Below are 57,671 nucleotides of genomic sequence, written 5' to 3' on the forward strand. Positions count from 1 at the left end.
CAGTTCACCGCGGTCAGTGTGGACAGCTCGGTACGTTCTCCTGAGTCGTCGTCGTAGAACGTGAACAGCGGGCTCGCCGGATCGGTGGCCAGAGCCGGACCCAGCACCGCGTCGGTGACGGTCGCGGGACGGTTGCTCATGGTGGTGATCCTGTTCGCTGGGCCGGGTGGGGGAGAACCGAGATCAGTTGACGCAGGCCGGGCCCGACCCCGACGCCGTGATCGGCGGGGTGGTGGTCGATGTGGAGGTCACGCCCGCCGGTGTCGCGGCGGTGTCGGCGCTGCCCGGCTGTGCGCCGGTGTCGGTGATCGACCCCGGACCGGTGTAGGCGTCGGTGAGCATCAGCTTGAGGTGGCCGGCGGGGATCGAAGGATCGACCTGCACCGGCAGGCCACCCATCTGGCGGGCGAGATCGGTCGCGGCGGCGTTGCGTTCCGACGTCATCACCGCGCTCGTGGCGTCGGGGCTCGAGGCGTTGCCGGTGGTGCCGCGCAGGAACCCGCGGCTGGTCGCGATGTTCGAGACGTTGGTGGCCAGCCCGTCGACCGAACCGGCGTTGACGACGTCGACGGTGTAGTCGGCGCGGTCGAGACGACCGGCGGCCGGTTTCGTCAACAGCGCCTTCGTGAACCGCTGAACCGCAACGGGGTTCACGGTGACCACCGACTGCTGACCGTCTTCGCTCCACCCCTGTTCGTCGGTCACCGGGATGGTGGCGAACTTCACCTTGCCGCCGGTGAGGTCCTTGAGTTGCTCCACGAACTTGAGGATGTCCCAGTTGTCGTCGATCACGATCGACCGTGACACGGCCTGCTCGAGGTCGGACAGCTTGCCGGGGTTGGTGAGTGTGCCCGCCGAGAGCACCTTCTGGGCCAGCGACGCCATGAAGACCTGCTGCCGCACGATGCGGTCGAGGTCGCCGCGCGGGAGGTCGTGGCGCTGGCGGACGAAGCTCAGGGCCTGCGCGCCGTCGAGCACCTGCTTGCCCGCGCGGAACCGCGCGCCCGACAGAGGCTCGTCCACGGGGTTCTTCAAGCAGACGTCGACCCCGCCGACGGCGTCGGTGAGCAGCACGAACCCGACCAGACCGACCTCGGCGTAGTGGTCGACCTGCACCCCGGTGAGCTTCGCGACGGTGTCGATGAGCGCCTTGCGTCCCGCGACGGTCGACTCGGTCTGGGCCTGCTCCGGCGATGTGCCCGACTCGACGAGGGCCTCGCGGCGGGCCTCCTTCGTCGCGCCGTAGGCGGCGTTGATCTTGCTCATCCCGATCCCCGGTACGTCGACATAGGAGTCGCGCGGGATCGAGATGGCCGTGGCCGACGAGCCGTCGTTGGGGATGCGGATCAACAGGATGGTGTCGGTGTTGGTGGCGACCTCGTCGCCCGCGTGCAGCTTCGCCTGTTCGGCCGGCGACAGCGGGTTGCCCTGGGCGTCGGTTCGCGAGTCGGTCCCCACCATGAGGATGTCGACGGCGCCGTCCTTGCCCGACCCCAGCGACAGCCCACCGAGACGGGTGACGTTGTCCTCGAGACCGGTGATGCCGTTCCAGGCGTACCCGGTGAGCACGAGCACCGCGACCGAGGCGAGCGCGATGACCAATCGTCCGGCCATCGGTCCGCGGCGCACCGCGGCGCCGTCCGGCGTGGGTGCGACGGGCCGACGGGTGCCGGCGGAGGAGGTCTTCGCCGCGGGTCGCGCGGAGGCGCGTGGTGCGGGAGCACCGGCACCGGCACCGGGAGTCGTGGTGCGCGGAGCACCGGGAGCCGTGCTGCGCGGAGCGCCGGCCCGCGGCCCTGCCGCTCGCGCGCGGCGATCGGCGGGCGGACCACCGCGCCGGGGGGCGGCACGACGACCACGGGGGTCGTCGGGTGGCTGATGCACGTGGTCCTCTCGGTGGTGCGACGGGTGGGGCGGGTGGGACCAACGGATCCGATCTCACGGTAGTCGCGAAGGACCGGCGAACCGGGGAGCGCAACGCCGCGCCTTCGGCTCCGATCTGCCCGCGTCCGCGTCGGCCGGTGATGTCGGTGGTGTGCCGATACGCTCGGTCGCGGGACACGGGGGTCGTGCCCCGGCGATGTGACAGTCGAACGAGGGGACGAGGTCGACCGGTGACCATCGAGACACAGAACGGCGCGGACGGTCGAGGCCGTCTCATCGTGATCGGCGCGGGCGGGCAGGTCGGGAGACTGTTGGCCGCCGGACCGGCCGCCGTGGCCATGGGGCGCGACGACATCGACATCGCCGACGCCGAGCGGGTGGACCTCGCCCTGGCCGACCTCACCTCCGGCGACGTCGTCGTCAACTGCGCGGCCCACACGGCGGTCGACGCGGCCGAGACCGACATCGAGGCGGCCCGTCTGGGCAACGAGGTCGGCCCGGCGAACCTCGCACGGGCGACCGCCCGGCACGGTGCACGCCTGATCCACCTGTCCACCGACTACGTGTTCTCGGGCGGGGTGTCCTCGAGTGGGGCGCGTACGGAGGACAGGACGCCGCTCGAACCCGACGATCTCGACCCCGACGCGTCGCCGGCGTCGGTCTACGGCCGCACCAAGCTCGCCGGGGAACGTGCGGTCGCCCGGATCGACCCCCGCGCGACCATCGTGCGCACCGCCTGGGTCTACACCGGAGCCCTCGGCGGCAGTGATTTCGTCGCGACGATGCGCCGCCTGGAGGCACAGCGCGACACGGTGTCGGTGGTCGACGATCAGGTCGGATCACCCACCTACGCGGTCGATCTCGCGGCCGGACTGCTCGCCCTCGCCGACCGCCCCGACATCACCGGTGCGACGCTGCACGCGACCAACGCCGGGAGCTGCTCGTGGTTCGACCTGGCTCGCGCGGTGTTCGCCGGGGTGGGCGCCGATCCGGAGCGTGTGACCCCCACCACGACCGCGGCATTCCCGCGCCCCGCACCCCGGCCCCCCTATTCGGTGCTCTCGGGTCGCTCGTGGGCGGCGGCCGGTCTGCCACCCCTGCGTGACTGGCGTGCCGGGCTCATCGCGGCCCTCGCCGCCGACGGCGTGGCAGCGCCGAGCATCTGAGAACCCGCCCGGACGGTGGTTCGGCGACGGTTGGTTACCCTTGCCCCGTGACTGACCTGGCCGTGGTGACCGTGACCTATTCGTCGGGGGACCATCTCGCCGCATTCCTTCGCAGCCTGCGCACCGCGACAACCGTCCATCATCGGGTGATCATCGCCGACAACGGCTCGACCGACGGCGCCCCCGAGACCGCCGAGCGCGACTTCGACAACGTCACCCTCGTCGACACCGGCGCCAACATCGGTTATGGAGGTGCCGCGAATCGTGCGGTGGCCGAGGTCGACCCGGCGGTCGAGTACGTGATCGTGGCCAACCCCGATGTCGAATGGACGCCAGGGGCGATCGACGAACTGCTCGCCGTCGCCCGGCGGCACCCGCGCGCCGGATCGATCGGTCCGCTGATCCGCGAACCCGACGGCACCGTCTACCCGTCGGCACGACGCGTCCCCGACCTGGTGTCGGGCACCGGCCACGCCGTCCTGGGCAAGGTGTGGAAATCCAACCCCTGGACCACCGCCTACCGCCAGCAGGACGCCGACATCGTCGAACGGACCGTCGGGTGGCTGTCGGGTTCGTGCCTGTTGTTGCGTCGAGCGGCCTTCGATTCCATCGACGGGTTCGACTCCCGCTACTTCATGTACATGGAGGACGTCGACCTCGGCGACCGCCTGGCGCGCGCCGGCTGGCTCAACGTCTACGCACCCAGCGCCGAGGTGATCCACCGCAAAGGCCACGTCGCCGGTGAACACCCCGAACTCATGCTGCCCGCGCACCATCAGAGCGCCTACCGCTTCCAGGCCGATCGCCACCCCGGCTCCCGGTGGGCGCCGTTGCGCGCAGGGCTCGGGGCGGGCCTGTGGGTCCGGTCGAAGGTGGCGGTGGCGTCGGCCCGCCGAGCCGCGAGAAACCGGACGGACTCGCCTACTGTGAACGCAGTTGAACCACCCACGATGGAGGCATGAGTGGCACCGACCGATGGCGACATCACGCACACCGGCACGTCGGGCGGCGGCGTCCAGGCCGTGATCCTGGTGGGCGGCAAGGGAACCAGGCTCCGGCCGCTCACCCTCTCGGCACCCAAGCCGATGCTGCCCACCGCCGGCATGCCGTTCCTGACCCACCTGCTGTCGCGCATCGGTGCGGCCGGGATCACCGACGTGGTGCTCGGCACGTCCTTCAAGGCCGAGGTGTTCGAACAGCACTTCGGTGACGGTTCGAAGCTCGGCATGCATCTGTCGTACGTGACCGAGACCGAGCCCCTGGGCACGGGCGGCGCGATCCGCAACGTGCTCTCCGAGCTCACCGCGGACACGATCCTGGTGTTCAACGGGGATGTGTTGGGCGGCACCGACGTCGGCGCGGTCCTCGACACCCACCACTCGTCGGGTGCCGACGTGACGATCCACCTGGTGCGCGTCGGTGACCCGCGTGCGTTCGGCTGCGTCCCGACCGACGACGACGGTCGCGTCACGGCCTTCCTCGAGAAGACCCAGGACCCGCCGACCGATCAGATCAACGCGGGCTGCTACGTCTTCAAGCGGTCGGTGATCGAGGAGATCGACACCGGCCGCCCGGTCTCGGTGGAACGCGAGGTGTTCCCGGGGCTGCTGGCGCACGGCAGACACGTCCACGCCCACGTCGACACCGGCTACTGGCGCGACATGGGGACCCCGGAGGACTTCGTGCAGGGTTCGGCCGACCTCGTGCGGGGGATCGCACCGTCGCCCGCCCTGTCCGGGACCCGTGGTGAGTCGTTGGTGCACGAGGGCGCCGGTGTCGCGCCCGGAGCGGTTCTCGTCGGCGGCACGGTCGTCGGTCGGGGAGCAGAGATCGGCGCCCGGGCGCGACTCGACGGCGCCGTGGTCTTCGACGGCGCGGTGATCGAGGCCGGAGCGGTGGTGGAGCGCAGCATCATCGGGTTCGGCGCCCGCATCGGTCCGCGGGCCCTGGTGCGCGACGGGGTGATCGGTGACGGCGCCGACATCGGCGCGCGTTGTGAGCTGCTCCGCGGCGCGCGGGTGTGGCCGGGGGTCACGATCCCCGACGGCGGGGTGCGGTTCTCCACCGACGTGTGATGACGCGACCGACGATCGATCCGGGACGACCCGTCGCGCGGTTCGTCGCCGTGGGGGATTCGTTCCCCGAGGGCGTCGGCGACGACGAACCGCTGTGCCCCAACGGTGTCCGTGGATGGGCGGATCGCACCGCGGAGGTTCTCGCGCGTCGCGCGGCACGGCGCGGCGATGAACCGCTGCGCTACGCGAACCTCGCGATCCGCGGGAAGCTGCTGGGCCCGGTGGTGACCGATCAGCTCGACCCGGCGCTGCGCATGACGCCGGATCTGGTGGCGATCTGTGCGGGTGTCAACGATCTGCTGCGGCCGTCGGTCGACATCGACGACCTCATGGCGCGCTACGACTCCGCGATCGGCGCGCTCGTCGACAGCGGTGCACTCGTGTTCACGTTCACCGCCTTCGACACCGCGGCGCGGCCGTTGTTCGCTGCTCTGCGTGGACGTTTCGCGATCTACAACGAACTCCTGCGCGAGATCGCCGATCGCCGCGGGGTGCATCTGGTCGACTTCTGGAGGATGCGGGAGTTCGCCGACCGACGGATGTGGGAGTTCGACCGGATGCATCTCTCACCGGCCGGTCATCACCAGATGGCGATCCGCGTCCTGGAATCCCTCGGCGTCGCACACGACCTCGTCCCGGTCACCTTCGGCCCCGCAGAGCAGATCTCGGCCGGGCAACGGCGGAAGGGCAACCGCCAGTGGGCAACCCAGGCGGCCGCGCCGTGGATCGGGCGCCGCCTGCGAGGTAGGTCGCGCGGCGACGACATGTCGCCGAAATACCCGGAACTCACCGAGTTGGTGCCCTCGCCCTAGGTGTGCCCACCCCCGACGGCGTGGGTCATGCGTCGTCGGTCGGCGCGGTGCGCGCGGCGGCCAGCAGGCCGCGGCCGAGCGGGATGACCACCGGCAGCAGGCCGTCGTCCTCGGAGATCATCAGCGCCGCGGTGCGCGCGGCCGAGGTCTCGGGATCGGTCTGTGCCGGGTCGGCGATCCTCCCGTCGGCGGTGGCGTCGTGCACCAGCAGCACACCGCCGGGGCGCAGGAGCCGGAGTCCCTCGGTGACGTAGCGCGGTTGGTCGATGACGGCGCCGTCGACGAACACGACGTCGTAGGACGCGTCGGCGAGGCGCGGCAGCACGTCGGCGGCGCGGCCGTTGATCAATCGGGTCCGGGACGCGGCGACGCCCGCGGCGGCGAAGGCGACCCTGGCCGCCCGCTGGTGTTCGGAGTCGGGGTCGATGGTCGTGAGAACCCCGTCGCCGCGCATCCCGGCGAGCAGCCACAGACCGCTGACGCCGGCACCGGTCCCGATCTCGACCACGTTGCGGGCATCGGTCAGCCGGGTCAGCAGGCACAGCGTCGCACCGACGGCGGGGGAGACGGTGGCGGCTCCCAGTTCGTGGGCGCGCTCGCGGGCGGCGAGGAGGGTGTCGTCCTCGGCGATCGCCGATTCTGCGTAATCGCGGAGCGATTCATGGGCCGGGTCGCGGAGCGATTCATGGGCCGGGTCGCGGGTCGGTGGGTCGGTCGGCTGGTCACCGGGGGTGTCGGACACGGGGACAGGTTAACCGCCGACGTCGTCCGGTCGGTGAGGTCTGGGTTCGTCGCGCGTGGCGACCGCGGGTCGTCGGCGCCGCGACGAGCGCCTCATCGTGACTCTCAGGCAACGCTCAGGCCACTCATACGGCCTGCACACCCCGATGTACCAGAGTCATGGGCAACGACACAGCGATCGTCACCGCGGGTCACCGCGGACCGCGTCGGTCCGGGAACATCCCGGGTCACCACGAGGTTCTCCCGAGAGATGACACCCCGCGCGTCGACCCCGAGAGGAAGTGGAGCCGCGCACATGACCGAAACTCCCCGATCCGCCGACACCGCGGATCAGACACAGGCCACGGTCGAGGCCGTCGCGCCCACCGATGTCGCCGTGCGGGAGCGTTCGGGCACCGCCCGGTTCGACGAGACCGGTGACGGCTCGCTCATGCCGTCCTGGGACGAGCTGGTCCGCGAGCACGCCGACCGCGTCTACCGCCTGGCCTACCGGTTGTCGGGCAATCAGCACGATGCCGAGGACCTGACGCAGGAGACCTTCATCCGGGTCTTCCGGTCATTGTCGAACTACCGTCCCGGCACGTTCGAGGGCTGGTTGCACCGCATCACCACCAACCTGTTCCTCGACATGGTGCGACGTCGCGCGAAGATCCGGATGGAGGCGCTGCCCGAGGACTACGAGCGTGTCCCCGGCTCGGCGCCCGACCCGGGCCGGGCCTACGACGACGCCAACCTCGACCCCGACCTCCAGCAGGCCCTCGACGCGTTGGCACCGGAATTCCGTGCGGCGGTCGTCCTGTGTGACATCGAGGGATTGTCGTACGAGGAGATCGCGACGACGCTCGGTGTGAAGCTGGGGACGGTCCGCAGCCGCATCCACCGTGGTCGGCAGGCGATCCGCGACCATCTCGCGGCGAACGGCCACACGAGCAGCCGTTCGGTCACCACCTCGATCTGACGTGCGCGCCGGACGGGTCCCGTCCGGCGGGAACCCGCGGGGGGTGGTGATCGTTGTCCCGTCGGTGCCGGACACACACGACACCGCCGAGAGCTTTCGCTATCGTGGGGCACGCCCGCAGCTCGTCGCTCTCGGGTTCGACCGTGAGAGACCGCCGACTCGAAGGGGTGATGACCGTGGACCGGATACGAGGTCCGTTCGGCCCGAATCCTGGCGATCCGGCCCCACGCGGCGCGGATCCACGCGATCGTGACCGCCGGACGCCGCGCCGCCCGGCGTCGTCGTCGCTGTCGCCGAACACCGACTACCGTGCGCCCGGTTCGACCGGTGGGCGTTCGTTCGCCCCCACCGATCATCTGGCCACCGAGGCTGTCGCGGCCTACGTCGACGGCGAGTTGCGTATGAACGCACATCTTCGCGCCGCGCGCCACATCGCCGCCTGCGCCGAGTGCGCCGCCGAGGTCGACGCGCAGGCCGCCGCGCGTACGGCGCTGCGCGGTTGCGCCGACATCACGATGCCCCTGGGGCTGTTGGGCGCGCTGACCGACATCCCGAGTCGGGAGATCGACCTGCGCAGCGCCTTGGAGCGTGCGCACGACGCCGATCGCGGCGCCCCGGGCCGCGGGGGGCCGCTGTCGGCCCCGGGTTTCCCGGTGCATCGACCGAGCCGCTGGCGACATCGGTGATCCCGGCGGTCGCGGGCACGACGCGATGACCCCACCTACCCCCGACGACTCCGCGGAGACGTCCTCGGATGTGCCGTCGGTGAACGTCTCGAAGCCCGATCCGGGCGCGATCCCGCGGCAGGGTCGGCATTCTCCGGTGTCGCCGCAGACCGCAGCGGTGTTCGGGCGCCCGGCCGGGGTCGACGGTTCGTTCGCCGCGCCGGAGAATCAACGGGCCCGGGCCGTGCAACCTGTGGTCGGTGCGCCCGATCCCGTTCTGCGTGAGGCGTTCTCCCGCCCGCCCGGCGCCGACGGGGCCGTGCAGCGCGATCCCGATTCGCGGTACGGCGAGACCGTCGCGCCGGAGAAAGCTGCTGATCCGTGGCGCGACCCGGCCAGCGTGGCCGGTCTGGACGCACCGGCGTTGGCCACCACGGCCGCACCGAAGCCGGTGCTGCCCGCCGCCAAGCTCGGCGTCCGTGAACTTCTCTTCGACCGCATCGTCAGTTGGCGTGCGCTGACGATCCTCGCCGTGGTCGCGCTCGCCGTCGGACTCGTGGGCGGTCTGTTCGGCCGCCTGACCGCCGAGGTCGTGCCACCCCTGCACTCGAGCACCGTCTCGCTCGGCGACGGCGGCAACGCCCCCCGCGCCGGCGGTGGACGCGTCGCACAGGTCGCCCAGGCGGTGGAGAAGGCGGTGGTCGCGATCAACGTGCGGACCGCCAACTCGATCGGCACCGGCTCCGGGGTCGTCCTCGACAAGTCCGGCTACATCGTCACCAACAACCACGTCATCTCCCAGGCGGCCACCGAGCGTGCGTCGCTCGAGGTGACGTTCTTCGACCGCCAGCGCGTCCCCGCCCGCATCGTGGGCCGCGACATCCGGACCGATCTCGCGGTGATCAAGGTCGACGGCGTCGACAACCTCACCGTCGCCTCGCTGGGGAACTCCGCCGATCTCGAGATCGGCCAGGAGGTCATCGCGTTCGGTTCCCCGCTGGGTCTCGACCGGACCGTGACGAGCGGGATCGTGAGTGCGACGAATCGGGCGGTACCGCTGCGCCCGGACGACACGTCGGACACCGACGCGGTGATCGACGGCATCCAGACCGACGCCGCGATCAACCCGGGCAACTCCGGCGGGCCGCTGGTCGATGACAACGCCCGCGTGGTCGGGATCAACACCGCCGGCCTCGTGCCCGGCGGGGGGTCCATCGGGCTGGGCTTCGCGATCCCGATCGACGAGGCGCGATCAGTGGCGCAGTCCCTCATCGACACCGGCAAGGTGACCCACGCCCAGATCGGCGTCAGCGCGAGTTCGGTGCGCAACGACAAGGTGCTCGGCGCCCGGATCGGCAACATCGTCGGCGGTTCACCGGCGGCGGGCGCAGGTCTGCGCGAAGGTGACGTCATCACCGAGTTCGACAACCGGCCGATCGACGGCGCCGACGAGCTCACGGTCGCGGTACGCACCTCGACCATCGGCAGGTCGGTGCCGTTCGCCTACTGGCGCGACGGCCGGACCTTCACCGCGTCCATCACACCCGCGGCCGACTGAGTAGCCTGCAACTGTGTTCAGCAGCGTCGGATGGGGCGAGCTCCTGGTACTCCTGGTGGCCGGTCTGGTCATCCTCGGACCGGAGCGCCTGCCGGGTGCCGTCAGCTGGACGATGAAGTCGCTGCGTCAGGTCCGCGAGTACGCGGCGGGGGCGACCAATCAGCTCAAGGACGATCTGGGACCGGAGTTCGAGGACTTCCGCAAACCGCTGGCCGATCTCAACGAGCTGCGCGGGATGACGCCGCGGTCGCTGATCACCAAACATCTGCTCGACGGCGACGACTCGTTCTTCTCCGGCGACTTCGACGACACCCGGATCAAACCCGTCTCGGCGCCGATGCCCGAGATCAACCCGACCCCGGCACCGTCGCTGACGACCGACGGTCACGGCCCGTCACTGACCAAGAAGGCCTCACCCGATATGTCGAAGCCGGCAGCGCCCAAGGCCGGGACGACGTCGACGGATCAGCCCACGAAGCGCTCGGTCGTCGACTGGGACGCCACGTAGCGGTCGGAGACCGCGGAGAAGGTCAGGCGTTACGCGCGGTGTCGATGCCCAGCGACATCCCCGCGAGTCCCCGGCGACGGACGGCGAGACGTTGCGCCACCTCACGCAGCGCTGCTCCGGCGGGGGACGTCGGATCGGACAGCACGAGAGGCACACCGTTGTCCCCGCCCTCGCGCAGCGCCGTCTCCAGCGGGATCGAGCCCAGCAGCGCGACGTCGGATCCGACCGCGCGGGTGAGTCGTTCGGCCACCAGTGCGCCGCCGCCGGAACCGAACGGTTCGATGCGGCTGCCGTCGGGCAGTTCCATCCACGACATGTTCTCCACCACGCCGGCGATCTTCTGGCGTGTCTGCAGGGCGATCGCGCCGGCGCGCTCGGCGACCTCGGCGGCGGCCTGCTGCGGGGTGGTGACGACGAGGATCTCCGCCCCGGGGATGAGCTGCGCGATGGAGATGGCGATGTCGCCGGTGCCCGGCGGCAGATCGAGGAGCAGCACGTCGAGATCGCCCCAGTAGACGTCGGCGAGGAACTGCTGCAGGGCGCGGTGCAGCATCGGTCCACGCCACACGACCGGGGTGTTGCCACTGGTGAACTGGGCGATGGAGATGAACTTCACGCCGTGCGCCATGGGCGGCATGATCATCTTCTCGACCTGCGTGGGCTTGGCGTCGTTGCCCATCATGCGCGGCACCGAGTGGCCGTAGATGTCGGCGTCGAGGACACCCACGGTGAGGCCGCGCTCGGCGAGGGCGGCGGCGAGGTTCACCGTGACGCTCGACTTGCCGACTCCGCCCTTGCCCGAGGCGACGGCGTACACGCGGGTCAGCGATCCGGGTTGGGCGAACGGGATCACCGGTTCGGCACGGTCGCCGCGCAACGACTTGCGGAGTTCGGTGCGCTGCGCGTCGTCCATCACGTCGAGTTCCACGCGCACCGCGCCGACGCCGGGGACGTCGGAGGCGGCGGTGGTGACACGCTCGGTGATCTCGGTACGCAGGGGGCAGCCCGACGTCGTGAGGTAGATCCCGATGTCGACGCTGCCGTCGGCGGCCACGGTCACCGACTTCAGCATGCCGAGGTCGGTGATCGGTTTCCCGATCTCGGGGTCGGTCACCTTCGCCAGGGCGGTGCGGATCGCGGATTCGGTGTCGTCGTTCATCGCCACCCAGCGTATCCGCTGGGTGGCGGCCCCCTTCGCCGCCGGTGGGCGAGCGGGCGACGCGGTTCTACTGCGCGATGGCCAGCGACGGCGTGGGGCGCAGGGTGAGCGAGCGGATCACGCACGGTCCGGAAGGCGGGGCGGCGGCGGTCAGGGCGCCGTTCAGCTCGCCCGCGAGTCCGATCGGGCCACATCGGGTGCCGAGGGCGTCGACCCCCACACCGGCGATCTCGATGCCGGTCGGACCGGTCGGCGTGATGGTCCACGGGAGCGCGGCGGTGCGGGCGATGCCGCACAGCGGGTTCGGGCCGCTCAGCACGGCCCTGCTGACGGTCGCCGACGTGCCGTCGGGCGCGACGGTCACCGTGAGGTCGGCGGTGCACGACACCGGGCCGGCCGGCGAGGTCACCGCGATCGTGGCCGGGACCTCGAAGGCGGCCTTGACCGCGCGCAGACGTGCGGTCGGCGGCGGGGTGGTCGCCCCGGGTGCGCCCGGGGTCACCGAGGGGCCCGGCGCGCCCGACTGCGGGTTCGGGGCGCCGGGAGCTGCGGGGGTGGCCGGGGCAGGGCGTTTGACCTCGAGGACCGAGGCGGTGGGCACCGCGCCCGTCGCGTAGGCCAGAGCCCAGGTCAGCACGTTCGAGACGTACTCGAGCGAGTTGTTGTACCGCAGGACAGCGGCGACGCGGTGCTGCGGCGCCATGATGTCGCTGACCCCGGCGCACAGGTACCGGCCCGCCGAGTACGTGGCGTCGAAGATGTTGTTCGGGTCGGCCCGGCCGTCGCCGTTGGCGTCGGATCCCCAGGCCGCCCAGGTGCTGGGGATGAACTGCATCGGACCCATCGCCCGGTCGTGGGTGGGGTCGCCGTCGATGGCACCGCGGTCGGTGTCGGTGATGACCGCGTTGCCCGCGAGGCTGCCGTCGAGGACCGGACCGGCGATGGGGTTGATGGTGGTGCCCGAGGCGTCGACCGATCCGTCGCCGGCGTGCCCGGACTCGATCCGGCCGATGCCGGCGAGGAGGAACCACGGCAGCTTGCAGGTGGCGTTCTCGGCGCCCACGCGGTCGGCGGCGAGCTTGTAGGCGCGCAGCATGATCCCCGGGATCCCGAGCGGGCCCGAGGGGAGAGCGGGTGCGAGGGTGCGCACACCGGCGGCGACGACGCCCGCCCCCGCCGCGGCTCCTGCGGGCACGGCGGGCGGGGCGAAGCCGAGCGAACGGGGGCCGACGTCGACGATCGCGGCGGCCGGGGTCACCTCGGCGGCCGCGAGGGCCGATGCGGGTTGACGTTGTGCGCTGGAGGTCGCGGCACCGAGGACGAAGACGCCGACCAGCAGTGTCGCGACACCCATCGGTACGTAGCGGCCGGCGTTCATGGGGGGCCGCGCCGCACGCCCCCGGCGACCGGACTCGCGGGCGCGTTGTCGGGCCAGAGCCGCGTCGATGACACCTCGGGACTGCACAGGGGTACCGCTTTCTCACACACGAGTTCGCCGACGGGACAGTCGACTTCGACGGTGGCATGTCGTTCTGTGCTCGGTCGGTACCGTCCCCGGACCGGGCTGTGACCCACGATACATATGGGACGAGCGTGCGGGAGGCGAACGGTCAGGAACGCGGGCTTCGACGGTGATCGGTGTCGGACACGTCCGCGGTCTCCGGGTCGCGCAGTGCCGCGCGCAACTCGGTGAGGAGGTCGTCGAGTTCGCGCCGCAGGTAGTCGCGGGTCACGGTGTCACCGACGGCGAGACGCACCGCGGCGAGCTCGCGCGCCAGGAACTCGGTGTCGGCCTTGGTCTGCTCCGCGCGCATCCGGTCTTCCTCGAGCGCCACCCGGTCGCGGTTCTCCTGGCGGTTCTGGGCCAGCAGGATCAGCGGTGCGGCGTAGGCGGCCTGGGTCGAGAAGGCCAGGTTGAGCAGGATGAAGGGGTAGGGATCCCACTGGATGCTCAGCGCCACGAGGTTCAGCGCGATCCACACGATCACCACCACGGTCTGGATCGCGAGGTAGCGACCCGTGCCGAGGAACCGGGCGAGACGTTCGCTGTACACACCGACGATGTCGGCGTCGAGGTGGAACGGCAGGCGACGACGGCCCTTCGTCGGGGTGTCGAGGCGGCGTCCGCCCCTCGCTCCGGAATCGGGGCTCACGACAGACCTCCCCGGACCCTGGTACGGCGTGCGACGACGGTGTCGTCGTCGTAATTCTCGTTCTCGCGCCAGTCCTCGGGGAGGAGATGGTCGAGGAGGTCGTCGACGGTGACCGCGCCGAGGAGGTGCCCCTCGTCGTCGACGACGGGTCCGCACACCAGGTTGTAGGTGGCGAAATAGCGGGTGACCGCCTCGAGCGAGTCCTCGGGTCCCAGTCGTGCGAGATCGGTGTCGAGGATTCCGCCGACGAGGTCGGCCGGCGGTTCGCGCAGCAGCGCCTGCAGGTGCACGCACCCGAGGTACTTGCCCGTCGGTGTGGCCGTCGGGGGACGCACCACGAACGTCAGACTGGCCGACGCCGGGGTGAGGTCGGGGTTGCGGGCCCGGGCGAGGGCCTCGGCGATGGTGGTGCTCGCCGTGACGATCAGCGGCTCGGGTGTCATCAGGCCGCCGGCGGTGTCGGGGGAGTGCGACAGCAACCGTCGCACCGGTGCGGACTCCTCCGGGTCCATCAGCTGCAGGAGGGCCTCGGCCTCGGTGTCGGGCAGCTCGCCGAGGAGGTCGGCGGCGTCGTCGGGATCCATCGCCTCGAGGACGTCGGCAGCACGATCGACCTCCATCCGACCGATCAACTCGGTCTGGTCGTCGACGGGGAGCTCCTGGATGACGTCGGCGAGTCGCTCGTCGTCGAGAGCGCCGGCGATCTCCTGGCGCCGTTTGGACGGCAGTTCGCGCAGCGCGTTGGCGACGTCGGCCGCGCGCATGCCCTCGAACTGCGAGAGTGCCTGTGTCACACCCTGTCCGGGCTGTTCGAGGCTGCTGTGGGTGAGTCCGCGTACCGACGACCACCCCACCACGTGGGTCTCGCCGCGTCGGCCGAGTCGTGAACGGGTACCGCGGAGGGCGACCCGGGAGATGACCCAGTCGCGGGTGCGGTTGCGCTCGATCCCCAGATCCACCACGTGCATGTCGGCGCCGGCGAGTTCGGGGAGGTCGGGGTCGACGACCTGGACGCGGCTGTCGAGGATCTGCCCGATCGCCAGCGACTCGCCGGGTCGCAGGTTCAGTCGACGCATGCTGACGGTGCCGGTGTTGAGGTTCACCGATGTCGGTTCGATGCTGGTGACCCGCAACATGGGCACGAAGATGCGCCGTCGGGTGCTCAGTTCGACGGCCAGACCGAGTGCTCGCGGCGGCGCCGAGTCGAAGCGCAACGACAGGACGAGATCGCGCACACGCCCGATCGACTCGCCGTCGGGACCGAGGACCGCGAGGCCCGCGAGCCTGGCCACGAACACCTTGCTCACTGCTGCCATGGCTGACAGGGTAGTGCGAGCCCTCGGCTGGTCGGCGTGGTGTGTCGATGAAGACACCTGGGCCGCCCGTGATGCCGGGATACCGACCGCGATGCCGGAATCGAAGGACCCGTGGCGTCGTCGACGTGACGGGAGGACGCCATGCAGCGGGCTGATCCGCGGGGCGTGTTGCGCAGATCGGTGCTGGCCGTGCCGGGCAGTTCGGTGGCCATGCTCACCAAGGCGCGCGCCCTGCCGGCCGACGAGGTGTTCTGTGACCTCGAGGACGCGGTGGCCCCCGACGCGAAGGTCGCCGCCCGCGCCGCCGTCGTCGACGCCCTCACCGCGTCGGACTGGCGGGCCCCGCGACGGGCGGTGCGGGTCAACGCGTGGTCGACGCCCTGGACCCACGCCGATGTGATCGACGTCGTCGCCGGTGCGGGCGCCCACCTGGACTCCGTGGTGCTGCCCAAGGTCGGTCGGGGTGCCGAGGTGATCGCGCTCGACCTCCTCCTGACCCAGCTCGAGCAGATCCACGACCTGCCCGTCGGCGCGATCGGCATCCAGGCCCAGATCGAGGACGCCGGTGCACTGCGCCGGATCGACGAGATCGCCACGGCCAGTACGCGTCTGGACGCACTGGTGCTGGGCCCGGCGGACATGTCGGCGAGCCTGGGCATGCGCACCCTGACCACCGGGGAGCAGCCGCAGGGCTACACCCTCGGCGACGCCCATCACCATGTGCTGATGAGCGTGCTCGTCGCCGCCCGCGCGCACGGTCTCGCCGCCGTCGACGGACCGTATCTGGCGTTCGACGCTCCGGATCGGTTGCGCGCCATCGCCTCTGCGGCCGCAGCGCTGGGATACGACGGCAAGTGGGTCATCCACCCGTCACAGATCGACGTCGTCAACGGCGTCTTCACGCCCCGCCAGACCGACTACGACGCCGCCGAGGACCTGCTCGACGCGTACGCCGCGGCCACGTCGACGGCCGGTGGAGCCCGCGGCGCGGTGCGCCACCGCGGTGAGATGATCGACGAGGCGAGTGCGGCGATGGCGACCGCGCTGGCACGGACGGGACGCGCCGCCGGTCTCACCCGTACGCCGGCGGACGACGGCCGCACCACCGAGAACGACACCAGCAGACCGCGATGACGAAGGGCACCACATGACGAACCCGATCCGACCCGGTGGGCGCGAGGCCCAGGGGTTGCCGACACCCCCGTCGGGCTGGCCCATCGGCTCCTACCGCACCTACGCCGAGGCGCAGAAGGCCGTCGACTACCTCTCCGACGCGCAGTTCCCCGTGCAGGACGTGACGATCGTCGGTGTCGATCTCATGCAGGTCGAGCGTGTGCTGGGGCGACTCACCTGGGGCAAGGTCATCGGGGGCGGTGTCGCCTCGGGTGCGTGGCTCGGACTGTTCTTCGGTCTGCTGCTGAGCCTGGTCGTCACGGGCAGCATCGTGGTGCCCATCGCCTTCGGCATCATCGGTGGCATCGTCTTCGGCGTCATCTCGACGTCGATCCCCTACGCCGCCACCCGCGGCACCCGCGACTTCGCCTCCACCATGCAGTTGGTGGCAGGTCGTTATGACGTGATCTGCGATCCCAAGAGCGCGCCGCAGGCGCGCGATCTGTTGGCCCGTACCACCATCTGAGGTCCGGATGTGCCCGTTCGGGCATCCGGGGGACCCCGCGGGCTCGATTCCGACACGAGTTGGCACGTTCATGCCGAATGTGTTGCGAGTCACGAATTGCCACCTATAACGTATCGCCTCAGGCATTCGAAGGTGCACGCCGAGAATTCACGCGTGCGCTCCGGTCGCAAGGAGGCGTACGTGGCGGGCATGAGACACACCAGCGGGAGCGGTAGGCGGGCGAAGTTCGCCGTCGCCGCCCTCGCGGCCGCAGCGGTCGTGCTCCCGGCGGTGAGCGCGTGCGGATCCGGGTACACCCCCCGGACCCTCAACGCGTACGCACCGGCCGACGGGTACTCGTTCATCGACCAGGTCGGCAAGAAGTGCAGCGCCGCCTCGAACGGCGAGTACAACATCGTCACCCACGCGCTGCCCAAGGCTGCCGACGACCAGCGACTGCAGCTCGCGCGGCGTCTCGCGGGCAACGACGCCGGACTCGACCTCATGGGCATGGACGTCGTATGGACCGCCGAGTTCGCCGACGCGGGATGGCTCGAACCGGTTCCGCAGGACCTGGTCTCCGACATCACGAAGAACTCGTTGCCCGGACCGCTGGCCACCGCGGAGTGGAAGACTAACGACGACAACGCCAAACGGCTCTACGCCATCCCGACCTGGACCAACACCCAGTTGCTCTGGTATCGGCCCGACGTGCTGAAGCAGTACCTCGGACGCACCACCCCGCCGTCGACGTGGGACCAGGTGCTCAGCGACACCGAGACCATCCGCTCCAAGGGCGGACCCAGCTACATCATGGTGCAGGGCAAGCAATATGAAGGCCTCATGGTGTGGTTCAACACGTTGCTCAGCAGCGCCGGTGGCGAGGTCGTCGACCCCGACGACCCGACCAAGGTGACGCTCAACGACACCCCCGAGCACCGCGCGGCGACCGAGAAGGCGTTGGAGATCATGCGCGCCATCTCGGTGGCGCCGGGTCGCGACCCGTCGCTGAGCAACAGCGACGAGGGCTCGGGTCGCCTCGGTATGGAGAACGGTCTCGCGGCGTTCGAGATCAACTACCCCTTCGTGTTCCCCAGCATGCGGACCAACGCCGCCGCCGGTGACGTGGATTTCTTCCCCGAGATGGCCCAGCGGTACGGCAAGCTCTTCGCCGACCCCGACAACCCGCCGCCGGACTCCGAACTCGGACCGGTCAACGCCTTCGTGCGCACGAAGTTCGACTTCGGTCGGTACCCGGCGGTCAACGCGGGCAGCCCGGCGAAGGTGACCGTCGGTGGCGTCAACCTGGCCGTGGCCAGCACCTCGAAGCAGAAGGCGTTGGCGTTCAAGGCCGCAGCGTGCCTGACGAACTCCGACGCGCAGAAGGTGTACTCGATCAGTGGTGGTACACCGCCCACCATCTCGTCGATCTACGACGATCCCGATTTCAAGCAGACGTACCCGATGGGTGACGACATCCGGGCGCAGCTCGAGTCCGACGCCTCGTCGAACCGTCCGGCATCGCCTGTCTACCAGGCGATCTCGACACTGCTGGTGGCCAAGTTGAGTCCTCCCGGGGGACTCGACCCGAAGAGTGGGGTGGATGTGCTGGCCGAACAGGTCCGCAAGGCGATCGACGGCGAAGGGTTGATCCCATGACGACGGCTGACGGGGATCTCACCGGCGGAGCCGGCTCCGCGCCGCGGGGACGGCACGCCCGCCCCGAACGTGTCGGTGTGACAACGACTCCGACCACCGGTGGCTCCGGATCGACGGCGGTGGCGCGTGACGTGCCTCCACCGAAGAACGCCAGCGCCGGCAAGAAGGCCGACCGCCGACTCGGTATCATGCTCGTGGCGCCGGCCGCGATCGTGATGCTCGTGGTGACCGGCTACCCCATCGTGTACTCGATCTACCTGAGCCTGTTCAAGGCGAGTCTGTCGGCGCCGGGTGAGAACGAGTTCGTCTGGTTCACCAACTACGTGACCGCGCTCAGCGACAGCTACTGGTGGACCGCCTTCGGGGTGACCCTGGGAATCACGGTGGTGTCGGTGGCGATCGAGTTCGTCCTCGGACTCGCGATCGCACTCGTCATGCACCGCACCATCTTCGGCAAGGGGTTGGTGCGCACCGTGGTGTTGATCCCGTACGGCATCGTCACGGTCGCGGCGGCGTTCTCCTGGTACTACGCCTGGACCCCGGACACGGGATACCTCGCGAACCTGCTCCCCGACGGCACCGCACCGCTCACCGAGCAGCTCCCGTCGCTGGCGGTCATCATCCTCGCCGAGGTGTGGAAGACGACGCCGTTCATGGCGCTGCTGCTCCTCGCCGGTCTCGCCCTCGTCCCCGACGACCTCCTCAAGGCCGCCCAGGTCGACGGCGCCGGTGCGTGGACGCGATTGGTCCGCATCACCATCCCGTTGATGAAGCCCGCGATCCTCGTGGCCCTGCTGTTCCGCACGCTCGACGCGTTCCGCATCTTCGACAACATCTACGTGTTGACGAAGGGCTCCAACACCACGTACTCGGTGTCCGTCCTGGGCTACGACAACCTGTTCAAGGCATTCAACCTCGGCGTCGGATCGGCGGTGTCGGTGCTCATCTTCCTGACCGTCGCCATCATCGCCGCGTTGTTTATCAAGGGATTCGGTGCGTCGGCGCCGGGATCCGAATCCGAGGGGCGGTAGGCACCGATGAATCAGACGCTCTCCAAGAAGGTCGGCTGGTCGGTCATCAACCTGCTCGTGGTGCTCTACGCCCTCGTGCCGGTGTTGTGGATCGTGAGCCTGTCGCTCAAGCCCCCGGGCCAGGTGACCGACGGCAACTTCATCCCGAAGAGCTTCACGTTCGAGAACTACAAGGGCATCTTCGACACCAGTACGTTCACCAGTGCGCTCATCAACTCCATCGGCATCGGACTGATCACCACGGTGCTCGCGGTGCTGCTGGGCACTCTGGCCGCCTATGCGGTTGCGCGCCTGGATTTCCCGGGGAAGAAGGTGTTCGTCGGGGCGGCGCTGTTGATCGCCATGTTCCCGCAGATCTCCCTGGTGACACCGCTGTTCGACATCGAGCGAAAACTGGGCCTGTTCGACACCTGGCCCGGCCTGATCCTGCCGTACATCACCTTCGCCCTGCCGCTGGCGGTCTACACGCTCTCGGCGTTCTTCCGTGAGATCCCCTGGGAGCTCGAGAAGGCGGCGAAGATGGACGGCGCCACCCCCGCCCAGGCGTTCCGTAAGGTGATCGCACCGCTGGCCGCGCCGGGCATCGTGACCGCTGCCATCCTGGTGTTCATCTTCGCCTGGAACGACCTGCTCCTCGCGATCTCGTTGACGTCGACGGAGAGGTCGATCACCGCTCCGGTGGCGATCCAGGGCTTCACGGGCAGCTCGCAATTCGAGGAGCCGACCGGGTCGATCGCGGCCGCAGCCGTGGTGATCACCATTCCGATCATCATCTTCGTACTGTTCTTCCAACGTCGAATCGTTGCCGGCCTGACCTCCGGCGCTGTGAAGGGATAGACCATGGCCGACATCGTTCTGGACAAGGTGAGCAAGCAGTACCCGGACGGCTCGCTGGCGGTCAGCGAGGTGAACATCGAGATCGCCGACGGCGAGTTCATCATCCTCGTGGGCCCCTCGGGCTGCGGTAAGTCGACGACGCTGAACATGATCGCCGGCCTCGAGGACATCTCCTCGGGTGAGCTGCGCATCGGTGGCAGCCGCGTCAACGAGAAGGCTCCGAAGGACCGTGACATCGCCATGGTCTTCCAGAGCTACGCGCTCTATCCGCACATGACGGTGCGCGACAACATCGCGTTCCCGCTGACACTCGCGAAGCTGTCCAAGTCCGAGATCGCCGCGAAGGTCGACGACGCCGCGAAGATCCTCGACCTCGGTCAGTACCTGGATCGCAAGCCCGCCAACCTGTCCGGCGGTCAGCGCCAGCGTGTGGCGATGGGACGCGCGATCGTGCGCGACCCCAAGGCGTTCCTCATGGACGAGCCGCTGTCGAACCTCGACGCGAAACTCCGTGTGCAGATGCGTACCGAGATCTCTCGGCTGCAGCAGCGCCTCGGCACCACCACGGTGTACGTCACCCACGACCAGACCGAGGCCATGACCCTCGGCGACCGCGTCGTCGTCCTCCGTGGTGGGCACGTGCAGCAGATCGGGTCACCGCAGGAGCTCTACGCACACCCGGCCAACCTGTTCGTGGCGGGCTTCATCGGTTCACCGGCGATGAACTTCATCCCCGGCACCCTGGCCGGCTCGACGGTGCAGACCGCGCTCGGCGACATCACCGTGCCCGACCACCAGCGTGCGGTGGAGACGGCCCGTTCGGTCGGCAGCAACGGGGAGGTGTTGGTCGGCATCCGGCCGGAGCATTTCGAGGACGCCCGCCTGCTGGACCAGACGGCGCTGCGTGCCGGGGGCACGTTCTCGGCACGTGTCGAGGTCCTCGAGTCGATGGGGTCGGACAAGTACGCGTACTTCACCGTCGAGGGTCAGCGCGCGTCGAGTTCGGCGCTGGCCGAGCTCGCCGCCGACTCCGGCGCGGACTTCGGTTCCAACCAGCTCATCGCGCGCCTGTCGCCGGAGTCGTCGATCGCCAAGGGCACCACGGCCGAATTGTTCTACGACGCCTCGAAGGTGGCGCTGTTCGACCAGTCGAGCGGGCACAACCTGCTCGGTTGAGCCGCCCGAACACCCGTCGTCGCGGCGATCTCAGCTGCGGCGACGGGGGGCGATCGCGCGTAGCTCGTCGATGATCGACTCGTCCCAGATGTGTTTGCGCACCAGTCGATACCGTTCGCACGCCAGCCACATGTAGAGTTCGGCGTCGCTGTCGACCCCGGACAGCACCCCGGCCCGGCGGCCCATGCGGACGACCGGGAGGAACTCCTCACCGAACCATCGGCGCGCGACCTCGCCGCGGCTGAGGAACTCGCCCACCTCCTGGCTCAGCCGGAATCCCCACGCCTCGACGTTCTCGGCCAGCTCGGCGTAGTCGAACGGGTCGGCGACGGTGATGGCGTCGGCCTGCTTGCCGACGAGGGGGACCCGCGCGAGGAACAGGCGACGATGGTCTTTCAGCAGCAGATCCGACGGGGCGTTGATCCCGTCCGGTGAGATGCGCGTGTGGATCTCGGTGACGTAGGCGTCGATGGTCTTGAGGTGACGCGCGATGGCGATGGAGACGCGGTGGTGTCCGTCGACCACGAAATGCATCGACCCGACCCGGTACAGCACGATGGGGGGCATCGCCTCCCCCCGACGCTGGGCGGCGGCCAGTCGTTGCCAACGCTGCCTGATCCGCGCCGACGTCGGACGGAAGTAGCGATCGAAATCCCGTGTGCGGTCGACGCTCCCGACGATCGACGACACCTCGACCACGACCAGTCCGATCGAGGTCTCGCCGGTACGGCCCAGCGCGGCCACGACCTCGTCGAACGGGAGGATCGTGTTGACGTCGGCGGGGGCGCGGGTGAACCAGGCCGACAATCGGGCGAGTTCGGCCTGACGGCGGAGACGGCTGAAGTCGTTCTCGGCGTCCGCGTCGGGGAACCCGGTGTCACGAGCCATGTCTGCGCCTCCGAACGGTGATCCCCGTACCCCCGGCATCGATGTCGAACACCGTGTAGCCGACCGTGTTGAGCGACAACGTGGTCCCGGTCCGCGTCACCGGGATCTGGTGATCGCGGGGGGCCTGGCCGTACGGGTGGATGTGTCCGTGGATGAGCGCTTGCGGCCGCAGCCCCTCGACGAGGTTGACCAGACACAGGAACCCGAGGTGGGGGCCGTCGGTCCCGTCCCCGTAGCCGCGTGCCGGACTGTGGGTGAGGAGGAGATCGACCGGGGCGCCGGCGCCCGCGCGCCCACGGAGGCGACCGATCCGGTCGGCGACCCGATGACCCCACAGCAACCTGTCCGCGCGACGGCGCTGCGCACTCTCGCGGTACTGGTTGGGTCCGTCGTTGTAGCGGATCGAACCCCCGAGACCCGCGATGCGTAGTCCGGCGACGGTCACCACCCGGCCGTCGGCGTTGACCGCGCCGGCCGGTCCCGGATCGGTCGCGGGAAGCCCGGCCCGTGTCCAGCCGGAGCGACCGCGGTGGAACCCCGCGAGGTCGCGGTCGTGGTTGCCGGGCACGAACACACACGGCGCCCCGCTGCGTGTGGACAACGTCTCGAGGTAATCGAAGGGCAGGTCGCCGGCGCCGAGGATGAGGTCGGGGGCGAGCTGCTCGACGAGGCCGTGGGTGAGTCCGTCGACCACCTCGTCGGCCACCGCCAGCACCCGCACCATGCGACGAGGCTACCGCGCGCGGTGGGTGCGGCCGGTGACCGATGGTGTTCACTCGTAGGCGATGAGCACCTCAGTCACCGACCGGGTCACCGACCATCTCCGCACCGCACTCCCCGGCGACCCGCAGCGCGCCTCGGTCACCTTTCTCGGTGTCGAGGCCATCGACGTCCTGCGGTTCACCGACGTCGACGCGGGTGACGTCGTCTTCGCGTCGGTCGGTTGTTCCCGGCATCCGATGGCCGATCCCACCGACCTCGGCGCCGACCCGGTCCGCGGACCCCGCGCCGAGATCGTCGTCCGCATGCACGCGGGCGACCCCCTGGTGGACCTGCACCGCAGCGTGGCGCTGCTCGCCGCGACACCGTCGGTGGAGGGCGTCGTCCTGCTCGCGGACGCGTTGATCGACCTGGGCGAACCCCTGTGGTCGGGGTCGGCCTGCACCGCGGTCGTGCTCTCGGCCGACGAGATCGGGGACTGTTCTCTCGACGACCCGATGTCGCCGGTCACGTTTCTGCGCGCGATCCCGATCACCGGAAACGAGGCGGCGTGGGTGCGGCTGCGCGGTGTCGAGGAACTGCGTCGCGCGTGGGACGAGGCGGGTATCGACGTCGCCGACGTGCGCCGCGTCTCGGCCACCCCCGGTCGGGCCTGAGGTCAGAGCCAGTGGTTGCGCCGGAAGGTGCGCCACAGCCCGACGGACACGACCGCGAGAAACGCGAGCACGCAGTAGTAGAAGTAGTGCCAGTGCAATTCGGGCATGTTGTCGAAGTTCATGCCGTAGATGCCCGCGACCATCGTGGGGACCGAGGCGATGGCCACCCACGAGGTGATCTTGCGCATGTCGGTGTTCTGCTGGATGGCGACCTTCGCCGACGCCGCCTCGAGAAGCGACGTGAGGACCTCGTCGAAGGTGGAGATCTGCTCGACCGCGCTGGTGTGATGGTCGGCGACGTCCCGCATGTACCGCCGGACCTCCTTGGGGCACAGGTCGTTGTCGGAGGAGGTGAGGCGTTGCAGCGGGACCGTCAGCGGCGCCACCGCTCGACGCAGTTCGGTCATCTCGCGTTTGAGCAGGTAGACCGAGTCGATGTCGATCGCACCGCCGGGGGAGAAGATGGCCTCCTCGATCGCGTCGACGTCGTGTTCGACGGCCGCGGTGACATCGAGATAGGTGTCGACCACGTGGTCGGCGATCGCGTGCATCACCGCGTAGGGGCCGAGGGCGAGCCGGTCGGGTCGGTTCTCGAGGTACTGACGGACGCCGGCGAGGTGGGTGAAGTCGCCGTGCCGCACCGTGATGACGAAGTTCTTCCCGACGAAGATCATGATCTCGCCGGTCTCGACCACCTCCTTGGTGGTCGCGAGCGACGCATGCTCGACGTATTTGACCGTGCGCAGAACGATGAACTGGGTGTCGTCGTAGCGCTCGAGTTTCGGGCGCTGGTGGGCGTGGACGGCGTCCTCCACCATCAGCTCGTGCAGGCCGAAGGTCTCGGCGACACCGGCCATCTGCTGATCGTCGGGCGCGTGCAAACCCACCCACACGTACCCCTCACCGGTGGCGCTCACCTCGGCGAGTGCCTCGCTGTAGGAGCGACGACCCGACATGCGCCGGCCACCGACGTAGACCGCGCAGTCGACGACCGCCCGTGCCGCGGGGATGGGTACCCGGGGGCGGGGCGCTCCACCCCCGGAGGGACGCAGCGATGGCAACGACGGCATGGTCTTCAACCTCCTCGGCCTCGGGCGTGACTGTCTCGCGGCATCATCGTACGGCGGGCCGTCTCGGCTAGCGTGGACGCCGTGATCGCCCACCGAGCCCCTGACGTGTCGTACCGCCGCCGGGCCCGGGACATGTCGGTGCTGGTGTCGCTGCTCGCGGTGCTGACGGTCGTCGTGGGCTGCTCGTCGTCGGTGTCGGGGCCCGATCGCGCACTCGTCGTCGGTACCGGCCCGGGGACGGCGCCGACGATCGCCGCGGACATCTACGCAGAGGTCCTGCGCCATGAGGGGGCCGATGTGCGGACCGATCTGGTGACGGGCTCTTACCGGAAGCTCCTCGATGATGTCGACGCGGGGACGGTCGACCTGTTCGGCGCGTTCAGCGGGTCACTGTTGTCCACCCTGGCCCCCGGCTCGACCGCGACATCCACCGACGCCGTCTATGACGACCTCAACCGCGCACTGCCGCAGGGGGTCTCGGTCGGCGACCCGACGACCGTGGTCGACCAACTGCAGGTGGTGGTCGCGGCGCGAACGGCCTCGGAGGCCGGTGTCGACGAGTTGTCGGAGTGTTCGCGGCTGCCCGCGGATCTCCCGGTGGTGAGCGACCGCACGCCCGACGACGGCACGTTGGCCGCGCTGGCCGCGGTGGGATGTCGGTTCGGGCCGTTCCGCCGGGTCGCCGACGTCGCAGCGGTGACCGCCGAGGTCACCTCGGGACGAGCGGTGGGTCTGGTGTCGACACTGTCGAGCGCGGGGAACGACGCCGCGTTGACGGTCCTCGCCGACAAGAAGCAGGCGTCTTCCGACGCCCGCGCCACGGCCCCCTCCACCGATGACACGCCCGCGTCCGGTGATCAACCGGCGATCCAGGCCCAGAACCTCGTCCCGGTCTTCGCCACCGCCGCACTCGACCGCGACCTCATCAAGGCGGTCAACAAGGTCGCCGGCGAACTCACCACGGCCGACCTCGCCGCGATGGCGCAGAAGGTCTCGGCCGGCGAGGCCACCGCAGCAGCGGTGGTCACCGACTGGCTCTCCGAACACAGTCTCTGACGTGACGACCGAGCCGACGGTGGGTGTGACGTGGTGGGGGCATTCGACCCTCACCGTCGTCGACTCCGGGGTGCGGGTGCTCACCGACCCGGTCCTCACCGCAGGCGTCGCACACCTGCGCCGTCGCCGTGGGCCCGTCCCGGCCGCAGCGGCCCGTGACGCCGACGTCGTGGTGGTGTCGCACCTGCACTCCGATCATCTGCACGTGCGATCACTGGCGATGCTCGATCCCGGCATCCCCATCGTCGTCCCCGAGGGAACACGCGCGGCAGTGCCGGGCCTGATCCGCCTGCGCGGTCGCGACATCCGCGAGGTGACCGTCGGTGACGTGGTCGACGTCGGCGGGGTCGAGATCAGGGCGGTCCCGGCGCGACACGACGGTCGCCGCCACCCGTTGGCGCGGCATTCGGTCGATCCGCTCGGTTTCGTGGTGTCCGGTGCGGCCCGCACCTACTTCGCGGGCGACACCGATCTCTTCGACGGCATGGCCGAGGCGGTCGGCGACTGCGATCTCGCTCTGTTGCCGGTCGGCGGTTGGGGTCCGGGACTCGGTGAGGGCCACATGGACGCCGAGCGGGCCGCCGTCGCGGCGGGTGTGCTGCGTGCGCGCCATGCCGTACCCGTCCACTTCGGCACCCTGTGGCCGATCGGCCTCAGTGCGGTGGCACCCGATGAGTTCCTCCCGCCCGGAGCCGATTTCGTCGCCGCGGCCGGGGCCGCCGCACCCGAGACCAGCACCCACGAGCTCGAGCCCGGGCAGTCCCTGTCGGTGTGACCCTGTCAGTCCGAGCGGGCGCTGACGCTCGCCATGGTCCGCCGAGTGCGCTCGAGCAGACGTCGGCGTAGCACCCAGATGGGAAACGGTTTGCCGCTGCGCAGTTTCCGCAGCATCCGATACCGGTCGTAGAGCGTCACGATCAGCGAGATGAGGAGCAGGAAGAACAGGGCGGGCACCGGCTGGATCGATGCACCACCGGGGGTGGGGAGCAGAACGAGCGCGACCACCACGCCGGCGTTGATCGCGGACACGGCGACGAACTGGGAGATCGTCGACGTCCACTCCGTGCCGCGGCCGGCGATCCAATGACTCACGACGGAGTTGGAGACGATCAGGATCGCTGTGGTGACGACGATCTGGGTGTTCGACGCACGGACGCCGGGCAGGATCTGGGCGAAGATCAACAGGAGCATCGACACCAGCACGATCTTCTCGATCAGCGGTCCGCGGAGGAAGGCGCTCTGCGAGGCGCGTATGTCGGCGGGTACGCGCGCGACGTTGCCGCCGCGGGTGCGTGCCGACACGGCGAACCCGAAAGGCCAGTCACCGGTGGGAAGGTGACGCGTGGCGCGACGTGCCGCGAGCCCGAGCAGCACGACGACGGCCGCGGCGAGGAGGAGCACCCACGGCCGGCCACCGATCGCCGTCGTCCACCTGTCGTGGAGTCCGGCACCGAACACCGTCGTCTTGAGTTCGTCGGTCACGTCGAGCTCGGCGATGTGCAGCCACCATTCCTGCGGCAGCTTCACGATGACCCAGATCCCGGCGGCCAGGGCCAGCAGTGCCCGTCGGCGCATGCGGGTCGGGGCCCAGCGGCACCGGATCACCTCATAGGCGATGAAGAAGTACTCGAAGGTGTTGGGGAACACCAGGAGCAGCCACCGGGAGTCGCTGAACTCGAAGGCGACGACACCGACGAGGCGGTAGTAGAACAGGAATCGCGCGATGCCGAAGGCGAAGGGGTCAGACCAGTTCTGCAACGTCGACAAGTACGCGATCGCCAGGTAGTAGACGTCGAGGGCTTTGTCGTAGGACTGGTAACCGGAGATGTCGAGACCCGGCACCTGTTGGAAGATGGTCTGATCCACCGCGTCGAGCACCAGCGCCGCGATGATCGCGGGCACCGGGAACTTCGGGATGAGCAGGGGGACCAACAACCGTCCGGCCACGACGAGAAGGACGACGGCTGTACCCACTGCGACACCCTATCCCGGGTGTGGCGCAGGTCAGGCGTGGAGCCGCGTGCGCAGGAACGACCCGAGGTGGTCGACGGCGTCGGCGGCCTCGGCGAGCATCCCCGCCTGCTGATGGCCGACATGCCACAGACGGTCGAACTCGAGCAGGTCGACGTCGACGTCGGATGCGCGCAGCTTCTCGGCGAACCGGATCACCTGCGCGTACAGCGCCTCTCGGCGACCGATGTGGATCACCGTCGGTGGCAGTCCGGTGAGGTCGCCGTGCAGGGGTGCGTATCCGGGATCGGTGGGATCGCCGCCGCCGAGGTACGCGTCGGCGCAGAACCGCGACCATCCGCGGTTGACGACGGAGTCCGTGGACCACGTCTCGTGGGTGTCGTCGCCGGGATCGACCCACGGCGAGATGAGGCCGAGTGCCGCGGGTGTGATCCCGTGGTCGTCGACGAGTCGACGAGCGGTCGCCACCGACAGCCCACCACCGGCCGAGTCGCCGGCGATGGCCAGCCGATCCGGTGAGTGGCCGTGGTTGTCGACGAGATCGAGGTAGGCCGCGACCGCGTCGACGACGGCGGCCGGATATGGATCCTCCGGCGCCAGTCGGTAGTCGATGAGATGGACTGCGGCGCCGGTGACCGCGGCCAGATGCGCGCCGAGATGCCGGTGGGAGTGCGGCGAGCCCAGGGTGTAGCCGCCGCCGTGCAGGAACAGCACGGCGGTGTCGGTCTCCGTGGCGCCCACGGTCACCCGCTCGGTCGGTCGTCCGCCGACGGTGAGCGTCCGGACGACGGTGTCGCGGGGGAGCGGTTCGATGTCGAGTGCGCGGTCGGCCAATGCGCGCTGGGTCGACAACGGCAGCCGCGGATGCAGCATCGCCCGGTACATGATCCGGGTGAGCGGTTCCACCACACCGATGGGCAGCGTGGGACCGGCGGGACGGTACGTCATCGGGTCAGCGGGGTTTGAGGGTCGCGCCGGCCGCCTTGGCGACCACCGGCATGTACTTCGGGCCGAGGACGCGGACGAGCTTGTCGAGGAACTTCGCGTCGGAGCCGACCAGGATGCGTGGCTTGTCCTTCTCCACCCCGGCGATGATGATCGACGCCGCCTTGGCCGAACTCAGACGGGCCAGCTTCTTGTCGAACAGCGCGGCGAACTGCGCCGCGTCGGACCCTTCGTTGACGGTGGCGTTGCGGGCGATGGCGGTCTTGATGCCACCGGGGTGCACGCACGAGACCGACACCGGATACCCGGCCAGGCGCATCTCCTGGATGAGGGACTCGGTGAAGCCGCGGACGGCGAACTTCGCCGCGTTGTAGGCGCTCTGGCCCGGGGTCGACAGCAGACCGAACAGTGACGATGTGTTGACGATGTGCCCGTCGCCGGAGGCGATCAGATGCGGCAGGAACGCCTTGGTGCCGTTGACCACACCCCAGTAGTCGACATCCATGATCCGCTCGTAGGTCTTGAACTCGGTCAGCTCGACCTCACCGTGATGGGCGATCCCCGCGTTGTTGAAGATCGCGTTGACCTTGCCGAAATGCTCGACGACCGTGTCGGCGTATTCGAGCACCGCCTCGCGCTCGGCGACGTTGAGCAGCTGCGAGTGCACCTGCGCGCCCTTCGCCTCGAGCAGCTTCTTCGTCTCCTCGAGTCCGGTCGGGTTCATGTCCGAGATCGCCACGCGCGCACCCTTGTCGGCGAGCTGTAGCGCGAGATCGCGTCCCATGCCCGATGCCGCTCCGGTCACGACGACGACCTTGCCTGCGAAGTTCTTCATGGTGGTGCCTCTCAGGAGTTGACCGTCGCGGGGCTGCGATCGGACGTGCCCGCGGTGTCCGCGCGACTGGTGTCGTAGGCGGCGATGTCGAAGTTCCTGGTCGCCTTCCGGAAGTTGAACGTGAACCCGGGCCAGAGCGTGGTGATGTTACCGAACTCGTCCTTGTACCAGCTCGCGCAACCGCCGTTCTCCCAGACGCTGGTCGACAGCGTCTTCTGGAGGTTGGAGTTGTAGACCTTCTGGTCGGCGGCGCGCACCTCGGTGCGTGCGATCTTGTTGCGCTCGGTGGTCTTGAGGAAGTCGATCAGGTAGTTGAGCTGCGACTCGATCATGAACACCATCGAGGTGTGGCCGAGACCCGTTGCGGGGCCGACCATCAGGAACATGTTGGGGAAGCCGTGCACCATCGCGCCCTTGTAGGCGCTCATGCCGCCACGCGCCCACACCTGCGCCAGGCTCTCGCCGTCCTTGCCCACGATGTGTTCGAAACCGGGGGAGTCGGTGACGTGGAAGCCGGTGGCGACGACGATCGCGTCGACATCGCGCACGGTGCCGTCCTTCGTGACGATCCCGGTCGGGGTGACGTGGTCGATGCCGTCGGTGACGACGTCGACGTTGTCCTGTCCCAGCGCCGGGTAGTAGGTGTTCGACAGCAGGATGCGCTTGCAGCCCACCTTGAACTTCGGGGTGACCTTGGCGCGCTTGACCGGATCGGCGATACCGCGGCGGATGTTGGCCTTGCCCGCGGCGTGTGCCGGACGCAGGACATCGGGGCGGTGGGTGAGTCCGTAGGACACCAGCTCGTGTGCCAGGTAGATCCCGGTGCGCGACAGGCGCTGAGCACCGGGGATCGTGCGGAACAGCCAGTGCTCGAAACGCGTGTACTCGCGGTCGGCGCGGGGGAGGACCCACGGCGCGGTGCGCTGGTAGACGTCCATGTGGCCGATCTTCGGCGCGAGCTCGGGGATGATCTGGATGGCCGAGGCGCCGGTGCCGATCACCGCGACGCGCTTGCCCCGCAGGTCGGCCTCGTGGTTCCACCGCGCGGAGTGGAAGATCTCGCCGGCGAAGTCGCCGATGCCGTCCACATCGGGCAGTCGGGGCTCGCAGAGGGGACCGATGGCACCGATGAGGATCTCGGCCCGGACCTGCGTGGCGCCGGTGTCGGGGTGGGTGGTGTCGACGATCCAGCGGTTCGCCTTCTCGTCCCACCGGGCGTCGGTGACCTCGGTGCCGAACCGGGTGCGACGCGCCAGGTCGTACTTCGTGGCCACGCGATTGATGTAGGCGTGGATCTCGGCCTGCTTCGAGAACGACCGCGACCACTCGGGGTTGAGCTCGAACGAGTACGAGTAGAGGTGTGACGGCACGTCACAGGCGGCACCGGGGTAGGTGTTGTCGCGCCACGTACCACCGAAGTCCGACCCACGGTCGAGGATCAGGAAGTCCTCGAACCCGTTCTGCTGCAGCTTGATCGCTGCGCCCAAGCCGGAGAAGCCGGCACCGATGATGGCGATCTTGACATCGTTCATGGGTAAGATCTTACATGCTATTGACGACCCGTCAATAAGCTATTGCCCCAGTTCAGTACACTTCGCTCATGACCCAGGCCAAGCGCACCCGGATGAGTCCGGAGGCGCGCCGCGAGCAGTTGATCGAGCACGGCATGTCCATGCTCGCCGACCGCCCGTTGGACCAGGTCAGCATCGACGCGATCGCGGAATCGGTGGGTGTGTCGCGGGCGCTGCTGTTCCACTATTTCGAGTCCAAGCACGACTTTCACGTCGCGATCGCGCGGGAGCAGAGCCGGCAGATGCTGGCACGCACCGAGCCGGACATGACCCTGGGGGATCCGCTCACCATCCTGCGTCAGTCGATGTCGGAGTTCGTCGACTACGTGTCGGCGAACCGACACGTCTACCTGACCCTGTTGCGGGGGGCGGTGGGTGCCGACCCCGCGATGCAGCAGGTCTTCTCCGACACCCGTTCGGTGATGGCGCAGCGCGTGCTGGATCAGGCAGGCAGCCTCGACATGGCGGTGACCCCGCTGGTCCGCATCGCGGTCGACGGGTGGATGGCGTTCGTCGAGGAGGTGGTCGTCGCCTGGTTGACCGGCGACGACGACATCGACCGCGACAAACTGCTCGACCTGATCACGTCGTCGCTGCCGCTGCTCGCGGCAGCGGCAGCGGACGACTGATCAGATCAGGCGATCACTTCCCGGTGTCGAAGGCCCGGTCGATGATCTCCTGCTGCTCGACGGCGTGGACCTTGCTCGAGCCCGACGACGGCGCGGACATCGCACGGCGTGACACGCGCTTGAGTGCACCGAAGTACTCGGGCAGCACCTCGGGGAGATGCAGACCGAAGAACGGCCACGGCCCCTGGTTGGCCGGCTCCTCCTGTACCCAGAAGAACTCCTGCACACCCGGGTACTGCTCGAGAACCTGACCGAGTCGCCGGTGCGGGATCGGGTAGAGCTGTTCGATGCGCACGATCGCGATGTCGTCGCGACCGTCCTTCTCCTTGCGGGCGGCGAGCTCGTAGTAGAGCTTGCCGCTCACCATCAGCACGCGGGTCACCTTGTCGCGCACCTTCTGATCGGTGATCGACGGGTCGTCGATGACCGACTTGAACTTGCCCTCGGTGAAGTCCTCGACGGGGCTGACCGCAGCCTTGTTGCGCAGCATCGACTTCGGGGTGAACACCACGAGCGGGCGGCTGATCCCGTCGAGGACGTGACGCCGCAGCAGGTGGAAGTAGCTCGCCGGGGTCGACGGCAGCGCGACGGTCATCGAGCCCTCGGCGCACAGCTGCAGGAACCGTTCGATGCGTCCAGAGGTGTGGTCGGGGCCCTGGCCCTCGTGGCCGTGCGGGAGCAGCAGCACCACGTCGGAGAGCTGTCCCCACTTGGCCTCGCCGGAGGAGATGAACTCGTCGATGATCGACTGAGCGCCGTTGACGAAGTCGCCGAACTGCGCCTCCCACAGCACGAGGGAGTCGGGGTCGCCGACGGAGTAACCGTATTCGAAACCGACGACGGCGAACTCGCTGAGCGCGGAGTCGTAGGCGTTGAACCGACCACCGGCGTTGTCGCCCTCGGTCTGCACCAGCTGGTTCAGCGGGGTGTACTCCTCGCCGGTCTTGCGGTCGATGATCACCGAGTGCCGCTGACTGAACGTCCCGCGCCGGGAGTCCTGGCCGGAGAGTCGGACCCGCCGACCGTCGGCGACCAGGGAGCCGAACGCGAGCAGCTCCGCGAACGCCCAGTCGATGTTGCCCTCTCGGGACATCTCCTGGCGGCGGGTGAGCACCGGCTTGACGCGCTGGTGGACCGAGAAGCCCTCGGGTACATTGCCGAACGCGTCGCCGATGGCCTCGACGGTCGCGCGGTCGATGCCGGTCATCAGCTTCGTCGGCAGGGTCTGATCCGACTCGACCGACGGGCTGGGCGCCGCCTGGTACTTCTCGAGTTCCTTGACCTCGTTGAAGACCCGCTCGAGCTGACCCTGGTAGTCGCGCAGCGCGTCCTCGGCCTCCTTGGTGGAGATGTCGCCGCGGCCGATCAGTGCCTCGGTGTAGCTCTTGCGTACGCCGCGCTTGGTGTCGATGACGTCGTACATCGCCGGCTGCGTCATCGACGGGTCGTCGCCCTCGTTGTGTCCGCGACGGCGGTAGCAGACGAGGTCGATCACGACGTCCTTGTGGAACTCCTGGCGGTAGTCCACGGCGAGCTTGGCCGCCCACACGCACGCCTCCGGGTCGTCGCCGTTGACGTGGAAGATCGGCGCACCGATCATCTTGGCGACGTCGGTGCAGTACTCCGACGACCGCGAGTGCTCCGGTGCCGTGGTGAAGCCGACCTGGTTGTTGACGACGATGTGCACGGTGCCGCCGGTCTGATAGCCCGGGAGCATCGCGAGGTTGAGCGTCTCGGCGACCACTCCCTGACCGGCGAACGCGGCGTCACCGTGGAGCATCAACGGCAGCACGGAGAACACGCCGTCGCCGCGGTCGAGCAGGTCCTGCTTGGCGCGCACGAGACCCTCGAGGACCGGGTCGACGGCCTCGAGGTGCGACGGGTTGGCGGTGAGCGAGACGTTGATCTCGTTCTCGCCGAACATCTGGTAGTACTTGCCCTCCGCCCCGAGGTGGTACTTCACGTCGCCCGAACCGTGCGCCTGCGACGGGTTCAGGTTGCCCTCGAACTCCGAGAAGATCTTCGAGTAGGGCTTGCCGACGATGTTGGCCAGCACGTTGAGGCGACCGCGGTGGGGCATGCCGACGACGACCTCGTCGAGTCCGTGCTCGGCGCTCTGGTCGATCACGCCGTCCATCATCGGGATGACGGTCTCGGCGCCTTCGAGGGAGAAGCGTTTCTGCCCGACGTACTTGGTCTGCAGGAACGTCTCGAACGCCTCGGCGGCGTTGAGCTTGCTCAGGATGTACTTCTGTTCGCCCACAGGCGGTTTGGAGTGCTTGATCTCCACGCGCTCCTGCAGCCACTGCTGCTGCTCGGGCTCGAGGATGTGGGTGTACTCCACCCCCACGTGCCGGCAGTACGCGTCGCGCAGCACCGACAGGATGTCGCGGAGCTTCATCGTGTCCTGGCCGTGGAAGCCACCGACCTTGAAATCGCGGTCGAGATCCCACAGCGTCAGGTCGTAGGTCAGGACGTTGAGATCGGGGTGCGCCGCGCGGGCGTCGGAGTCGATCATCAGGGGGTCGATGTCGGCCATGAGATGGCCTCGATTGCGGTACGCGGCGATCAGCTCGAGCACGCGTGCGTTCTTGTCGACCGACGGCGAGGCGATGTCCTTGCGCCAGCGGATCGGCTCGTACGGGATGTGGAACGCGGTGAAGATCTCGTCGAAGAACGCGTCGTCGAGAAGCAGGTTGTGGATGGTGCGCAGGAAATCGCCCGACTCGGCGCCCTGGATGATGCGGTGGTCGTAGGTCGAGGTCAGCGTCATCAGCTTGCCGACGCCCATCTCGGCGATCCGCTCGTCGCTCGCGCCCTGGAACTCGGCCGGGTACTCCATCGCGCCGGCGCCGATGATGGCGCCCTGACCCTTCATCAGGCGCGGCACCGAGTGCACGGTGCCTATGGTGCCGGGGTTGGTCAGCGAGATGGTGACCCCGGCGAAGTCGTCGGCGGTGAGCTTGCCGTCGCGCGCGCGGCGCACGATGTCCTCGTACGCGGCGTGGAACTCACCGAACTTCATCGTCTCGGTGTTCTTGATGGCGGCGACGACGAGCGACCGGCTGCCGTCCTTGCCGGGCAGGTCGATGGCCAGGCCGAGGTTGACGTGCGCGGGGGAGACCGCGTTGGGCTTGCCGTCGACCTCGGCGAAGTGCCGGTTCATGTTCGGGAACGACTTGACCGCCTGCACGATCGCGTAGCCCAGGATGTGGGTGAACGAGATCTTGCCGCCGCGGGTGCGCGCGAGGTGGTTGTTGACCACGACGCGGTTGTCGATCATCAGCTTCGCGGGGATCGCGCGGACGCTGGTCGCGGTCGGGATCTCCAGCGACAGCGCCATGTTCTTGGCCACCGCGGCCGCGGCACCGCGCAACACCTTGGCGGTGTCCTCGGCGGGAGCCGATCCGTTGTCGGCGGGCTTGCCCCCGGTCGACGCCGAGGCCTTCTTCGCCGCGCCGTTCGAGCTCGAACCCTTGTCGGCGGCGCCGTTCTTGCTCGCGCCGTTGCTGGAGCCCTTGTCACCCGAGGCGGTGCCCTTGTTCGGGTTCGGTGCCTGTGCCACGGCCTTCTCGACCGGGACGGTCTTGGTGACCGGTGCGGTACGGGTCGGCGGCGGTGTCGCATCGCTGCCCGCGGAGCTGTCGCGGCTCTCGATGGCCTGCCCCGAGGCGGCCTTGGTCGCGGGCGCCTCGCTCACCCCGTTCGAGCGGGCTGACGACGCCTCCATCGACGAGGACGACCGGGCGCCGGCGGGCGCCTTCGAGGTCGGGGTTGCGTTGCCCGACTTCGCCTTCGAGCCCGAACCGTTCGTCGCGACGCCGTCGTCGGACGTCTTGGGTGTGTAGGTCTCGAGGAAGTCGTGCCAGCTCCGGTCCACCGAGTCGGGGTCGGCGCGGAAGCGCTCGTACATCTCCTCGACCAACCACTCGTTCTGTCCGAAGTCTGAAACCGAACTACTGCTCACGGCAGAATCTCGCCTCTATTCCCTGATCGTCTGTTCGTCGTCGTGCACCGTGGTCGTCTCGGCGTGAGGTCCGGAGCACACCCGTCGAACGCGTGCGACCGAACGCGTGCGGCCCCATGGGACAACGCCTGCCACTGCGAGGTTAGTCCCCGCTCACCTGCGTCGCATACGGACTCCACGGACTCCCCGGGTGACGCGGCCGCCGAGGTGGGGCCGCGAGTGTCACCGGCGGTTCATCGCCGGCGCCGACGTCATCGTCGGTCGGTCGGCGACGCCGTCGGCCGAGGCCATCCCGTTGTCCCACAACTCGCGGTACTTCCCGTCCAACGCCAACAGCTCGTCATGAGTTCCGAGTTCGATGATCGCACCCGAGGACACCACGGCGATCCGGTCGGCACGGGCGGCGGTGGCGAGGCGGTGGGCGACGATCACCGAGGTCCGGGAACGGGTCAGACGACGGCTCGCGTCGAGGACCTGGGCCTCGGTGGCCTGGTCGAGCGTCGCGGTGGCCTCGTCGAGCAACAGCAGATCGGGGTCGACGAGCTCGGCGCGGGCGAGTGCGATGAGTTGGCGCTGGCCCGCCGAGAGCCCCTGTCCGCGTTCGCCGACCCGATGCAGCATCCCCCCGCGCTGGCGGGCGATCATCCGCGTCGCGCCGACCGCGGTGGCCGCCGCGGTGACCTCGGAGCGCGACGCACCGGGCCGACCGTAGGCGATGTTCGACGCGATCGTGCCGGTGAACAGGTGCGGCTCCTGCGGCACCACCCCGAGTCGGGCGCGGTAGGCAGCGAGGTGATGGGTGCGGATGTCGGCGCCGTCCATCCGCACCGACCCGGTGGTCGGATCGTAGAAGCGGGCGAGCAGTTTGACGATGGTCGACTTGCCGGCGCCCGTCTGCCCGACGAGGGCCAACGACGTGCCGGCGGGGATGTCCAACGACACCCTGCCGAGCGCGTCGGACGAGGCGCCGGCGTAGCGGAAACCGACGGCGTCGAGTTCGGCGTGGCCGTCGAAACGCAGGATGCCGGCCGCGGCCCGATCGTGCGTGGCGCCGTCGGGCGTGACCACGCTGCTCGGTGTCCGCAGCAGGTCGCCTATCCGACGCAGCCCGACGACGGCCTGCTGGTATCCGTCGAACACCTGCGAGAGCTGCTGCACCGGCGCGAACAACATGCCGAGGTACAGCACGAACGCCACGAGCGTGCCCGGTCCGGCGCTGCCGTCGAGCACCTGGCGCGCGCCGATGGCGACGACCCCGGCGGTGGCGAGATCCGACATCAGGCTGATGAAGGGGAAGTACAGCGAGATCGCCCGTTGGGAGACCATGCGGGCCGCGACGTAGTCGCCTGCGCGCCCGGCGAAACGCTCGTCGGCGCGTTCGGCGTTGCGGTAGAGCAGCGTGGTGCGCAGACCCGAGACGTTCTCCTGGAAATCGGCGTTGACGACGCTGACCAGCTCACGTGAGCGGGTGTAGGCGCGCGACGAGACGCGCTGGAACACGACGGTCGCGATGATCAGCGGCGGGAACACGATCAGCATCACCGCGCCGAGGGTCGGGTCGGTGAGCACGAGGGCCACCGCGACCCCGACGATCGTCAGCACCGAGATCACCGCCGTGGACAGTCCGGTCTGCAGGAACGACGACAGTGCGTCGATGTCGGTCGTCATCCGCGTCATGATGCGGCCGGAGAGTTCTCGCTCGTAGTAGTCGAGCCCGAGGCGCTGCAGGTGGGCATAGCTGCGGACCCGCAGCGTGAACAGGATGCGCTCACCGGCCCGGGTGCTCGCGATCGTCACCACCGACAGCGCGATCCACCCGACCGCCACCAATGCGAGCCCCGCGGCCGAGGCGATCAGGAGGTTGTCGAGATGATCGGCGGTCGACGCGTTCACGCCGACTCTCGCCAGCGAGGGGAACGCGAGCCCGACGAGGGTGTCGATCGCGATCGCCCCGATGGCGACGGCCAGGAGCAGACGCACCGGTCGGAGCAGTCCGCGTAGCGAGAACGACGGATCGTGGCGACGGGCCCGGTCGACGTCGACCTCGGGATCCTCGTCGGCGGGCGGCAACCCCTCGACCGCACGCAGCAACGCGGGCGTCGCCGGCATCGACCCCAGGGCGCCGGACACGCCGCCACCCCCGCGTCGTCCCACCCGGGGGGTGGTCACGCGGGGTGCGCCGAGGCCCGCCTGGTGCGCGGCCGGGTCGAGGGTGTCGGGATCGGCCGGGCTGTCGGGGTCGTCGGGCCACAGGGCGGCCGGGTCGACGGGGTCCTCGGGGTCGGCGAACCGCTGCGGACCGTCGTCACGGTCGGCGACGGGCGCGGCCGGCGACATCAGTGCCCGGAACAGCGGGCACCGCTCGTCGAGCTCGGCCGGTGATCCGGAATCGATCACGCGTCCCTCGTCGAGGACGACGACGCGATCGGCGACGGTGAGCGTCGAGGGACGGTGGGCGACGAGCACGAGGGTGCGCTCGCCGGTGGAGCGCAGGGACTGCAGGATCGTCGCCTCGGTGGTGGCGTCGACGGCCGAGGTGGCGTCGTCGAGCACGAGCAGCGGCGGGTCGGCGAAGAAGGCCCGTGCCAGGGCGATCCGCTGGCGCTGCCCGCCGGAGAGCGTCAGCCCTCGCTCGCCCACGACGGTGTCGTACCCGTCGGGCAGTGCGGTGATGAAATCGTGGGCCGCCGCGCGCCGGGCCGCGGCCTCGATGCGGGTACGGACCGATCCCTCCCGGCTGTCGGGGTGGTCGGGGGCGGAGACCGGTCCGAGGCCGATGTTGGCGGCGATGGTGTCGGAGTAGAGGAACGGTTCGTCGAAGACGATCCCGATGTGTTCGCGCGCGCTGTCGGGAGCCAGTTCGGCGAGCGCGTATCGGGTGGGGACCACCGACGAACCGTCGTCGTCGACGGCCGTCACGGTGAGGTCGAGATCGCCGGAGTCGGGTCGGTAGACACCCCCGAGAAGTGCGGCCAGAGTGGACTTTCCGCTACCCGGTGGACCGATGACGGCGACACACTCGCCCGCCGCGACGTCGAGATCGACCCCTGCGAACAGAGGGGTCCCGTCGGGGAAGGTGAACCGCAGGTCGTGGGCGTGGAGCCCGACGGGCCCCGGGGGCAGGCGTGTGGTGTTCGTCAGTGCCGGGTCGGTCGGATGGTCGATGACGTCGTAGACGCGTTCGACGGCGGCGCGGGCGAGCTGCGCCGAGACGATGAGGTTCGTCAGCAGTCGGGCCAACCCGGTCATCGTGGTGATGTAGGTGGCGAACGCCAGGAAGGTACCGACGGTGATGTCGCCGCGGGCGGTGAGGTAGCCGCCGAGGGCGATGACGGCGACCAACGCGACCTGGGGGATGGCGTTCATCGTCGGGGTGAACCGGGAGTTGATGCGTGCGGCGCGCATCCGCTGGGCGAACAGCCGCCGGCCGTGGCCGATCAGCTCGTCGACCGAGCGGTCCTCCTGGCCGAAGCCCTTCACCACGCGTACCCCGGTGACGGTCTCCTCCACGTGCTGGGCGACGTCGGCGGCGGACTGCTGGGCCGACCAGGTGGCGGCGAACAGTGCTTTACGGGTGCGGAACGCCACAACGGCGATGGCCGGGATCACCAGCAGGGCGACGACGGTCAGCAGCGGCGACAGGTAGGCCATGATCCCGAAGGCCAGGACGACCTGCAGCAGCGCGCCGATCGACAACGGCACCATCGCGAGCAGTCCCTGCACCAGCTGCAGATCGGAGATCGAGCGCGACACCACCTGACCCGTGACGATCTGGTCCTGCGCGGCGCCGTCGAGACGCAGGAGTGTCCGCAGCAGGGACAGGCGCAGCGCGTTCTGCACGTTGAGCGACAGTCGTCCGGCGGTCAGTCGCCGGAGGTAGGCCGAACCGAACCGCACCACACCCGCGATCGCCAGCAACACCGCCAACGTGTCGATGGAGAAACCGTGCGACGCCGTACGCGTCGCGGTGTCGATGGCCGCCTTCGCGATCAGCGGGACACCGAGGTCGATGCCGACGCCGATGACGGTGACCGTGAGCGTCACCGTCACCAGCGTGCGGTTGTGCAGACATTCGCGCGCCAGTCGCGCGATCCAGCCCGAACTCACCGACGTCCGGTGTTCGCGGGGCCCTTCTCGTCGTCGGATCCCGGCAGGGTCGCGATCGGATCGACGACGGTGCCCTCGATCGTCCAGGCGTTCGGCGGCGGCCCGAACGCCTCACGCGCGTTGGCGATGATCCGCTTGCCCAGCGCGCGGTTGCCCGCACCGCCGATCGCGGCGCCGACCCCGGCCGGCAACATCTTGCCGACCATCAACGGCGCCCGACGGGCGGCGTACTTCTTGACGATCCGCTTCATGAGGGCTTTGTTGAGGTTGTTCAGTGCCGGCGTGGGGATGGCGCCACCGGCCATGTTCTTCAGCGGGTTGCGCTTGGATCCCAGCGCTTTCCCCAGCGCCAGGACACCCTCCTCGCCGAGGACCACGGCGAGGACGAGGGTCTTGCGCCGTTCGGCGTGATCGATGGGGATGCCGTGCACCTCGGCGACGGCCAGCGCCAGCAGCGCCGACGCCTCCACGAAGAAGGCGGACTCTCCGCCGATCGCCGCGATCGAGGCGAGGGTGCCCACCCCGGGTACGGCGGCCGTGGCGCCGGCGGCACCGCCCGACGACATCACCGTGGTGAGATAACGCTTCTCCAGCCGTTCGATGGTCTGCGCGGGGGTGTCGGCGGGATGCGATGAACGCATGCGACGCACGTAGGCCGCGACGGCGGGGGACTGCAGGCGCTGCGCCCGGTCGATGATCGAGACGATCGTGCCCGAGCTGCCCTCCTGCTTGGCCACGGCCGCCGACTGCGCGCCGGAGTCCGACGATCGGTTCCAGATCACCGTGGGTCCGAGGCGGCCGGTGCGGCATCCTGCGGGGAGACCTGCTCGGCCGCGGGCGGCGGGGGCGGCGGGGTGCCGTCGCCGAACGGACGACCGCCGAGCTCCTCGCGGTGGTGCGGGGTGTTCCATCCGCTCAGATCCGGGCCCTGCGGGACGATCCCGGTCGGGTTGATGTCGGTGTGGACGATGTAATAGTGCTGCTTGATCTGGGTGAAATCGGTGGTGTCACCGAAACCCGGGGTCTGGTAGAGGTCGCGGGCGTAGGCCCACAGCACAGGCATCTCCGACAGCTTCGACCGGTTGCACTTGAAGTGTCCGTGGTAGACGGGGTCGAAGCGGGCCAGAGTGGTGAACAGGCGGACGTCGGCCTCGGTGATGGTGTCGCCCACCAGGTATCGCTGACGCGAGAGCCGCTCACTGATCGTGTCGAGGTGGGTGAACAGCCTGGCGTAGGCGCGTTCGTAGGACTGCTGGCTGCCGGCGAACCCGCAGCGGTAGACGCCGTTGTTGATCTCGGTGAACACGCCGTGGTTCACCTCGTCGATCTCGGCACGCAGGTGCTCGGGATAGAGCGCGGGGGCGCCGTCGCGGTGGTACTCGGTCCACTCCGTGGAGAAGTCGATCGTGATCTGCGGGAAGTTGTTCGTCACAACCTGGCCGGAGGGCACGTCGACCATCGCCGGGACGGTGATGCCCTTCTCGTAGTCGGGGAAGCGGGCGAGGTAGGCGTCCTTGATCCGCGGGATCTGCAGCACCGGGTCGAGGCCGCCGGGATCGAGATCGAAGGTCCAGCTGTCTGCGTCGTGCGTGGGACCGCACAACCCCATCGAGATCACGTCCTCGAGACCTAGCAGACGTCGGACGATGATCGTGCGGTTGGCCCAGGGGCATGCCCGCGCCACGACCAGTCGGTAACGCCCCGGCTCGACCGGGAAGCCGTCGGACCCGTCGCGCGTGATGCGGGTCTCGATGTAGTTGGTGTCGCGGACGAAGTCCGAGCCGGGCTCGACGTACTTGCCGGGTGTGGTCCACGTGCTGTTGCCGCTGGTGTCTGACTCCTGTGTGCTCATCGATCCCCAGGTTAGCGGCTCACGGTGACACGTCGGCGGATCGACGGACACGGTTGCCCCGGAGGTGATCGATGTGTGAATATTCCACGCGGAACATATGGGCTCGACGACGGCGCGGGGAGGCTCGATGACGACCGGACACGTGGCACCGGCACCTCCGGTCGAGGTGGCGACGGCCGCGATGGAACGAGCCATGACCCCACTCGCCGTGCTGGTACTCGGCCTGGCCGCCGAACGCCCGATGCACCCGTACGAGATGCTCCAGACCCTGCTCGCCCGCAAGGAGGACCGCTTCGCCAACATCAGGCCGGGGTCGCTCTATCACACCGTGGACCGGCTGCTCGATCGAGAGTTGTTGTGCGTCAGTGACATCGAGCGTTCGGGAAACCGACCCGAACGCACCGTCTACGCGATCACCGAGCAAGGGCGGTCTGCACTGACCCGTCGGCTCACGGTCCTGCTGCAGACCCCGTCCGCGGAATATCCCGAGCTCTACCTGGGGCTCGCCGAGGCGCACGAACTCCCTCGCTCGACCGTGATCGAGTCGCTGGCGGTGCGGATCGACGCCCTCACCGCCGAGCGGGCGATGTTCACCGCGGCCGCCGACCAGGCGGCCGGTCGCGGGGTCTCGGAGATCTACCTGCTCGACATCGGTTGCCGCTGCGCCACTCTCACCGCGCAGATCGACTGGCTGACCGATCTGCACTCCCGACTCGTCGACGGGACGCTCTCCTGGGACGCCCGCGGCGCGTGCCGCGCCGGCGACCCACCCCTGACGTCCGACGACTTCACCGCGAACCCCACGACCCCGAGAGAGACACGATGACCCAGGCACACCCCACCCCGGCGAAGTTCGTGCCGGTGACCGACAGACCCTGGGCGGCGCTCGGCGCGCTGTGCATCGGGTTCTTCATGATCCTCGTCGACATGACGATCGTGGCCGTCGCGCAGCCGAAGATCCAGGAGGGCCTCGACACCGACTTCAACGGCGTCATCTGGGTGACCAGCGCCTACCTGCTCACCTACGCGGTGCCACTGCTCATCACCGGCCGTCTCGGTGACCGCTTCGGCCCCAAGCTCATGTACCAGGCCGGCCTCGTCGTCTTCACCGTCGCCAGTGTCTGGTGCGGGCTGTCGGGATCGATCGGTGAGCTGATCGCCGCGAGGGCCCTGCAGGGACTCGGTGCCGCCCTCATCACGCCGCAGACCATGTCGCTCATCACCCGGATGTTCCCCGCCGAACGGCGCGGCGCCGCCATGGGGTTGTGGGGCACCGTCGCCGGTGTCGCGACACTCGTCGGCCCCTTGCTCGGCGGAATCCTCGTCGACGGCCTGGGCTGGGAGTGGATCTTCTTCGTCAACGTCCCCGTCGGGATCGTCGGACTGGTGCTGGCCTGGTGGCTGGTGCCGACCGTCGAGACCACCGGACGTCAGTTCGACCTGATCGGTGTCGCATTGAGCGCCGCCGGTCTCACCGCACTCGTCTTCGCCATCCAGGACGGGGAGAAATACGACTGGGCGGCGTGGATCTGGGGGCTGGCCGCGGCCGGTGTGGCCATCATGGGCGTCTTCGTGTGGTGGCAGTCGAAGATCCGCACGCAACCCCTGGTCCCGCTGTCGTTGTTCCGCGACCGCAACTTCTCGTTGTCGAACATCGGTATCGCCGCGATGGGCTTCGCCACGTCCGGACTGTTCGTGCCGATGATGTTCTTCCTGCAGCTCGTCGGCGGTATGACCCCGACCCGGTCGGCGCTCATGCTGGTGCCGATGGCCCTGATCACCGGCGTGCTGGCGCCCGTCGTCGGTCGCCTCGTCGACACCGTGCACCCGCGCTACATCATCGGCACGTCGTTGGCGCTCAACGCGATCGCGATAGGCAGCCTCGGTGTCCTCGCCCGACCCGACACCCCCGTGTGGGTCCTGCTGCTGCCCATCGCGCTGATGGGCCTGGCCAGCGCCGGCATCTGGGCGCCGTTGGCCGCCACGGCCAACCGCAACCTGCCGATGGCGCAGGCCGGTGCCGGTGCCGGTGTCTACAACACGATGCGTGTGGTCGGGTCGGTGCTCGGTAGCGCCGCCGTCGGCGCGCTGCTGCAGACGCGACTGGCCGCCGAACTCCCCGGCGCACAGGTCGCATCCGCCGGCGCCACCGACCGCGTCCCCGAGATCGCCCGCGAGGGGTTCGCGACGGCCATGGGTCAGTCGATGTACCTGCCCGCTGCGGTGTTGGTGCTCGGCGTCGTCGCCGCACTGTTCCTGGCCCGTCCGCGGCACATGTCGACCCCGGCGGTCCCGGTGGCCGCACAGACCGATGCGGCCGCCGTTCCCGCCGCCGTGCCCGGTACCACTGCGTCCGCCGCCGCACCGACGTCGGCGGTCACACAGAGCTGATCGCTGTCGCGGTTGACGCTGGCTGAACAGGTCGGATGTACTGGGACGATGTTGTCCCGTCTGTCCATCGACGAGCGCCGCGTGCAGTTGATCGACTGCGCTCTCGACCTCGCGCAGCGCACCGGGATGTCCTCGGTGACCGTCCGCGCGGTGGCCGAGGAGGCGGGCGTCTCGCTGGGGATCGTCCACTACTGCTTCGACAGCAAGGACGCCCTGATGGCCGCCATGATCGAACGGGCGGTCGGCGACCACCTGCAGGCGTTCCTGCGGGTGGAGAGTCTCGACGAACTCGCAGCCGGCGTCTCGGCGGCCGAGGTGTCGGGTCCGGTCGGTGCCGACGGGCTGCGGTCACTGCTCGCCGGGGCCCTCACCTCGGTGCTCGACGTGGTCCACGAGGTGCCCGAGCGCTGGCTGGTGCTGATCGAGTCGACGGTCGTGTCGTTGCGGGCGCCCTCGACCTCGGGGGCGTACTCCACCGCGGCGCGACAGAACGACCTCGCCGAGGACTACGGGATGCGCTATCTGTCGGCGATCGGGGCGCGCACCGCTATGACGTGGGACGGGGCCGAACGGGCGGTGGTGCGCGCCGCGCTGCAGCTGATATACGGGATGATCCAGTGGTGGCTGGTCGATCGCGACGACGCCCAGGCGCGGACGTCGATAGCGCTGCTGTGTGACTGGATCACCGAACGCGCCACCCCCGTCGTGCCGGGGGCGCTCAGCGCACGGTGACCGGGATCGAGTGCAGGCCGGTGGCGCCGTCGGGATCGGGGCGCGATTCGACCGCGGACTGCTGCCGTCCCTCGCCGTCGATCGCCCGCACCGTGAGGACGTGGTCGCCCGGTGTGGCATCCCACTCCCAACTCCACAGCCGCCAGGTGTCGACGAGGTCGGGCGCCCGTAGCGTCGCGGGGCGCCAGGCGCCGTCGTCGACACGTACCTGCACGGCGTTGATGCCGCGCGGCTGCGCCCACGCCACACCGCCCACGGTCACACGGCCGGCGCGCACGTCGGCGAGATCACGGGGCACGTCGATCCGGGAGCTGGTCTTGATGGGACCCTTCTCCGACCACCCGCGCGTCGACCAGTAGGCCTTGGCCCGATCGAACCGCGTGACCTCCAGTGAGGTGACCCATTTCGTCGCCGAGACGTACCCGTAGAGCCCGGGCACCACCAGGCGGGCCGGATAACCGTGTTCGACGGGCAGTGGCGACCCGTTCATGGCCACCGCGAGGATCGAGTCACGGTCGTCGGTGAACGCCTCGATCGGGGTGCCCGCGGTGAACCCGTCGGAGCTGCGTGAGAGCACCATGTCGGCGTCGGGCGACACGCCGGCACGGGCCAGCAGGTCCCGCACGCGGTATCCGGTCCACGTCGCGTTGCCGATCAGCGTCCCGCCCACCTCGTTCGACACGCAGGTCAGCGTCACCATCTTCTCGATCGCGGGCAGGCGGCGTAATTCCGCCATGTCGATCTCGAACTCGCGGTCGACCATCCCGTGGACGCGCAGAGACCAGGCGCCGCTGGTGATCTGAGGCGGGGAGAGCGCGGTGTCGATGCGGTAGAAGTCGCTGTTGGACGTGATGAACGAGGGGAGACCTCCACCACCGTCGGCCGCGGTGTCGACGGAGTTCGTGGCGTTCGGCACCACGAAATCCGCGCGGTCGCGACCGACGTCGTTGAGGCGGTGATCGAGGATGACCCCGCCGACCCCGGCGACGACGGCGCCGGCACCGGCCGCGCCGGCCCCGATGAGGAACGCCCGTCGGTCGGTCGTGGAGACCGTCGGTGCATGCCCTGGGCCGTCGGTCGAGCCTCGGGGGGTCTCGGGGCCCGGCGACGGGTCGAGACGTCGGGCCATCCACTGCAGGAACACGATCCCCGCGACCACTCCGACGACGGTGGGCACGAACCAGTCGACGCCACCGCCGGGTCGGGAGACCGCGGCGGCGACCCCCAGGACGCCGAAGGCGGCGAACATCGCCGACCCCCACGAGCGGGTGCGCCGCTCGATCACACCGGCGACCACCGCCAGGATGGCGACGATGATCCCGATGCCTATGAGCAGCGCGACCTTGTCACCGGTGCCGAACGTGCTGATCGCGAACTCCCGCACGCTCTTCGGCGTGAGATCGATGACCGCCGAACCGACCGCGTAGAGCGGCGAGGCAGCCCTGTCGAACAGTGACGCGACGAGCTGACCGACGCCGACGGTCACCGCCGCCGCGACGACTCCGTTGAGCGCACGCAGGGCGATGACGCTCCGGTCGGGACCGGGGCGCCGGGTGTCCGTGCGGGTGTTCGAGTCGGGTTCGTCGAGACGGTCGGGGGTGGTGGTCACCCGATCCAGTATCCACGCGCTCGGCGACCACGCCTGCGTGGTTCCCGGGACCTGTCGGTGCCCACCCCTACGGTGGGTTCATGCGCATCCTGCACACCTCCGACTGGCACATCGGTCGGACCTTCCACGGCGTCGAGCTCCTCGACGATCAACGCCGTGCGCTGGCAGAAGTCGCACGACTGGTCGCCGAGGAGGGTGTCGACGTCGTGGTGGTGGCGGGCGACGTGTTCGACCGCTCGGTGCCCGGTTCCGACGCCGTCGAGGTCTACGACGGCGCGCTCGAGGCGATGGCCGCCGCGGGCGCGACCCTCGTCGTCACCTCCGGGAACCACGACTCGCCGACCCGCCTGGGAGCGGGGTCGTCGTTCGCCGCGGCCGGTGGCCTGCATCTGCGGACGACCGTCGACGCCATCGACGAGCCGGTGGTGCTGTCCGACGCCCAGGGTGAGGTCGCGATCTACGGCATCCCCTACCTCGAGCCGGACACCGTCCGCGATCGACTCGACGTCCCGCAGGCGCGCAGCCACTCCGAGGTGCTGGCCGCCGCGATGGACCGCGTGCGTGACCATCTCGCCGGCAGTCCCCGGCGGTCGGTTGTGCTGGCCCACGCCTTCGTGGTGGGTGCGGTCGCGACGGGCTCGGAGCGGTCGATCGCGGTCGGCGGCGTCGAGACGGTCCCGGTCGACACCTTCGACGGTGTCGACTACGTCGCGCTGGGACACCTGCACTCCCCGCAGGTCGTGCGGGAGACCGTGCGCTACAGCGGTTCACCGCTGCCGTACTCGTTCGGCGAGCGCAGTCACACCAAGGCGGTGACCATCATCGACCTCGACGCCGACGGTGTCGCCGATATCCGCACGGTCGATCTGACGCCGGTGCGCGGGCTGAGCTCGTTGCGCGGAACACTCGAGGAGCTCCTCACCTCACCGCTGCACGAGACCGCGGTCGAGCACTACGTCGAGGCGTCGCTCACCGACGAGGTCCGGCCCACCGATGCGTTGCGCCGCCTGCGAACCCGGTTCCCGCGCGTCGTCCACGTCGAGTGGGACCGACCGCACCCCGCCGACGGCATCGACTACCGCAGTCGCGTGGTGAACCGGTCCGACACCGAGATCGTGCGCTCGTTCGTCACCGATGTCCGCAGCGAACCGACACCCGGCGAGAGCGCCCTGCTCGACCTCGCGATCCGCGCCGTGGTCGGCGAGCCCGAATCGGACCGCCCGGTCGAACTGACCCTGTTCGAGCTCGACCCCGGACTCACCGCATGAGGCTGCACACCCTGCAGATGAGCGCCTTCGGCCCGTTCGCCGAGGAGGCCGTGGTCGACTTCGACGCCCTCGGATGCGACGGGTTGTTCCTGCTGCACGGCCAGACCGGGGCAGGCAAGACCACGGTCCTCGACGCGGTGGCGTTCGCCCTCTTCGGACGCGTGCCGGGCGTACGCGACTCCGACCGTCGACTCCTGTCCGACCACGCACCCGCCGGCGACGTCCCCCGTGTCGTGCTCGAGGCCACCATCGGCGGTCGTCGCATGCGCGTGACGCGGTCACCGGAGCATCGCCGCCGGAAGAAGCGGGGGGAGGGGTACACGACCGTGCCGGCCGCGGGCACGCTCGTGTGGCTCGACGGTTCCGGTCCAGGGTTGAGTCGTCTCAACGACATCGGTGAGGTGATCTCGCGCATCCTCGGGATGAGTGCCGAGCAGTTCTTCCAGGTCGTGCTCCTGCCCCAGGGAGACTTCGCCCGCTTCCTGCGCGCGGCCACGAACGACCGGGAGACGTTGCTCGAGAAGCTCTTCGAGACCGACCGCTTCAGCGATCTCGAGACGTGGCTGCGTGATCGGGCGCGCGCGACCCGCGCCGAACGCAGCGACCGCGAGCAGACCGTGGACCGGATCGCGGCACAGATCGCGGGTCTAGTGGGCGACGAGCAACCGATGGAGGCCGACGCCGACTGGGCGCAGGCCCATCTCGAGGCCGCCCGCGTCGACGCGACCGACGCCGCCGCCGAACTGCAGCGGGCCCGGGACAGCGCACAGGCCGCCGACGCTGCGCTCGCCTCCGCCACCCGCACACATGACCTGCAGTCGCGCGCCGCGCTCGCCCGGCAACGCCTCGACGCCCTCGACGGCAACCGCGACCTCATCGACTCCGCGCGCGACGCCCTCGACGCGGCGCGGCGCGCAGAACCGATCCGCCCCCTCATCGGTGACCGTGACCGTGCCCGCGAGGTCAGCGCGCGGGCACACGCGTCGCTGGCCGCGGCGACCCGGTCACTGGGCGCGGGCCCCGACGGCTCGGCACTGCTCGCCCAACTCTCCTGGCCCCCGGCGGATTCCGACACCGCGATCATCGACGCCCACATCGACCGGTGGTCGGCCGAGTCGGGTCGACTGGCCCCGATCGCCGAACGTGCAGGTCGGCGACCGCAGATCGTCGCCACGGTGGACGAACTCGAGACCGGGTCGAGGGCCGCGGTCGCGGATCTCGAGGAGATCGAACGCGAGTCGGCCTCGGTACCGACCGCACTGCTCGCGGCGCAACAGGCGGTCGACGCATCCCGGACGATGCGTTCCCGACTCCCCGGCCTGCAGGAGCAGCTCACCGCAGCCCGGGCCGTTCACGCCGCAGCGCAACGACTTCCCGCGCTCGCCGACGCGGTGAGCCGCGCGCGAACCGCCGCGGCGACGGCCCACGAGCGCCATCTCGCCACGCGGGAACGTCAGTTGGCGCTGCAGCAGCGCCGGATCGACGGGATGGCGTCCGAGCTCGCCGGACGCCTGCGGACGGGCGAACCCTGCGAGGTGTGCGGAGCGGTCGAACACCCCGGTCCCGCTGTCGCGACGGGTGATCCGGTGTCCGAGCGCGAACAGATCGATGCCGACTACGCCGAGAAACAGGCCGCCGACCGACGGGCGGGCGCGGTCGATCGACTGGCGGCAGCCGAACGGGACCGAGCGGTCATCGCAGAGGCCTCTCGAGGTGTGCCGATCGACGACGCCGCGAGCGAGGTGGCGCGTCTCGCCGACGAGGTCGACACCGTCGGGGCGGTGGCCGCGGAACTCGACGCCCGGATCGCCGTCGTCGCCGAGATCTCCTCGCGGGTCGAAGATCTGAGGTCGCGCGCGGCCGCGACGCGCGAGGCGCAGGCCGGTCGCCGCGAGCGCATCGCCACCCTGACCGCCGATCTCGCCGAGCTCGACGCGGAGGTGTCGGCCGCGACCGGCGGGACCGGGACGGTGCTCGAACGTCGGACCCACCTCGCGGGACTGTGTCGGGCGTCGACCACGCTGCGGGACGCACGTGTCGCCGCGGAGAACGCCGATGTCCGGGCGAGCGAGATCACCCGACGGATCGAGACGGTCGCACACGAGGCGGGGTTCGCCGACGTGGAGACGGCCTGTGCGGCCCTGGCCGACCCGATGACGGTCGCGTCGTGGGACGAGCAGATCCGGGCGGCGTCGGCGATCCGCGCGGCCGCGGTGGCGACCCTCGACGACCCGGAGGTGGCCGCGGCCGCCGCCGACACCCCGGCCGATATCGCCGGACGTGAGCGGGACCGCGAGGCCACCACGACGGCCCTCGACGCGGCCACACATCGACATGCGCGCGCCGCCGATCGCTTCGCACGACTCCAGGATCTCGCGGCGGGTTACTGGTCGGCGCTGTCGGTGCTGGCGCCGGTGGTCGAGCGCGATCGTGAGGTGGCGGGTCTGGCCGATCTGGTCGCGGGGCGGGGCCAGAACTCCCGACAGATGTCGCTGCGCTCCTACGTGCTGGCGGCCCGACTGGAGGAGGTGCTCATCGCGGCGTCGACTCGTCTTCGCGAGATGTCCTCGGGACGTTATGAATTCGCCCACACCGATGCGGCGGCGTCGCGAGGGCGCCGCAGCGGACTGGGGATCGAGGTGCGCGACGAGTACACCGGCACGGTGCGTCCGGCCACCACGCTCTCGGGTGGGGAGACGTTCTTCGCCTCCCTGGCTCTCGCGCTGGGTCTCGCCGATGTCGTGTCGGCCGAGTCCGGTGGACGCGTCCTCGACACCATGTTCATCGACGAGGGATTCGGCACCCTCGACCCCGAGGCGCTCGACCTGGTGATGCGTGTGCTCGACGATCTCCGTTCCGGCGGCCGGGTGGTCGGTGTCGTCAGTCACGTCGACGAGATGAAGGCGCGTATCCCCGCACAGCTCCACGTGATCCGCGCGGAGGCCGGGTCGCGTCTGGCCATGGTGGGTGCCGCGGTCTGAGGCGGTCACCAGAGCTTCCCCACCACCGACTGTCGGGGCGTGGTCGGCGGTGCGATAGTCTTTCCATCGCCCTTCGAGCCCCCGTAGCTCAGGGGATAGAGCGTCCGCCTCCGGAGCGGAAGGCCGCAGGTTCGAATCCTGCCGGGGGCACCACACATCTCTCGTCCTGCGGTCGTCTCGCGGCGAATCTAGGCTCGTCGGCATGAGAATGTTGCTGTCGTTCTACGGCAGTCGGGGCGACGTGCAGCCGGGCCTGTGCCTGGGACTCGAACTCCTCCGCCGCGGTCACGACGTCGAGATGGCGTTGCCCCCCAACTATGTCGGCCTCGCCGCGGACATGGGGCTGCGAGCGCACCCGGTGGGGCTCGACAGTGAGTCGTACTGGGATTCCGAGCGCGCCCGCACCATCCTGTCGACCGGCAATCCCGTCACCAGGCTCCGTCTGGCCCAGGCCCAGGTCCGCGAGGGGTTCGCGCGCTTCGACGCCGACCTCGCCGCACTCGTCGCCGACCTCGCGGCGACGAAGGCCCTCGACGGCCTCGTGAGCGGCCCGCTGGGCCAGGACCGCATCGCCGACCTCGCCGAACACCTCGACGTCGACATGGCCACGGTGCGACTCTGCGCGATGTCGGAGAACGGCGCGATCTGTGCCGTCCCGACGCGCCACCGGCTGCCTCCGGTGATCAACCGGGCGTCATGGCGCCTCGTCGACACCCTGACGTGGACGTTCTCGCGGTCGTCGCAGAACCGGTTCCGCGCCTCGTTGGGCCTGCCGGATGCGGCCGAGCCGATGCCGGCGCGTCTGCGTCGATCGGGCACCCTGGAGATCCAGGCGTATGACCCCGCGCTGTTCCCCGGCCTCGCCGCCGAGTGGGACGATCGCAAACCCGTCGTCGGGTTCTTCGATCTCCCGACCGATCACCGTCCCGCCGGGGACCCCGCGTCGCGCACCGACGGTCTCGACGACTGGCTCGACGGGGGACCGCCGCCGGTGCTGGTCGCGTTCGGCAGCGCACCGATCGCCGACACCGAGGCGGTGCACCGTGCCGTCGTCGAGGCCACGCGCCGAGCGGGTGTCCGTGCACTGGTGGGCGTGGGTGGCCGATCGGCCGGGGTCGACCCCGAGAACCCGCACATCTTCGTGGCCGGCCGACTCGACCACCCCACCGTGCTCCCGCGACTCGCCGCCGCCGTGCACCACGGCGGGGCGGGGACCACCGCGGCCACCCTGCGTGCGGGTCTGCCCACGATGGTGTGCGCGGCAGGCGCCGATCAGGCGCACTGGGGCGCACAGATCACCCGACTGGGGGTCGGGACGGCCACGCGGCTCTCGGTGCTCGACGCAGACAGACTCGCCGACGGGCTGCGCGTACTCGCCGACCCGGTCACCGTGCGACGGGCACGCGCCCTCGGAGAACGGCTCATCGCACCCGAGGTCGCGGTGGATCACGCCGCACAACGCATCGAGTCGGCGTTCACCCGCATCGCGGTGTGAGACGCCGACCCGATGGTCGTGCTCTTCTCGGGCGATGGTCACCGCCTGGTGATCAGCCCTTGACGCAGGTGAACTGCATGACGTCGATCATGTCCTTGCGGAACGACGCGGCGCAGCCGCTCAAGTACTTGATGTAGGTGTTGTAGTTCGCGCGGCCGCACAGGGCGATGGCCTCGTCGCGGTGCTCGCCGAGCGCCTTGCTCCACGCGTCGAGGGTGCGGGCGTAGTGCAGCTGCAGCGGCTGGATCTTCTCCACGGTGAAGCCTGCGGCGGTGGCGCCGTCGGTGACCTGCTTGGGCAGCGGGAGCTGGCCGCCGGGGAAGATCTCGGTCGCGATGAAGCGCAGGAACGCGAAGTCGTCCTTGCTGATCTTGTTGCCGGTCTCGTGATGGTGCGAGAGGCCATAGGCCGTGATGGTGTGGAGCAGCATCTTGCCGTCGGCGGGCAGCGCGTTGTACGCGAAGTCGAAGAACTGTGCGTAGCGCTCGAAGCGGAAGTGCTCGAACGCGCCGATGCTGACGATGCGGTCGACCTTGCCGTCGAACTCCTCCCAGCCCTGCAGGCGGATGTCACCCGAGAGACCGGTCTCGGCGGCCTTGGCCTCGACGAGCTTCTTGACGTGGCCGAACTGGTTCTTGCTCAGGGTCAGGCCGATGACGTTGACGCCGTACTTCTCCATCGCGCGCAGAGCGGTGGCGCCCCAGCCGCAGCCGACGTCGAGCAGGGTCATGCCGGGCTCGAGGCCCAGCTTGCCCAGCGACAGGTCGATCTTCGCGATCTGCGCCTGGTTGAGGGTGTAGTCCTCCTCCTTGAAGTACGCACAGCTGTAGGTGCGCGACTCGTCCAGGAAGAGGGCGAAGAACTCGTCGCTCAGGTCGTAGTGGGCCTGAACGTCCTCGAAGAACGGTGTTTCGGTGGTCACAGGTGAACCTCTTTCGTGTGCTCGCACCAGCGAGGAGCCAGTGGTCGTGTGGTGCCCACGCTCTCCGGTGGGCAAGATCGGTGATTGCGCGCCGGAGTGGTGACACCGGCGCCGCGGTCATCTCAGCGCCACCGTGGCGGTCGCGCGACCGAAGATCCGCTTGCCCCGGAAGGTCGCACCGAGCGCGATGGTAGCCGTCCTCGCCTGTTCGTCCAGCGATTTGACCCGTCCAGTGTATTCGACCTCGGCGGGGGCATCCTCGGCGACGTAGGCGATTCCGGTGAACCGCACACGATAATCGCGAACAGCTGTCGGATCTCCCACCCACCCGGTGACGAACGACGACCCGATGCCCATGGTGAGCATCCCGTGCGCGGCGCAGGTGTCGAGCCCCACGACACCCGCCGCCCGCTCGCTCCAGTGGATCGGGTTCCAGTCGGCGGAGATGCCCGCGTAGTTGACGAGGTCACCGCGGCGGAGGGTGACCGTCTTCGGGGGCAGCACGTCGCCGACGGAGACATCGGCGAAACGGGGCACGGCGTCGTCGAGCTCGTGGTCCCAGGTGCCGATCGGCGGGTCGGGGATCCCGTCGATCTCCTGCCAGCCGGTGGTCGTGGGTGGTGAGAAGTCACCCATCATCACGTCGGAGAGCGCGGCGGCGAGTTCGGGTTCGGCGTGCGCGCCGCGTCGACCCGCGGCCGTCGTCAGCAATGTCGCGACGAGTTCACCGCTGTCGTTGATCAGCAGGCCCTCGACGATGATGGTGTCGCCGCCGGCCTTCTGCCGGATCGGCGTGAGTCCCATGGTCAGGGAGAGACGGTCGCCCGCGTGCATGGGGCGGTGATAGGTGAACACCTGGTCGGTCTGGACGAACGCGCTGGTGTCGTACTCGAGGAGCACGTTGTCCAGTAGCCAGTTCAGACCGCTGCCGGCGAGGCGCGCGGTGAAGGTGAGAGGCGCGACCAGACCGCTGTGCCCACGCTCGGCGGCCGCCTTCTCGTCCCAGTGGACGATGTGGCCGTCCTTCATCGAGCGGGCGAACTCCCGGATCTCCTCGCGACCGATCTGATAGTGGTCGTCGGGGCGGTAGTACTGCGTCCAGTCGCGATCTTCGGAGCTGACGTCCTCGGGCTTCACGATCTCCTCGGTGGTTGGCGATCAACTGTGATGGGCGAAGAATCGCCGATCATCGTCGCACACGAGCGCGCGCCGCGACGACCGGCGCGACACGCGTCCGCTGTGTGTCCGCCGGTACTCAGTTCATCGACAGGGGGGCGACACCGCGTTCGGACAGCATCGCCGTCATCGTCTGCGCCTCGTTCTCCTGGGTGTTGATCATCTGCTGCGCGAGGGTGCGCACGTAGTCCTGCGACACGTGATCGGGATCGGCCGCGTACTCCATCATCGGCAGACCACCCTGGTGGTGACGCAGCATCAACTGCAGGAAGTAGGCGTCGAGCGCGGTCCCGCTCATACTCCGCAGCCGCGTCATCTCGCTCGCGGTGGCCATGCCCGGCATGAGTGGTGTCGTCGTCCCGTTGCCTGCGGTCATCGACATGGATCCGGACATCGACCCCGACATGGAGCCATCCGACATCGAGTGGTGGTCGCTCATCCAGTCCATCGCCGTCGACGGGTTGTCCAGCGGGTAGCCCCAGCGGGTCAGCCACGACTGCATCTGACCGATCTGATTGGTCTGCTGGGTGAGGATGTCGTAGGCCAGCGACCGGACCTGCGGATCGGATCCCCTGCTCATGGCCACCGTCGCCATCTCGACGCCCTGGGAGTGGTGGGTCGACATGTCCTGGGCGAATCCGACGGCCGCGGAGTCCGATGCGGGCGTGGCGCCCGACCCGGTGTCCGAATCCACCGTGCGGCCGACCAGCAGGCCGACACCCACACCGATCAACAGCAGTGCGACGCTGCCGAGGGCGAGCAGCGCCGGCAGCTGCCTGCGCAGTGACGATCGGCGGTCGGGTGTGGTGGCGGTGTCGTCGCCGACGACTTCGGTGTCGGTGCTCACGGCCTCAGCCCGCCGGTGTCGAGGTCGGGGCGGGGACCGTGGCGCCGGTCTCGTCGGTCGCCTGCTGGGTGCCCGCTCCGTTCATCGGGACGGCATTCGCGGGCACCGGTCCGGAGTCTGCGGGCGGCGGATTGCTGGGGTCGAAAGCGCCGGGGATGGCGGCACATTCGGCGCCGACCTCGGGATACGACGACTGCTGGGGCTGCCCGGGGTAGACGTTGGTCTGCGAGTTGCGGCGCAGTGCGGTGATGAAGTGGTCGACACGGGAGTCGCTCGCGGACTCCAGCTTGAGCTGGTGGCCCCACGACTGCAGCGAGATCGGGGTGCTCAGGCCGGGGTAGGGCGACATCAGGGTGTACGGCCTGCCCTCGACCTTGCTCTTGAGGAGGTCGACGTCGCCGGATTTCACCGTCTGCGGGTTGTAGGTGACCCAGATCGCGCCGTGCTCGAGCGCGTGGACGGCGTTCTCGGTGCGCAGCTGGTTCGGGTAGACGATCCCGGTGCAGGTGGCCCACACCGCGTCATGGGGACCGCCGAACGGCGGCGACTGGTCGTAGGCGACCCGCTGCGTGGGCGAGACGTGCTGGCCGGCGGGGTAGAAGACCTTCACCACGCCGGGGATGTCGTCGGAGGGGTCGGGGTTCGACGCCGAGGGGACGAACTTCTGGGTCTCCTCGCGGTCGAGGTACTTCGGCGCCAGGTAGGCCGCGAGACCACCCACGATGGCCACGACCACCACCACCGCCGCGATCGTCATCCACGGGATGGGGCGGCGCCCTCCGGCCTTGACCACGGGAACGGTGCCCGGTTTGGTCTTCTTCTTCTTCTGGGAGGACGGCGTGCGGGGCACCGGCGGAGCCGACGGGGTGTTCGTCGAGCTCGTGTTCGGTGCCGGCCGGGGGCTCTCGGTCGCCATCACTGCCTTTCGATTCGAGGATGCGCGCCACAGTCTACTGGCCGCCGCCCGGACGCCGGTCGATCACGAACGCGGCGGGCGCGCGACCGCGATTGTCCCCATGCTGTGACGGGCCAATAGGATGGTGCCTCGTGACTCCCACCGATCTGTCCACCGTGCTGCGTGATGCCACCACGACGGTGCTCGCGCGACGCGGGCTCGACACCTCGGTGGTCCCCGAGACGGTGGTGGTCGAGCGTCCGCGGAATCCCGACCACGGCGACTACGCCACCAACATCGCCCTGCAGCTCGGCAAGCGGGTCGCCACCGCCCCGCGCGAACTCGCGGGTTGGCTCGTCGAGGAACTCCGGTCACAGCCCAGCATCGCCTCGGCCGAGATCGCAGGCCCGGGATTCGTCAACCTCCGGCTCGCCGCGGCCACGCAGAACGCCACCGTGGCAGCGGTGCTCACCGCTGCGGCCGACTACGGCCGGGGCACCGACCTGCAGGGCACCGCGATCAACCTCGAGTTCGTCTCGGCGAACCCGACCGGGCCGATCCACCTCGGCGGCACCCGCTGGGCGGCGGTCGGTGACGCGCTGGGCCGCGTCCTCGACGCGCAGGGCGCGGCGGTGACTCGCGAGTACTACTTCAACGACCACGGCACCCAGATCGACCGGTTCGCCCGGTCGCTGCAGGCGGCCGCCATGGGCGGGACGACGCCGGAGGACGGGTACGCCGGTGCCTACATCGGTGAGATCGCCGCCGACGTCGTCGCCGCGGATCCCGGCGTGCTCGAACGCCCCGAGGCCGATCGACTCGAGGCCTTCCGATCGGCCGGGGTCGAGCTCATGTTCGACCACATCAAGCGGAGTCTCGACGATTTCGGGACGCATTTCGACGTGTACACCCACGAGAACTCGATGTTCAGTTCCGGGAGCGTCGACGAGTGCATCGCGGAGCTGAAGGCCAACGGCAACCTGTACGAGAACGACGGCGCATGGTGGTTGCGCTCCACCGACTTCGGCGACGACAAGGACCGTGTCGTCATCAAGCGCGACGGCGAGGCCGCCTACATCGCCGGCGACATCGCCTATTTTCGCGACAAGCGCCGCCGCGGCTTCGACCTCTGCATCTACATGCTCGGCGCCGATCACCACGGATACATCAAGCGCCTCAAGGCCGCCGCGGGCGCACTCGGTGACGATCCGGCCACCGTCGAGGTGCTGATCGGTCAGATGGTCAACCTGGTGCGCGACGGGGTGCCGGTGCGGATGAGCAAGCGGGCGGGCACGGTGATCACCCTCGACGACCTCGTCGACGCGGTGGGGGTCGACGGCGCGCGCTACTCGCTGATCCGGTCGTCGGTCGACGTCAATCTCGACATCGACCTGGACCTGCTGACCACACAGTCGAACGAGAACCCGGTCTACTACGTGCAATACGCCCACGCACGGCTCTCGGCGATCGCGCGCAACGCCGCCGACCTCGGGATCACCGCGTCGGACACGCACCTGGAGTTGCTCGCCGAGCCCGCCGAGGGTGAACTCATCCGCACCCTGGGCGACTTCCCCGGTGTGGTGTCCACCGCGGCACACCTGCGGGAACCGCATCGGATCTGTCGGTACCTCGAGAGTCTGGCCGCGTCCTACCACCGGTTCTACGACCGGTGTCGGGTGCTGCCCCAGGGCGACGAGGAGCCCGGTGACATCCACGCCGCACGTCTCGCCCTGTGCTCGGCGACACGCCAGGTGATCGCCAACGGACTCGAC

At 69.4% G+C, this 57,671-nt stretch carries 48 protein-coding genes, 1 tRNA gene and 1 pseudogene (2 of these 50 cut by a window edge); 27 read left to right on the forward strand and 23 right to left on the reverse strand.

The window, feature by feature from the left end:
* Together ACLBW1_RS07215 and ACLBW1_RS07220 are read right to left on the reverse strand one after the other, a co-directional pair.
* A protein-coding gene (locus ACLBW1_RS07215) for a TIGR03089 family protein (RefSeq protein WP_447810973.1) crosses the window boundary here: on the reverse strand, positions 1–140 show its 5' portion. It extends 580 nt beyond the left edge of the window; the window shows 140 of its 720 coding nt (coding positions 1–140); its start codon is at positions 138–140; its stop codon lies off the left edge, out of view.
* 43 nt (positions 141–183) lie between these two features.
* A complete protein-coding gene (locus ACLBW1_RS07220) occupies positions 184–1,884 on the reverse strand; it encodes an LCP family protein (protein WP_447810975.1) in 1,701 nt (566 codons plus the stop codon).
* Positions 1,885–2,114: 230 nt separating this feature from the next.
* Here ACLBW1_RS07220 and rfbD point away from each other — a divergent pair, with 230 nt between their 5' ends.
* From rfbD to ACLBW1_RS07240, 4 genes are read left to right on the forward strand one after another with little or no spacing between them, the layout of a single operon-like run.
* Complete coding sequence (gene rfbD, locus ACLBW1_RS07225; RefSeq protein ID WP_447810977.1) at positions 2,115–3,050, forward strand: dTDP-4-dehydrorhamnose reductase; 936 nt, start codon at positions 2,115–2,117, stop codon at positions 3,048–3,050.
* Between the two features lie 47 nt (positions 3,051–3,097).
* A complete protein-coding gene (locus ACLBW1_RS07230) occupies positions 3,098–4,012 on the forward strand; it encodes a glycosyltransferase family 2 protein (protein ID WP_447810979.1) in 915 nt (304 codons plus the stop codon).
* A complete protein-coding gene (locus ACLBW1_RS07235) occupies positions 4,013–5,125 on the forward strand; it encodes a sugar phosphate nucleotidyltransferase (RefSeq protein ID WP_447810981.1) in 1,113 nt (370 codons plus the stop codon).
* On the forward strand, positions 5,125–5,937 hold the full coding sequence (locus ACLBW1_RS07240; RefSeq protein WP_447810983.1) for an SGNH/GDSL hydrolase family protein: 813 nt from the start codon (positions 5,125–5,127) through the stop codon (positions 5,935–5,937). Before ACLBW1_RS07235 ends, ACLBW1_RS07240 begins: the two co-directional genes overlap by 1 nt.
* 25 nt (positions 5,938–5,962) lie before the next feature.
* Here ACLBW1_RS07240 and ACLBW1_RS07245 read toward each other — a convergent pair whose 3' ends face one another.
* Complete coding sequence (locus ACLBW1_RS07245; RefSeq protein WP_447811188.1) at positions 5,963–6,568, reverse strand: O-methyltransferase; 606 nt, start codon at positions 6,566–6,568, stop codon at positions 5,963–5,965.
* 405 nt (positions 6,569–6,973) lie between these two features.
* On the opposite strand from ACLBW1_RS07245, the gene sigE reads away from it, so the two are divergent.
* The 4 genes from sigE (at position 6,974) to tatB (ending at position 10,367) form a co-directional block, all read left to right on the forward strand.
* Complete coding sequence (gene sigE, locus ACLBW1_RS07250; protein ID WP_447810984.1) at positions 6,974–7,636, forward strand: RNA polymerase sigma factor SigE; 663 nt, start codon at positions 6,974–6,976, stop codon at positions 7,634–7,636.
* 170 nt (positions 7,637–7,806) lie between these two features.
* Positions 7,807–8,322, forward strand: coding sequence for a hypothetical protein (locus ACLBW1_RS07255; protein ID WP_447811190.1), 516 nt, complete (start codon positions 7,807–7,809; stop codon positions 8,320–8,322).
* Positions 8,323–8,347: 25 nt separating this feature from the next.
* The gene (locus ACLBW1_RS07260) at positions 8,348–9,859 is read left to right on the forward strand and encodes a S1C family serine protease (RefSeq protein ID WP_447810986.1); all 1,512 of its coding nucleotides are present in this window, start codon (positions 8,348–8,350) and stop codon (positions 9,857–9,859) included.
* A 13-nt stretch (positions 9,860–9,872) separates the two neighbouring features.
* A complete protein-coding gene (gene tatB / locus ACLBW1_RS07265) occupies positions 9,873–10,367 on the forward strand; it encodes a Sec-independent protein translocase protein TatB (protein ID WP_447810989.1) in 495 nt (164 codons plus the stop codon).
* Between the two features lie 22 nt (positions 10,368–10,389).
* On the opposite strand, the gene ACLBW1_RS07270 is transcribed toward tatB, so the two are convergent.
* The 4 genes from ACLBW1_RS07270 to ACLBW1_RS07285 all read right to left on the reverse strand — a co-directional run bounded on the left by ACLBW1_RS07270 (position 10,390) and on the right by ACLBW1_RS07285 (position 14,995).
* Positions 10,390–11,526: an Mrp/NBP35 family ATP-binding protein gene (locus tag ACLBW1_RS07270; RefSeq protein ID WP_447810991.1), complete on the reverse strand. Its 1,137-nt coding sequence runs from the start codon at positions 11,524–11,526 to the stop codon at positions 10,390–10,392.
* Between the two features lie 67 nt (positions 11,527–11,593).
* Entirely contained in the window at positions 11,594–12,991 is a 1,398-nt protein-coding gene (locus ACLBW1_RS07275; RefSeq protein ID WP_447810993.1) for a lytic murein transglycosylase, read from the reverse strand.
* 145 nt (positions 12,992–13,136) lie between these two features.
* The gene (locus ACLBW1_RS07280) at positions 13,137–13,679 is read right to left on the reverse strand and encodes a DUF1003 domain-containing protein (protein WP_447810995.1); all 543 of its coding nucleotides are present in this window, start codon (positions 13,677–13,679) and stop codon (positions 13,137–13,139) included.
* Complete coding sequence (locus ACLBW1_RS07285) at positions 13,676–14,995, reverse strand: magnesium transporter MgtE N-terminal domain-containing protein (protein ID WP_447810997.1); 1,320 nt, start codon at positions 14,993–14,995, stop codon at positions 13,676–13,678. The genes ACLBW1_RS07280 and ACLBW1_RS07285 overlap by 4 nt, the downstream gene beginning before the upstream one ends.
* Positions 14,996–15,136: 141 nt before the next feature.
* Between ACLBW1_RS07285 and ACLBW1_RS07290 the strand changes: the two genes are divergently transcribed.
* From ACLBW1_RS07290 to ACLBW1_RS07315, 6 genes and pseudogenes are all read left to right on the forward strand, one after another.
* Positions 15,137–16,129: an HpcH/HpaI aldolase/citrate lyase family protein gene (locus tag ACLBW1_RS07290; RefSeq protein ID WP_447810999.1), complete on the forward strand. Its 993-nt coding sequence runs from the start codon at positions 15,137–15,139 to the stop codon at positions 16,127–16,129.
* Positions 16,130–16,142: 13 nt separating this feature from the next.
* Positions 16,143–16,634 (forward strand): general stress protein, encoded by a 492-nt coding sequence (locus ACLBW1_RS07295; protein ID WP_447811001.1) that lies wholly within the window; start codon positions 16,143–16,145, stop codon positions 16,632–16,634.
* A 189-nt stretch (positions 16,635–16,823) separates the two neighbouring features.
* A pseudogene (locus ACLBW1_RS07300) lies at positions 16,824–18,056 on the forward strand (extracellular solute-binding protein); the annotation flags it as partial.
* 77 nt (positions 18,057–18,133) lie between these two features.
* Positions 18,134–19,303: a carbohydrate ABC transporter permease gene (locus ACLBW1_RS07305; RefSeq protein ID WP_447811191.1), complete on the forward strand. Its 1,170-nt coding sequence runs from the start codon at positions 18,134–18,136 to the stop codon at positions 19,301–19,303.
* A 6-nt stretch (positions 19,304–19,309) separates the two neighbouring features.
* On the forward strand, positions 19,310–20,140 hold the full coding sequence (locus ACLBW1_RS07310; protein WP_447811003.1) for a carbohydrate ABC transporter permease: 831 nt from the start codon (positions 19,310–19,312) through the stop codon (positions 20,138–20,140).
* A 3-nt stretch (positions 20,141–20,143) separates the two neighbouring features.
* Positions 20,144–21,316: an ABC transporter ATP-binding protein gene (locus tag ACLBW1_RS07315; protein WP_447811004.1), complete on the forward strand. Its 1,173-nt coding sequence runs from the start codon at positions 20,144–20,146 to the stop codon at positions 21,314–21,316.
* Between the two features lie 30 nt (positions 21,317–21,346).
* On the opposite strand, the gene ACLBW1_RS07320 is transcribed toward ACLBW1_RS07315, so the two are convergent.
* Both ACLBW1_RS07320 and ACLBW1_RS07325 read right to left on the reverse strand, forming a co-directional pair.
* On the reverse strand, positions 21,347–22,204 hold the full coding sequence (locus ACLBW1_RS07320) for a chromosome partitioning protein ParB (protein ID WP_447811006.1): 858 nt from the start codon (positions 22,202–22,204) through the stop codon (positions 21,347–21,349).
* On the reverse strand, positions 22,194–22,928 hold the full coding sequence (locus ACLBW1_RS07325) for a metallophosphoesterase family protein (RefSeq protein WP_447811008.1): 735 nt from the start codon (positions 22,926–22,928) through the stop codon (positions 22,194–22,196). The genes ACLBW1_RS07320 and ACLBW1_RS07325 overlap by 11 nt, the downstream gene beginning before the upstream one ends.
* A gap of 61 nt (positions 22,929–22,989) precedes the next feature.
* Between ACLBW1_RS07325 and ACLBW1_RS07330 the strand changes: the two genes are divergently transcribed.
* A complete protein-coding gene (locus tag ACLBW1_RS07330; RefSeq protein ID WP_447811010.1) occupies positions 22,990–23,580 on the forward strand; it encodes a suppressor of fused domain protein in 591 nt (196 codons plus the stop codon).
* A gap of 2 nt (positions 23,581–23,582) precedes the next feature.
* Here ACLBW1_RS07330 and ACLBW1_RS07335 read toward each other — a convergent pair whose 3' ends face one another.
* On the reverse strand, positions 23,583–24,650 hold the full coding sequence (locus ACLBW1_RS07335; protein WP_447811012.1) for a magnesium and cobalt transport protein CorA: 1,068 nt from the start codon (positions 24,648–24,650) through the stop codon (positions 23,583–23,585).
* A gap of 81 nt (positions 24,651–24,731) precedes the next feature.
* Here ACLBW1_RS07335 and ACLBW1_RS07340 point away from each other — a divergent pair, with 81 nt between their 5' ends.
* Positions 24,732–25,706, forward strand: coding sequence for a glycine betaine ABC transporter substrate-binding protein (locus ACLBW1_RS07340; RefSeq protein ID WP_447811013.1), 975 nt, complete (start codon positions 24,732–24,734; stop codon positions 25,704–25,706).
* Position 25,707: 1 nt separating this feature from the next.
* Positions 25,708–26,481, forward strand: a complete 774-nt coding sequence (locus tag ACLBW1_RS07345) for an MBL fold metallo-hydrolase (protein ID WP_447811015.1) — start codon at positions 25,708–25,710, stop codon at positions 26,479–26,481.
* Positions 26,482–26,486: 5 nt separating this feature from the next.
* Here ACLBW1_RS07345 and ACLBW1_RS07350 read toward each other — a convergent pair whose 3' ends face one another.
* From ACLBW1_RS07350 to ACLBW1_RS07365, 4 genes are read right to left on the reverse strand one after another with little or no spacing between them, the layout of a single operon-like run.
* On the reverse strand, positions 26,487–27,680 hold the full coding sequence (locus ACLBW1_RS07350) for a hypothetical protein (protein ID WP_447811017.1): 1,194 nt from the start codon (positions 27,678–27,680) through the stop codon (positions 26,487–26,489).
* A gap of 30 nt (positions 27,681–27,710) precedes the next feature.
* On the reverse strand, positions 27,711–28,625 hold the full coding sequence (locus tag ACLBW1_RS07355; RefSeq protein ID WP_447811019.1) for an alpha/beta hydrolase: 915 nt from the start codon (positions 28,623–28,625) through the stop codon (positions 27,711–27,713).
* A 4-nt stretch (positions 28,626–28,629) separates the two neighbouring features.
* Complete coding sequence (locus tag ACLBW1_RS07360; protein ID WP_447811021.1) at positions 28,630–29,457, reverse strand: SDR family NAD(P)-dependent oxidoreductase; 828 nt, start codon at positions 29,455–29,457, stop codon at positions 28,630–28,632.
* Positions 29,458–29,468: 11 nt separating this feature from the next.
* Positions 29,469–30,989 (reverse strand): flavin-containing monooxygenase, encoded by a 1,521-nt coding sequence (locus tag ACLBW1_RS07365; protein WP_447811024.1) that lies wholly within the window; start codon positions 30,987–30,989, stop codon positions 29,469–29,471.
* Between the two features lie 68 nt (positions 30,990–31,057).
* On the opposite strand from ACLBW1_RS07365, the gene ACLBW1_RS07370 reads away from it, so the two are divergent.
* Complete coding sequence (locus tag ACLBW1_RS07370) at positions 31,058–31,657, forward strand: TetR/AcrR family transcriptional regulator (RefSeq protein WP_447811026.1); 600 nt, start codon at positions 31,058–31,060, stop codon at positions 31,655–31,657.
* Positions 31,658–31,670: 13 nt separating this feature from the next.
* On the opposite strand, the gene ACLBW1_RS07375 is transcribed toward ACLBW1_RS07370, so the two are convergent.
* The 4 genes from ACLBW1_RS07375 to ACLBW1_RS07390 all read right to left on the reverse strand — a co-directional run bounded on the left by ACLBW1_RS07375 (position 31,671) and on the right by ACLBW1_RS07390 (position 41,583).
* Complete coding sequence (locus tag ACLBW1_RS07375) at positions 31,671–35,624, reverse strand: multifunctional oxoglutarate decarboxylase/oxoglutarate dehydrogenase thiamine pyrophosphate-binding subunit/dihydrolipoyllysine-residue succinyltransferase subunit (RefSeq protein ID WP_447811028.1); 3,954 nt, start codon at positions 35,622–35,624, stop codon at positions 31,671–31,673.
* Positions 35,625–35,846: 222 nt separating this feature from the next.
* Positions 35,847–39,731 carry an ABC transporter ATP-binding protein gene (locus ACLBW1_RS07380; RefSeq protein WP_447811030.1) on the reverse strand — a complete coding sequence of 1,295 codons (3,885 nt, stop codon included), beginning with the start codon at positions 39,729–39,731 and terminating at the stop codon, positions 35,847–35,849.
* Positions 39,728–40,468 (reverse strand): hypothetical protein, encoded by a 741-nt coding sequence (locus ACLBW1_RS07385; protein ID WP_447811192.1) that lies wholly within the window; start codon positions 40,466–40,468, stop codon positions 39,728–39,730. The genes ACLBW1_RS07380 and ACLBW1_RS07385 overlap by 4 nt, the downstream gene beginning before the upstream one ends.
* A 41-nt stretch (positions 40,469–40,509) precedes the next feature.
* The gene (locus ACLBW1_RS07390; protein ID WP_447811032.1) at positions 40,510–41,583 is read right to left on the reverse strand and encodes a glutathione S-transferase family protein; all 1,074 of its coding nucleotides are present in this window, start codon (positions 41,581–41,583) and stop codon (positions 40,510–40,512) included.
* Positions 41,584–41,710: 127 nt separating this feature from the next.
* Between ACLBW1_RS07390 and ACLBW1_RS07395 the strand changes: the two genes are divergently transcribed.
* From ACLBW1_RS07395 to ACLBW1_RS07405, 3 genes are read left to right on the forward strand one after another with little or no spacing between them, the layout of a single operon-like run.
* Positions 41,711–42,409, forward strand: a complete 699-nt coding sequence (locus ACLBW1_RS07395) for a PadR family transcriptional regulator (RefSeq protein WP_447811034.1) — start codon at positions 41,711–41,713, stop codon at positions 42,407–42,409.
* Positions 42,406–43,974, forward strand: a complete 1,569-nt coding sequence (locus ACLBW1_RS07400; protein WP_447811036.1) for an MFS transporter — start codon at positions 42,406–42,408, stop codon at positions 43,972–43,974. Before ACLBW1_RS07395 ends, ACLBW1_RS07400 begins: the two co-directional genes overlap by 4 nt.
* A 48-nt stretch (positions 43,975–44,022) precedes the next feature.
* Positions 44,023–44,706, forward strand: coding sequence for a TetR/AcrR family transcriptional regulator (locus tag ACLBW1_RS07405; RefSeq protein WP_447811038.1), 684 nt, complete (start codon positions 44,023–44,025; stop codon positions 44,704–44,706).
* Here the strand turns inward: ACLBW1_RS07405 and ACLBW1_RS07410 are convergent.
* The gene (locus tag ACLBW1_RS07410; protein WP_447811040.1) at positions 44,693–46,315 is read right to left on the reverse strand and encodes a molybdopterin-dependent oxidoreductase; all 1,623 of its coding nucleotides are present in this window, start codon (positions 46,313–46,315) and stop codon (positions 44,693–44,695) included. The genes ACLBW1_RS07405 and ACLBW1_RS07410 overlap by 14 nt on opposite strands.
* Before the next feature lie 80 nt (positions 46,316–46,395).
* Here ACLBW1_RS07410 and ACLBW1_RS07415 point away from each other — a divergent pair, with 80 nt between their 5' ends.
* The 4 genes from ACLBW1_RS07415 (at position 46,396) to ACLBW1_RS07430 (ending at position 52,059) form a co-directional block, all read left to right on the forward strand.
* Complete coding sequence (locus ACLBW1_RS07415; protein WP_447811042.1) at positions 46,396–47,583, forward strand: exonuclease SbcCD subunit D; 1,188 nt, start codon at positions 46,396–46,398, stop codon at positions 47,581–47,583.
* Positions 47,580–50,564, forward strand: a complete 2,985-nt coding sequence (locus ACLBW1_RS07420) for an AAA family ATPase (RefSeq protein ID WP_447811044.1) — start codon at positions 47,580–47,582, stop codon at positions 50,562–50,564. Before ACLBW1_RS07415 ends, ACLBW1_RS07420 begins: the two co-directional genes overlap by 4 nt.
* 77 nt (positions 50,565–50,641) lie before the next feature.
* Positions 50,642–50,717, forward strand: a tRNA-Arg gene (locus tag ACLBW1_RS07425).
* 49 nt (positions 50,718–50,766) lie between these two features.
* Complete coding sequence (locus ACLBW1_RS07430) at positions 50,767–52,059, forward strand: glycosyltransferase (protein WP_447811046.1); 1,293 nt, start codon at positions 50,767–50,769, stop codon at positions 52,057–52,059.
* Positions 52,060–52,111: 52 nt separating this feature from the next.
* Here ACLBW1_RS07430 and ACLBW1_RS07435 read toward each other — a convergent pair whose 3' ends face one another.
* From ACLBW1_RS07435 to ACLBW1_RS07450, 4 genes are all read right to left on the reverse strand, one after another.
* On the reverse strand, positions 52,112–52,981 hold the full coding sequence (locus ACLBW1_RS07435) for a cyclopropane mycolic acid synthase family methyltransferase (protein WP_447811048.1): 870 nt from the start codon (positions 52,979–52,981) through the stop codon (positions 52,112–52,114).
* Positions 52,982–53,098: 117 nt separating this feature from the next.
* On the reverse strand, positions 53,099–54,118 hold the full coding sequence (locus ACLBW1_RS07440; protein ID WP_447811050.1) for a fused (3R)-hydroxyacyl-ACP dehydratase subunits HadA/HadB: 1,020 nt from the start codon (positions 54,116–54,118) through the stop codon (positions 53,099–53,101).
* A gap of 118 nt (positions 54,119–54,236) precedes the next feature.
* On the reverse strand, positions 54,237–55,004 hold the full coding sequence (locus ACLBW1_RS07445; RefSeq protein WP_447811052.1) for a DUF305 domain-containing protein: 768 nt from the start codon (positions 55,002–55,004) through the stop codon (positions 54,237–54,239).
* Positions 55,005–55,008: 4 nt separating this feature from the next.
* Complete coding sequence (locus ACLBW1_RS07450) at positions 55,009–55,854, reverse strand: DUF3105 domain-containing protein (protein WP_447811054.1); 846 nt, start codon at positions 55,852–55,854, stop codon at positions 55,009–55,011.
* Here ACLBW1_RS07450 and ACLBW1_RS07455 point away from each other — a divergent pair.
* Both ACLBW1_RS07455 and argS read left to right on the forward strand, forming a co-directional pair.
* Positions 55,814–56,029 carry a hypothetical protein gene (locus ACLBW1_RS07455; protein WP_447811195.1) on the forward strand — a complete coding sequence of 72 codons (216 nt, stop codon included), beginning with the start codon at positions 55,814–55,816 and terminating at the stop codon, positions 56,027–56,029. The genes ACLBW1_RS07450 and ACLBW1_RS07455 overlap by 41 nt on opposite strands.
* Before the next feature lie 22 nt (positions 56,030–56,051).
* Positions 56,052–57,671: the 5' portion of an arginine--tRNA ligase gene (gene argS / locus ACLBW1_RS07460; protein ID WP_447811056.1), read on the forward strand. The gene runs 33 nt beyond the window's last position; only the first 1,620 of its 1,653 coding nucleotides appear in the window; its start codon is at positions 56,052–56,054; its stop codon lies off the right edge, out of view.

This window comes from Williamsia sp. M5A3_1d (assembly GCF_053345315.1).

Excerpts from the sequence above, each read along its gene's own strand:
- ACLBW1_RS07315 (WP_447811004.1), top strand. The coding sequence starts at position 20,144 with ATGGCCGACATCGTTCTGGACAAGGTGAGCAAGCAGTACCCGGACGGC.
- ACLBW1_RS07335 (WP_447811012.1), bottom strand. The coding sequence starts at position 24,650 with ATGCCGTCGTTGCCATCGCTGCGTCCCTCCGGGGGTGGAGCGCCCCGC.
- ACLBW1_RS07365 (WP_447811024.1), bottom strand. The coding sequence starts at position 30,989 with ATGAACGATGTCAAGATCGCCATCATCGGTGCCGGCTTCTCCGGCTTG.
- ACLBW1_RS07370 (WP_447811026.1), top strand. The coding sequence starts at position 31,058 with ATGACCCAGGCCAAGCGCACCCGGATGAGTCCGGAGGCGCGCCGCGAG.
- ACLBW1_RS07270 (WP_447810991.1), bottom strand. The coding sequence starts at position 11,526 with ATGAACGACGACACCGAATCCGCGATCCGCACCGCCCTGGCGAAGGTG.
- ACLBW1_RS07325 (WP_447811008.1), bottom strand. The coding sequence starts at position 22,928 with ATGGTGCGGGTGCTGGCGGTGGCCGACGAGGTGGTCGACGGACTCACC.
- ACLBW1_RS07320 (WP_447811006.1), bottom strand. The coding sequence starts at position 22,204 with ATGGCTCGTGACACCGGGTTCCCCGACGCGGACGCCGAGAACGACTTC.
- ACLBW1_RS07240 (WP_447810983.1), top strand. The coding sequence starts at position 5,125 with ATGACGCGACCGACGATCGATCCGGGACGACCCGTCGCGCGGTTCGTC.
- ACLBW1_RS07290 (WP_447810999.1), top strand. The coding sequence starts at position 15,137 with ATGCAGCGGGCTGATCCGCGGGGCGTGTTGCGCAGATCGGTGCTGGCC.
- ACLBW1_RS07285 (WP_447810997.1), bottom strand. The coding sequence starts at position 14,995 with ATGGCAGCAGTGAGCAAGGTGTTCGTGGCCAGGCTCGCGGGCCTCGCG.
- ACLBW1_RS07255 (WP_447811190.1), top strand. The coding sequence starts at position 7,807 with ATGACCGTGGACCGGATACGAGGTCCGTTCGGCCCGAATCCTGGCGAT.
- ACLBW1_RS07260 (WP_447810986.1), top strand. The coding sequence starts at position 8,348 with ATGACCCCACCTACCCCCGACGACTCCGCGGAGACGTCCTCGGATGTG.
- ACLBW1_RS07390 (WP_447811032.1), bottom strand. The coding sequence starts at position 41,583 with ATGAGCACACAGGAGTCAGACACCAGCGGCAACAGCACGTGGACCACA.
- ACLBW1_RS07330 (WP_447811010.1), top strand. The coding sequence starts at position 22,990 with ATGAGCACCTCAGTCACCGACCGGGTCACCGACCATCTCCGCACCGCA.
- ACLBW1_RS07295 (WP_447811001.1), top strand. The coding sequence starts at position 16,143 with ATGACGAACCCGATCCGACCCGGTGGGCGCGAGGCCCAGGGGTTGCCG.
- ACLBW1_RS07395 (WP_447811034.1), top strand. The coding sequence starts at position 41,711 with ATGACGACCGGACACGTGGCACCGGCACCTCCGGTCGAGGTGGCGACG.
- ACLBW1_RS07310 (WP_447811003.1), top strand. The coding sequence starts at position 19,310 with ATGAATCAGACGCTCTCCAAGAAGGTCGGCTGGTCGGTCATCAACCTG.
- ACLBW1_RS07420 (WP_447811044.1), top strand. The coding sequence starts at position 47,580 with ATGAGGCTGCACACCCTGCAGATGAGCGCCTTCGGCCCGTTCGCCGAG.
- ACLBW1_RS07415 (WP_447811042.1), top strand. The coding sequence starts at position 46,396 with ATGCGCATCCTGCACACCTCCGACTGGCACATCGGTCGGACCTTCCAC.
- ACLBW1_RS07400 (WP_447811036.1), top strand. The coding sequence starts at position 42,406 with ATGACCCAGGCACACCCCACCCCGGCGAAGTTCGTGCCGGTGACCGAC.
- ACLBW1_RS07430 (WP_447811046.1), top strand. The coding sequence starts at position 50,767 with ATGAGAATGTTGCTGTCGTTCTACGGCAGTCGGGGCGACGTGCAGCCG.
- ACLBW1_RS07355 (WP_447811019.1), bottom strand. The coding sequence starts at position 28,625 with ATGACGTACCGTCCCGCCGGTCCCACGCTGCCCATCGGTGTGGTGGAA.
- ACLBW1_RS07405 (WP_447811038.1), top strand. The coding sequence starts at position 44,023 with ATGTTGTCCCGTCTGTCCATCGACGAGCGCCGCGTGCAGTTGATCGAC.
- ACLBW1_RS07360 (WP_447811021.1), bottom strand. The coding sequence starts at position 29,457 with ATGAAGAACTTCGCAGGCAAGGTCGTCGTCGTGACCGGAGCGGCATCG.
- sigE (WP_447810984.1), top strand. The coding sequence starts at position 6,974 with ATGACCGAAACTCCCCGATCCGCCGACACCGCGGATCAGACACAGGCC.